Genomic DNA, 55,382 nt, shown 5'->3' on the forward strand with positions numbered 1-55,382 from the left:
CAGGCGAGTGCAGAGCACGATGACGTGGGAGGCCGGCAGCACCTTGGGCTCGTTGTAGGGGCTCTGCATGCCACGGGCGACGCGCGCCCTGGCCTCGGCACTGGCGGCGACCACGAAGTGCCACGGCTGGGAATTGACCGAGGAGGGCGCCTGGCGCAGCAGCTCCAGCAGTTCCTCGACCTGCTCGGCCGGGATGCTGCGGGAGCCGTCGAAGGCCTTGGTGGTATAGCGGGTACGGGCGATCTGGGACAGCTGCATGGATAACTCCTGATCGGATCAGTGGGTAGAGGCCGGCTGGGCGTCGATCTTGACGCGGAACAGGCTGTAGGGCTTCTGGCGCAGGTCCTGGCCGCCGTGGAACTGGGCCTGGCGATGGAGCTGGTTGGCGGTGAAATAGAGGTAGCCGTCCGGACCGATGCTGAAGGTGTCGGGCCAGAGCACGCGGGGATCGTGGACCAGGGTCTTCCAGCTGCCGTCGGCCTGGCGCTGGCGCACGGCGTTGTGCTCGTAGTCGCCGGCATAGACGCGGCCCTGGGCATCGGCTTCGAGGCCGTCGGAGGCGCCCTTTTCGCCGAGATCCTGCACCCCGGCGCGCACCTGGGCCTCGCTCGCGCTGGGGTCGCGTAGCAGGGCGGTGGGCACGGCATAGAGGTGGCGGCTGGACAGCGGGCTGAAGTAGAGGGTGCCGCCGTCCGGCGACAGGGCGATGCCGTCGCTGGCGATGGCCGGGCGGACCTTGCTGCCATCGGGGCGCTGCATCAGCAGCGGTTCGCCTTCCACCACCGGGGCGAAGCTGGGGTCGACATTGGCCTGGGGCGCGCCGGTCAGGCGACGCTGGGCCTGGCCGGTGGCGAGGTCGAGGATGATCAGGCCACCGGGAGGCGCCGAGTCGGTGACATAGGCCACTCCGGCGCGACCGACGCGAAAGTCGAAGCGCACGTCGTTGACGTAGCTGTTGGGTTCGAGCACAGCCGCAGGGAAGACCAGGGTCCTGGCGACCTTGTTGGTCTTGAGGTCGATGGCCACCAGCTTGACGCCGCCGGCCTTGGGCGCGGCAAAGCCCGGCGCGGCGGTGTCCAGCACCCAGAGGTGTCCGCGACCATCGGCCACCACGCTCTGCACGCTGATGAAGCCCTTGCCCGGCTGGCCAGGGGTCTCGACGTTGAGCGCGGCGTCCGGGTAGGGCACCGCCTTGCCGTCCTTGAGTTCGGCCACGGTAAAGGGCACCGCGTCGCCCCAGCGCGGGTAGTTGACGAAGATCCGCCCGGTCTCGCTGACGGTGACCCCGGTGGGCATGGCATCCTGGAAGGCGAACACCTGCTCCAGCTGGCCAAGGGTGCGCTCCTGGGGCAGCGGCGCGGCCTGGGCCGCCAGGCTACCCACGGCCAGGGCGACGGTGAGGGTCAGGGCACTGAGGCGGGGCATCAGAAGCCCTCCAGCACGAGCTTGCCGCGGGCCTGGTGGCTTTCCAGCTGGGCATGGGCGCGGCGCAGGTTGGCGGCATCGATCCGGCCCAGGTGTTCGCCCAGGGTGGTCTTGAGGGTGCCCTGGTCGATCAGTCCGGCGACGCGCTCGAGGATCTCGTGCTGGCGCACCTTGTCCGGGGTCTGGAACAGCGAGCGGGTGAACATCAGTTCCCAGTGCAGCGACAGCGACTTGGCCTTCATCGGCACCACGTCGAGTTGCGCCGGATCGTCGATCACGCCCAGGCGACCTTGGGGTCGCAGGACATCCACCAGCTGGGTGAAGTGCTCATCGGTATGGGTGAGGCTGGCCACCAGAGTCACGCCGTCCAGGCCCAGGGCTTCGAGCTGGGGACGCAGCGGCTGGTGGTGGTCGATGACGTGGTGGGCACCCAGCTGGCGCACCCAGTCCTGGGTTTCCTGGCGCGAAGCGGTACCTATCACTGTCAGCTCGGTGAGCTGGCGGGCCAGCTGCACCAGCACGGAGCCGACGCCACCCGCCGCGCCCATCACCAGCAGCTGCTGGCCGGCGCCGCCGCCTTCGGTCGCGCCGAGACGGTCGAACAGCAATTCCCAGGCGGTGATGGCAGTCAGCGGCAGGGCCGCGGCCTGGGCGTGATCCAGGCTCCTGGGCTTGTGCCCGGCCAGGTGTTCGTCGACCAGGTGCAGCTCGCTGTTGCAGCCGGCGCGGAACAGCTCGCCGGCGTAGTAGACCTCGTCACCCACGGCGAAGCGGCTGACGGCGCTGCCCACCTGCCGCACCACGCCGGAGACGTCCCAACCCAGCACCTTGGACTCGCGCTGCACCAGGCCCTGGCGCACCTTGGTGTCGACTGGATTGACCGATACGGCGCGGACTTCCACCAGCAGATCATGGGCTTCGGGCGTGGGATCGGTCAGCACCGCGTCCTGCAGGGCACGAGGATCGCTGGCGGGCAGGGTGGTGTCGCCGTGGATGATGGCTTTCATGGGCGGATTCCTTTGTACGATGAGAAACATGAGGCCATGGTCGTCTTCATTGTCGGTCGGAAAAAGCGGCAGAATCGGATAGCACCTTCACTGCAGGAGTGAAAATGATCCGCTTCGATGACCTTGGCCTCTTCGTGCGTTCCGCCGCCCTGGGCAGCTTTTCCCGCGCGGCCCGCGAGGCAGACCTCTTGCCGGGTCAGGTGAGCGCCGCCATCGGCCGGCTGGAACGCGAACTGGGCATACGCCTGTTCGCCCGTTCGACCCGCAGCCTGCGACTGACCGCCGAGGGCGAGGCCTATCTGCCCTACGCCCGTGAGGTGCTTGAGACCCTGCGCGAGGGGCGCGAGCGGTTGCAGGGGGAGAGTCCGGAATTGCGGGGGGTGCTGCAGGTGGCGGCGCCTTCGGATCTGGGGCGCAATCTCTTGTTGCCCTGGCTGGCCGAGTTTCGTCAGCGCCATCCCGGCCTGACGCTCAGGCTCTACGTCTCGGACCAGCAGGCCGACGTCTACCGCGATCCGGTGGACATCGCCATCCGCTACGGCCGGAGTCAGGATGACAGCCTGGTGGCCCTGCCGCTCGCCCCTGACAACCGCCGGCTGCTGGCGGCGGCGCCGACCTATCTGGCCCGCCAGGGTGCGCCGCGCAACCTGGACGACCTGTCCGGACACGCCTGCCTGCTCTACCAGCTGCATGGTCGCACCTATGACAAGTGGAGCTTTCCACAGGCCGATGGTGGCCTGCGCCAGGTGGCCGTCAGCGGACCCTTGCAGAGCGACGATGCCGAAGTGGTGCGGCGCTGGGCGGTGGCCGGGGAGGGCATCGTCTACAAGTCCTGGCTGGACATGCGCGACGACCTGCAGCGCGGTCGGCTGGTGCGGCTGCTGCCCGAGCAGCCCGGCGAGCCCTTGCCGCTGCAGCTGTTCTGCCCGCATCGGCGGCAATTCTCGCCGGCGGTGCGGCAGCTGCATGGCTGGCTGGCGGAACGCTTTGCGGCCCTGGGCAAGCAGCCCTGAAACGCAAAGGGGGTGGCGCCGCGAACGGAACCACCCCCTCGGGTACCGCGTCCTGCCTTACTGCAGGTGCTGCTTGAGCAGCTGGCCGGCCTGAGTCAGCGCAGCCTGGACCTCGGGCACCTTGGCCAGGACGTTGAGCAGGCCGTAGTCATGGATCATGCCGTTGTAGCGCACCTGGACGACCTCGACGCCGGCCGCGTTGAGCTTGCGGGCATAGGCCTCGCCTTCGTCACGCAGCACGTCGTTCTCGGCGGTCTGCACCAGCGCCGGCGGCAGGCCCTTGAGCTGGGCCTCGCTGGCCCGCAACGGCGAGGCATAGACGTTGGCGCGCTCGGTCTCGCTGGTGGTGTAGTTGTCCCAGAACCACTTCATCATGTTGCGGGTCAGGAAGCGGCCCTCGGCATAGGTCTGGTAGGAGCCGTTGTCGAAGCTGGCATCGGTCACTGGCCAGAACAGCACCTGGTAACGCAGCTTGGGCGTGCCCTTGTCCTTGGCCATCAGGCTGACCACCGCGGCCATGTTGCCGCCGACGCTGTTGCCGGCCACCGCCAGGCGACTGCCGTCGACCTCGATCTCCTTGCCATGCTCGGCGACCCACTGGGTCGCGGCATAGGCCTGGTTGATGGCCACCGGGAAGTGGGCCTCCGGACTCGGGGTGTAGTTGACGAACACCGCCGTGGCGCCGGACGCTACCACCAGGTCACGCACCAGGCGCTGGTGGGTGGGGAAATCACCCAGCACCCAGCCGCCGCCATGGAAGAACATGAAGGCCGGCGTCTGTCCCTTGGCGTTCGCCGGACGGACGATGGTCAGCTGCAGCGGCTTGCCGTCGACCTGAATGGTCTTCTCGCGGATCTTGACCCCCGAGAGATCGACCTTGACGCCGGACTGGGCGCCGGACAGCACCGCGCGGGCGTCCTTGGGGCTCAGGGTTTCCAGGGGTTTGCCACCGCTGCCGTTCAGGGCGTCGACGAAGCCCTGGGTGGTGCGCTCCAGATGCGGATCGGGCTGGGGCGCGGCAAAGGCGCTGCCTAGGGCCAGGGTGAGCGCGGAAAGGCCAAGCAGGCGAGAGACGGTACGCATGACAGATGACTCCTCGAACGGGAAGGACCGGGCGCCTCGGCTGAAGCGCCTGGGTAATACCGCGACCCTTAGGCCAGGGTCAGGCGCACGTCCACGTTGCCGCGGGTGGCGTTGGAGTAGGGGCAGACCTGGTGGGCCTTCTCGACCAGGTCTTCGGCCACGGCGCGCTCCAGGCCCGGCAGGCTGATGACCAGCTCGACGTCCAGGGCGAAGCCGGTGGGGATCGGGCCGATGCCGACCTGGGCGGTCACGCTGACGTCCGCCGGCACGGCGATCTTTTCCTTGGCGCCAACGAACTTGAGCGCGCCGATGAAGCAGGCCGAGTAGCCGGCGGCGAAGAGTTGCTCGGGATTGGTGCCGGCACCGCCGGCGCCGCCCAGCTCCTTGGGCGTGGACAGCTGCACGTCCAGGACCTTGTCGCTGCTGATGGAACGGCCGTCACGGCCACCGGTGCTGGTTGCGGAAGCGGTATAGAGAATGTTCATGGCGTGCTCCTTTTTAGGTATCGCGATAACTGTCTAATCGGACGTTGACCGAAGGAATCGTCCGGGTACGGATTTAAGTTATCGCGATATTGGTTATCGCGCAAATACATTTTCGGGAGCAGCCGACCAGCGGCAGCGAAGGGGCTAACGCTCCAGCTTGGCCCTCAGGGTCATCAGATTTTCGCGCAGGGCATTCATCTGGGCATCGCCCAGCGCGCAATAGCTGCTGATGGTGCCGTTGATCTCCCGGGCCCGCTCGCGCAGGGCACGGCCAGACTCGGTGAGTTCGATGGACAGGTTGCGCTCGTCCTCGGCATTGCGCTGCCGGGTCACGTAGCCCTCGGCCTCCAGGCGCTTGAGCACCGGTGTCAGGGCCCCTGAGTCCTGGTGCAGCCGGCGCGCCAGCTCCTTGAGCGGCAGCCGATCGTTTTCCCACAGCACCAGCATCATCAGGTACTGCGGATAGGTCAGGCCCACCTCTTCGAGCAGCGGCTTGTACACCTTGGTCATGGCCAGCGAGGTGGAGTACAGCGCGAAGCACAGCTGCTGATCGAGAAGAAGGGGGTCTTTGTTGTTCATCGCGTTCCCGCCTGGGTAAATGAGAAATGATTCTACCCCGAGCATTTGGGTAGCATTAGTCCTTTCGCCCTCAGACCCCAGGGTTTCCATGCGTATCCATGTGTCGTTCATCGATCGTGTCGGCATCACCCAGGAAGTCCTGGCGCTGCTCGGCGCCCGCAATCTCAACCTGGACGCCGTGGAGATGGTGCCGCCCAACGTCTACATCGATGCGCCGACCCTGAGCGCGACGGTGCTGGAGGAATTGCGCGCCGCCCTGCTGACCGTGGTGGGGGTGGAGGCGGTGCGGGTGGTGGACATCCTGCCCGGCCAGCGCCGCTCATTGCAGCTCGACGCCCTGCTCGCGGCCATGGCCGATCCGGTGCTGGCGGTGGACGGCGAGGGCCGCATCCTGCTGGCCAATCCGGCCTTTGCCGCCCTGGCCGGGGAAGGCGCCGGCAACACCCTGGCCGAACTCTTCAGTGACGGCGAATTGTCCGCCGAGCTGCTGGACCAGGGCTTTCGCCTGCCCCTGCGCGAGGTGGTGCTGCGCGGCCAGGCGCTGCTGCTGGACGCCACGCCCATCGGCGAACCGGTGGGCGGCCTGGCCGGTGGGCTGCTGACCCTCTATGCCCCCAGTCGCATCGGCGGCCGCCTCTCGGCGCTGCGCCACGACACCCCCGAGGGCTTCGATTCGCTGCTTGGCGACTGCGCTGCCATCCGCACCCTCAAGGCCCGCGCCCAGCGCCTGGCCGCCCTGGAGGCGCCCCTGCTGATCCTCGGTGAAACCGGCACCGGTAAGGAACTGGTGGCGCGCGCCTGCCATGCGGCCAGTGCGCGGCGCGAGGCACCCTTTCTGGCGCTGAACTGCGCGGCCCTGCCGGAGAGCCTGGCCGAGAGCGAATTGTTCGGCTATGCCCCGGGCGCCTTTACCGGCGCCCAGCGCGGCGGCAAGCCGGGCCTGCTGGAGCTGGCCGACCAGGGCACGGTGTTTCTCGACGAGGTCGGAGAGATGTCGCCCTATCTGCAGGCGAAGCTGCTGAGATTCCTCTCCGATGGCACCTTCCGCCGCGTTGGCGGGGCCCAGGAAACCCAGGTCAATGTGCGCATCCTCGCTGCCACCCATCGCGATCTGCAGGCCATGGTCGCCGCCGGCACCTTTCGCGAAGACCTCTTCTATCGGCTCAATGTACTCAGCCTGCAGGTGCCGGCCCTGCGCGAGCGTGGCCAGGACATCCTGCTGCTGGCGCGGCACTTCCTGCAGCAGGCCTGCGCCCAGATCGGCCGACCGCCGTGCCGCCTGGCGCCGGCCACCTATGGCGTGCTGCTCGGCAACGCCTGGCCGGGCAACGTGCGGCAATTGCAGAACATCCTCTTTCGCGCCGCCGCCATCAGCGAGAGTGGCCAGATCGACGTCGACGACCTCGACCTGGCCGGCACGGCGGTGGCGGGGCAGGTCGAGACCGAGGTCAGCACCCTGGAGGCCGCCGTCCAGGGTTACGAGGCGGCGCTGCTGGAGCGGCTCTATCCGCAGTATCCATCTAGTCGCCAGCTGGCCGCGCGCCTGCAGACCTCTCACTCGGCCATCGCCATGCGCCTGCGGCGTTACGGCATCCCGCGGCGCTAGAGGCCGCGGGCGTCCGGATCAGCGCAGCACGTTGGTCTTGGCCAGGTCCACCACCTCGCTGCCGCGGCCACTCATCACCGCGCGCAGCATGTAGAGGCTGAAGCCCTTGGCCTGGGCGGCCTCGATCTTCGGTGGCAGCGACAGCTCCTGCTTGGCGATGCGCACGTCCACCAGCGCCGGGCCGGGGTGGGCGAAGGCTTCCTCCAGGGTGGCGTCGAGCAGGCTGGCCGAGTCCACCTTCCAGCCGCGCACACCGCAGGCCTCGGCCACCTGGGCGAAGTCGACGGCGGCGAGATCCGTGGTCTCGTCGATCATGCCGGCGGCCTTCATCTCCATGGCGACGAAGCCCAGGGTGGCGTTGTCGTAGACGATGACCTTGACCGGCAGCTTTTCGCTGGCCAGGGTCGCCAGCTCGCCCAGCAGCATAGACAGTCCGCCGTCGCCGGCCAGCGCCACCACCTGGCGATCGGGATAGGCCGCCTGCAGACCCATGGCCTGGGGCAGGGCATTGGCCATGGAGCCATGGGTGAAGGAGCCGGCCAGCTTACGCTCGAAATTCATCGCCAGGTAGCGCGCGGCCCACACCGTTGGAGTGCCGACGTCGCAGGTGAAGAGGGCGTCCGCTGCGGCCAGTTCGCTGACCCGGGTGGTCAGGTACTGCGGATGCAGCGGCTCGCCATCGGCGGTGGCAGTGGCCAGTTCGTCAAGCTCGGCCCGGGTCTTGCGGTAGTGCTGCTGGGCCTTTTCCAGAAAGCGGCTGTGGCTGTTGGGCTTGAGCCGCGGCAGCAGGGCGTCGAGAGTGGCGCGGACATCGCCCACCAGGCCCTTGAGCAGCGGGGTACGCACGCCCAGGTGGGCGCCGCGCACGTCGATCTGCACCACCCGGCCGTGATCCGGGAAGAAGTTGCGATAAGGGAAGTTGCTGCCCAGCATCAGCAGCAGGTCGCACTCCTTGAGTGCGTGATAGCCGGACGAAAAGCCGATCAGGCCGGTCATGCCCACGCCATAGGGGTTCGAGTACTCGATATGGGCCTTGCCGCGCAGGGCATGGACCACCGGCGCCTGCAGCCGCTCGGCCAGCGCCACCACCTGGGCATGGGCACCGGCGCACCCGGCGCCGCAGAGCAGGGTGATGCGCTTTTCCCCGGCCAGCAATTCGGCCAGGGCATCCAGTTCGGCCTCCGGCGGTACAACAACCGGACGCACCGGTTCGCTCCACTGGACTTCCTTGATCGGCGCCTCGGCTAGGGCCACGTCGCCGGGAATCACCACCACCGACACCGAACGGTTGAGGATGGCCGAGCGCATGGCGGTCTCGAGGATGCGCGGCAGCTGCTCGGGATGGGAAACCACCTCGCAAAAGTCGCTGCAGTCGCGGAACAGCCGCTCCGGATGGGTCTCCTGGAAATAGCCCAGGCCGATCTCGCTGGAAGGAATCTGGGCGGCGATGGCCAGCACCGGCGCGCCGCTACGCTGGGCGTCGAACAGGCCGTTGATCAGGTGCAGGTTGCCCGGACCGCAGGAGCCGGCGCAGACCGCCAGGCTTCCGCTGGTATCGGCCGCGGCACTAGCGGCGAAGGCGGCGGCTTCTTCATGCCGCACCCCGCGCCAGCGGATGCGATCGCGCTTGCGCAGGCTTTCGGTGAGGCCGTTGAGCGAATCGCCCGGCAGGCCCCAGATGGTGTCCACACCAGCAGCTTCGAGGGTGGCGACGAGCAGATCGGCAACGGTTTTCAAAGCCATGACAAAGACTCCAGACAAGGATGGGAGAGGGCAAAGCCGCTTGGCAGAGGTCTTGTTGTGCCTTGTTGGTCCGATGAAGCGGGGCGGAAGTTCGCGTTGGTGCTCTTGTCTGAATCTGGTCTCAGGCTCCGGTGACATTCCCGGCTCCGGCGTTCTCGCCCAGGCTTCGCCAGATGTCATCCGCGAGAAGAGCGCTATGCCAGCTGTATCGCGTAGCGTCGGGAGCATGCCGATTGACAGATCTAGCCTTGCCCCTAATATGGGATATACAATTGATATATCCCGGGAGGTCGATCATGGATCAAGGTGCCGTATTTCAAAGCAATCGCAGTCAGGCGGTAAGACTGCCAAAGGCGGTTGCCCTGCCCGAAGACGTGAAGCGCGTCGATGTGGTTGCCCTAGGCCGCACCAGAATCATTACTCCTGCCGGGGAATCCTGGGATTCCTGGTTTGAGGGAGAGTGCGTTACGGCGGATTTCATGGCGGAACGTGACCAGCCTGCCGAGCAGGAACGCGAGGGCTTCTGATGCTCAAGTTCATGCTCGACACCAACACCTGCATTTTCACCATCAAGAACCGACCGGTGTCGGTTCGCGAGGCCTTCAACCGGCACCAGGGGCAGTTGTGTATCAGTACGATCACCCTGATGGAGCTGATCTACGGTGCAGAAAAATCTTCCAGCCCGGAGCGCAACCTGGCGGTGATCGAGGGCTTCGCCGCGCGTCTGGAGGTGTTGAAGTACGGTCCCGAAGCTGCGGCGCACACCGGGCAGTTGCGTGCCGAATTAGCCCGAGCGGGGCAGCAGATCGGTCCCTACGACCAGATGATCGCGGGACATGCGCGCTCTCTGGGCCTGATCGTGATCACTAACAATCGTCGCGAGTTCGATCGGGTACCAGGCTTGCGCGTCGAAGACTGGGTTACCGCGACAGGGAATTAGCGAGCGAGAGGTTTGATCCGTCTCTGTCTCCATCAGCGGGATAGGGAACAGCCTGTGCCCCACCGTACAGCCCAGCTGTCGGACCCATGACCCTGGCTAACATCGTAACGATTTCGATACGGTGTTTGCTAATCGATACGGCTATGATCGATTAAACCGCCTGCCGTAATGATTTCACTACAGAGCAATTGTGGGCCTCCAGCTAAACCCCTGAAAATACTGGCTTTTATTCCTGGCATCACCCTTGCACCGCCAGACCCCATCTATCCATCAGGACAAAGGTCCGCAGGAGTCTGGCAATGGGTCTGCGCTATACCGAAGAACACGAATGGCTGCGTCAGGAAGCCGATGGCAGCATCACCGTCGGCATCACCGACTATGCTCAGGACTCGCTGGGCGATCTGGTCTTCGTGCAACTGCCGGAGCTGCGCAGCTACGCCCAGGGCGATGAAGTGGCGGTGCTGGAGTCGGTCAAGGCTGCCAGCAACATCACCATGCCGCTGGACGGCAAGGTCCTGGCCGTCAACGAGGCGCTCAATGATGCGCCCGAGACCATCAACAGCGATCCGCTGAACGCCGGCTGGTTCTTTCGTTTCCAGCCCGCCAATGCCGAAGCCTTCGCCGCGCTGCTCGACGAAGCCGCCTATCAGCAACTGATCAAGGGGTAAGACCGCCATGTCGCTGCACGACACCCTCAGCACCGCCGACGAATTCGTCCCGCGCCACATCGGTCCGCGCGAGCTGGACGAGATCGCCATGCTGAACCTGCTCGGCTACGAATCCCTGGACGCCATGACCGCCCAGGTGATCCCCGAAAGCATCAAGGGCACCAGCGTACTGGACCTGCCCGCCGGGCTGTCCGAGGCCGACGCCCTGGCTGAGCTGCGCACTATCGCCGGCAAGAATCGCCTGCTCAAGAGCCTGATCGGCCAGGGCTACTACAACACCCACACCCCGGCGCCGATCCTGCGCAACCTGCTGGAAAATCCGGCCTGGTACACCGCCTACACCCCCTACCAGCCCGAGATCTCCCAGGGTCGCCTGGAGGCGCTGCTCAACTTCCAGACGCTGATAGGCGACCTCACCGGCATGCCGGTGGCCAACGCCTCGCTGCTGGACGAGGGCACCGCTGCCGCCGAGGCCATGACCTTCTGCAAACGCCTGGCGAAAAACAAGGCCAGCGCCTTCTTCGCCTCCGTGCATTGCCATCCGCAGACCCTGGACGTCCTGCGTACCCGCGCCGAGCCCCTGGGCATCGAGGTGGTGGTGGGCGTGGAAACCGAGATCGAGGACCACAGCCGCTTCTTTGGTGCGCTGTTCCAGTACCCCATGACCACTGGCGAGATCCGCGACTACCGGGAGAGCATCCAGGCCTTCCAGGCCGCCGGTGCCCTGGTGGCCATGGCCGCCGACCTGCTGGCGCTGACCCTGCTCACCCCGCCCGGCGAGCTGGGTGCGGACGTGGCCATCGGCACCGCCCAGCGCTTTGGCGTACCGCTCGGTTTCGGCGGTCCGCACGCGGCGTACTTCGCTACGCAGGACAAGTACAAGCGCGACATGCCTGGGCGCGTCGTCGGCGTCTCCATCGACCGCCACGGCAACCCGGCCTATCGCCTGGCGCTGCAGACCCGCGAGCAGCACATCCGCCGCGAGAAGGCCACCAGCAACATCTGCACCGCCCAGGTGCTCCTGGCCAACATCGCCAGCATGTACGCGGTCTACCACGGTCCCGAAGGCCTGACCCGCATCGCCACCCGGGTGCAGCGTCTGACCAGCCTGCTGGCCGCCGGCCTGCAGCGCCTGGGCCACGAGACTCAGCACACCGCCTTCGACACCCTGACCCTAGTGTTCGGCGCGCGCACCGCCGCCCTGCACGAGGCCGCCCGTGCCCGTGGCTACAACCTGCGCGAAGTCAGCGCCGAGGCCCTGGGCGTATCCCTGGACGAGACCAGCACCCTGGCCGATGTCCAGGCGCTGCTGGAGATCCTGGCCGATGGCAAGCCCGCGCCCCAGGTTGCCGAGCTGGGCGATGCCCAGGGTGTGGAAGTGCCCGCGGCGCTGCAGCGCCAGTCGGCCTTCCTGACCCATCCGGTATTCGCCAGCCACAGGTCCGAGACCGAGCTGATGCGCTACCTGCGCAAGCTGGCGGACAAAGACCTAGCGCTGGATCGCACCATGATCCCGCTGGGCTCCTGCACCATGAAGCTCAACGCCGCCAGCGAGATGATCCCGGTCACCTGGGCCGAATTCGGCGGTATCCACCCCTTCGCCCCGGCCGACCAGGCCGAGGGCTATGCCCAGCTCACCACCGAGCTGGAAGCCATGCTTTGCGCCGCCACCGGCTATGACGCCGTCTCCCTCCAGCCCAACGCCGGTTCCCAGGGCGAGTACGCCGGCCTGCTGGCCATTCGCGCCTATCACGCGAGCCGTGGTGAGAAGGAGCGCGACGTCTGCCTGATCCCGGCGTCGGCGCACGGCACCAACCCGGCCACCGCCAGCATGGTCGACATGCGCGTGGTGGTGGTGGCCTGCGACAAGCGTGGCAACGTCGATCTCGACGACCTGCGCGCCAAGGCCGAGCAGCACAGCGAGCGCCTGGCCGCGCTAATGATCACCTACCCGTCCACCCATGGGGTGTTCGAGGAAGCCATCCGCGAGATCTGCCAGGTGGTCCATGACCACGGTGGCCAGGTCTATATCGACGGCGCCAACATGAACGCCATGGTCGGTCTCTGCGCCCCGGGCCAATTCGGCGGCGACGTCTCCCACCTCAACCTGCACAAGACCTTCTGCATCCCCCACGGCGGCGGCGGTCCGGGCGTCGGCCCCATTGGCGTCAAGGCGCACCTGGCGCCCTTCCTGCCCGGCCATGCCCGGCTGGAACGCAAGGAAGGCGCGGTCTGCGCGGCGCCCTACGGCAGCGCCAGCATCCTGCCGATCTCTTGGATGTACCTGAAGATGATGGGCAGCGCCGGTCTGACCCGTGCCTCGCAAATCGCCATCCTCAGCGCCAACTACATCGCCCGCCGGCTGGAAGAGCACTATCCGGTGCTCTACAGCGGCACCGGTGGCCTGGTGGCCCACGAGTGCATCCTCGATCTGCGTCCGCTCAAGGACAGCAGCGGCGTGACCGTGGACGATGTGGCCAAGCGCCTGATCGACTTCGGCTTCCATGCCCCGACCATGTCCTTCCCGGTGGCCGGCACCCTGATGATCGAGCCCACCGAGAGCGAGTCCAAGCAGGAACTGGATCGCTTCTGCGACGCCATGATCGCCATCCGCGAAGAGATCCGCGCCCTGGAAGCCGGCACCCTGGATCCCCAGGACAACCCGCTGAAAAACGCGCCGCACACCGCGCGCGAACTGGCAGGCGAGTGGACCCACCCCTACAGCCGCGAGCAGGCGGTCTTCCCGCTGGCGAGCCTGGTGGACGGCAAGTACTGGCCGCCGGTGGCGCGCATCGACAACGTTTACGGCGATCGCAACCTGGTCTGCTCCTGCCCGCCGATCGAAGCCTACGGCGAGGCCTGAGCCCTTACCCCCGGCCCCTCTCCCTCAGGAAGAGGGCCGGGGTGAGGGCTGACCCGATCACCCACGTCGCGACCCCATAGCCCAGCGCTGTCCCGTTCCCCTTGCCTGGGGCGCGACAGCCGCCACCCGACACGGAGCTCCACCATGTCCCTGCTCAAGACTTCGCTGCACGCCCTGCACCTGGAACTCGGCGCCCGCATGGTGCCCTTCGCCGGCTACGAGATGCCGGTGCAATACCCGCTCGGCGTGCTCAAGGAGCACCAGCACACCCGCGCCCAGGCCGGGTTGTTCGATGTGTCCCACATGGGCCAGGTCCTGCTCGAAGGCGAAGAAGCCGCCGAGGCGCTGGAGACCCTGGTGCCGGTCGACATCATCGACCTGCCCAGTGGCATGCAGCGCTATGCCCTGCTGACCGACGACAACGGCGGCATCCTCGACGACCTCATGGTCGCCAACCTGGGTGACTGCCTCTACCTGGTGGTCAATGCCGCCTGCAAGGAAGCCGATCTCGCCCACCTGGAAAAGCACCTGGGCGATCGCTGCCAGGTGCTGCCGCAATTCGACCGCGCCCTGCTGGCCCTGCAAGGGCCCGCCGCCGCCGCGGTGCTGTCGCGCCTGGCGCCGGAAGTGGCCGAGATGACCTTCATGCAGGTGCGCCGCGTCAAGCTGCTGGACCAGCCCTGTATCGTCAGTCGCAGTGGCTATACCGGCGAAGACGGCTACGAGATCTCGGTGCCCAGCGCCGCCGCCGAGGCCCTGGCCCGCCGCCTGCTGGCCGGGCCGGAAGTCGAGGCCATCGGCCTGGGCGCGCGCGACTCCCTGCGCCTGGAAGCCGGTCTCTGCCTCTATGGCCATGACATGGATGCCGGCACCACGCCGGTGATGGCCAACCTGGGATGGGCGCTGTCCAAGGTACGTCGTGAAGGCAACGGTCGCGCCGGCGGTTTCCCCGGTGCCGAGCGCATCTTCACCGAGCAGCGTGAGGGCGTGAGCCGCAAGCGCGTCGGCCTGTTGGTCCAGGAGCGAGTGCCGGTGCGCGAAGGCGCGGAGCTGGTGGATGCCAACGGCGCCAGCATCGGCCGTGTCACCAGTGGCGGCTTCGGGCCGACCCTGGGGGCGCCCGTGGCCATGGGTTATGTCGACAGCGACTTCGCCGCCCTGGATACCCAGCTGTTCGCCGTGGTGCGCGGCAAGCAGGTCCCGGTCAAGGTCGCCAAGACTCCCTTCGTGCCGCAGCAGTATTACCGCGGGTAAGAGCATCGCGGCCAGGGGCCGCTCCTACAGTATCCGTAGGAGCGGCCGCATCGGCGGATCGCCATGGCCGCGATGCTTTTCCGTCACGCCAGCGGATAATCGCGGAACACCGACAGTGCCTCCGCTTCGGCGGTCAGGGCCTCCAGCGTCGGGTAGTTACGCCGCTCGATCAGCCCCGGCAGGGCGAAGTGCAAGAAGGTCCAGGCCACCGCCGTGTCGATGGCGTCCTGGCCGATAGTGTCTTCACTCAGCGGCGGACGCGGGCCCAGCCAGGCCTTGTCGAGGGCGCCACAGGCCGCGCGCAACTGACCTTCCACGCGCTGCTGCCAGGGTGCATGACGCTTCTCTTCCGGCCGCAGATCACGCTCGTACACCAGTTGCACCGCCTTCTCGGACAGGGCCAGCGCCAGGCCGCTGCGACTGAGGGCGGTCGCCCGGGCCGCGTGGCCACTCGGCAGCAGTTGCCGACTGCCACAGGCGAGATGCTGGGCATAGTCCAGAATCAGCGACGAATCCATCAGCCGCTGACCGCCCAGGCAGATCAGCGTGGGCGCCTTGAGCACCGGATTGAAGCTGCGAAAGCGCTCGACCTCGCGAAACAGCGACACCTGGCGCAGTTCGAAGGGTAGAACCAGCAGGCGAAGGGAGATCGCGACTCGCCGCACATAGGGGGAGTCGAGCATGCCGATGAGTTGCATGGGGGCGTCCTGTCAGAAAGAGTGAATCCTGTTTCACGTGGAACGTCATCCTTGCCGCGTGCTTCACGACAGGTGCCGCTCTGGACAAGACATTAAGGATTCGGCGAAGCTGCTTCCAGCGAGAAATTCTGACCGGATCGTTAAGGAAAGCTTACATGTTGCGCGTTCCGCCGTTTAATGCCCTGCGCTGCTTCGAAGCGGTAGCTCGTCTCGGCAGCGTGACCCGCGCCGCCACTGAATTGCACCTCACCCATGCCGCGGTCAGTCAGCAGGTGAAGGGCCTGGAGCATCAGCTGGGCATGGTGCTGTTCGAGCGCCAGGGGCGCGGGATCGAGGTCACCGGCGACGGACGCGTCTATGCCGAGCAGGTCCGCCAGCTGCTCGACGAGCTGGGCGAGGCGACCCGGCGCCTGCAGGCCCGCCCGCGACGCAACGAGCTGGTGTTCGCCACCTTTCCCTCCTTCGCCACCCACTGGCTGCTGCCGCGGCTGCCGCGTTTTCGCGCGCTGCACCCGGAGTACCGCATCCGTATCCAGACCAGCATGGATTTCCAGGATCTGCGCCAGGGAATGGTGGATATCGGGGTGCGCATGGGCGAGGGGCAGTGGGATGGCCTGACGGCGCTACGGCTGTTTCAGGACGATGTCCTGCTGGTGGCGTCGCCTGACTATCGCGGCGGACAGTTGCCAGGGGATCTGGACGAGGCCCTGGCGCAGCCGCTCATGCACACCGAGGAAACCTGGCGCCACTGGGGCGAAGCTGCGGGTCACAACCTGGCGTCGCCCGGGTGCGGCATCAGCGTGAACGACTCCAATCTGGTGCTGGAGGCGTTGCGTCTCGGGCAGGTGCTGGCGCTGGAACGGCGCAGCCTGGTGCAGGCCGCCCTGGACGAGGGGCGCCTGGTCCAGCTCAGTCCGGTGTTGGCGCCCTATCCCTATGCCTACTGGCTGGTCTGGCCGGAACGCGCCGAATCGGTGGAAAAGCAGGAGCGTTTCAGCGCCTGGATCCAGGCCGAGGTCGCGACCTATCTGGCCGCGCTGGAGACGCCGACACCCGCCTAGGGCGTCGGGCGGGAGGTCTTAGCGGAGCAGCAGCTTGCGACGGCCATCCGGCCAGACTTCCCAGAGTTGATCGTTGATGCGCTGCACCTGGCTGGTGGTACGGCGCATGGCCGAAATGCTGGCCCGCAGGGCCTGGCCGCTGGCGGTGTCGATAAAGTTTCCGGCGCCGGTGCTCTCGGCCGTGGCGCGATCCATAGCTACAGTGTTCATTGACGCCTCCCAGAGCTCGGCTAAAGACGGCGAAAGTGCCGTAGCCCAAGGACTGCCTGGCACCGGCAAGATTCCGCGTCCGCGGCGGCCACCGTTCAAGCTGTGATCCACGTCCTGAATGCGCTGTGGCCCACTGGGCGAATTTGCGCAAACGCCGCTTTCTGTACGGATATACAGATTAGGCCTTGCGCCGCTCGCGCGGCCTTTGCATCCTGTGGCGATTCCCCTTGTGCGACGCCCACCATGCAGCTGTATCTCTGCGAAAAACCCTCCCAGGCCAAGGACATCGCCCGTGTCCTCGGCGCTACCCGCCGTGGCGAGGGCTGCCTGCAGGGGCAGGGTGTGACCGTCACCTGGTGCATCGGCCACCTGCTGGAAACGGCGCCACCGGACGCCTATGACGCCCGCTACAAGCGCTGGTCGCTGGACGACCTGCCCATCGTGCCCGAGCAGTGGAAGCTGCAGGTCAAGAAGACCACCGGCAGCCAGTTCAAGGCGGTCAAGCGCCTGCTGGGCGAGGCCAGCGAACTGGTGATCGCCACCGACGCCGATCGCGAAGGCGAGATGATCGCCCGCGAGCTGGTGGAGCATTGCCGCTATCGGGGGCCGATTCGCCGGCTGTGGCTGTCGGCGCTGGATGACGTCTCCATCCGCCGTGCCCTGGCCGCGCTCAAGCCCGGTGCCGAAACCTATGGGCTCTATCAGTCCGCCTTGGGACGCTCGCGCGCCGACTGGCTGATCGGCATGAACATGAGCCGATTGTTCACCCTGTTGGGGCGTCGCTCCGGTTATCAGGGCGTGCTCTCGGTCGGGCGGGTGCAGACGCCGACCCTGCGCCTGGTGGTGGATCGCGATCGCGCTATCGCCGCCTTCGTACCGGTGCCCTTCTGGACCGTGGAGGCGACCCTGGACGCCTCGGGTAGTCGCTTCCAAGCACAGTGGCAGCCGCCAGAGGATGTCTGTGACGACCAGGGCCGCTGCCTCAAGCCCGAAGTGGCCCAGGCTGCGGCGCGGGCTATCGAGGCGGCTGGGCAGGCCCGACTGGTCAAGCTCAAGACCGAGCGTATTCGTGAGGCAGCGCCCTTGCCCTTCGATCTGGGCACCCTGCAGGAGGTCTGCTCCAAACGGTTTAATCTCGGCGCCCAACAGACCCTGGACGTGGCCCAGGCGCTCTACGAGAAGTACAAGATGATCACCTATCCGCGCAGCGATTGCGGCTTCCTGCCGCTGTCCCAGCATGCCGAGGCGCCGGCGCTATTGGCCGCCTTGCTGAGCGCCGATAGCAGCCTCGCACCCCTGCGCGACCATCTGGACGCCAGTCGCCGCTCACGGGCCTGGAATGATGCGAAGGTCAGCGCCCACCACGGCATCATCCCGACCCAGGTGACCCGCGACTTGGGACGCCTGAGCCCGCAGGAGCGTAACGTCTATGGCCTGATCCGCGCCCGTTACCTGGCGCAGTTCCTGCCGCAGCACGAATTCGATCGTACCCAGGCCGACTTCGAGGCGGGCGGCGAACGCCTGCGGGCCACCGGCAAGCGGCTGGTGGAAGCAGGCTGGCGTCGCGCCTTGCCCGAGTCGCTCACGCCGCCCAAGGGCCGCGAGGCCCCGCAGCCCCAGGCGCTGCCCGAGCTACGCGAGGGTGAGCGTTATCCGGTGGTGGAGGTACGTTGCAAGGATCAGCTGACCCAGCCGCCCAAGCCTTTCACCGAGGGTGATCTGATCAAGGCGATGAAGAACGTCGCCAAGCTGGTGGAAGATCCGGCCCTCAAGCAAAAGCTCAAGGACACCACCGGCATCGGCACCGAGGCGACCCGCGCCAGCATCATCCAGGGCCTGCTGGACCGTGGCTACCTGGTCAAGCAGGGTAAGGCCCTGGCGGCGACGCCTGCGGCCTTCGGCCTGATCGACGCTGTGCCCCGGGCCATCGCGGATCCGGGCACCACGGCGCTCTGGGAGCAGGCGCTGGATCGGGTGCAGGAAGGCGAATTGAGCCTGGCCGAATTCGTCACCAAGCAGTCGGCCTGGATGGGCAAGCAGGTGGAGCGCTGTCTTGGCCTGACCCTGACCATCAGCGGACCGCCGCCTGCGGGCAAGGGCGCGCCCTGGAAAAAGAAGCGGCGTACGGGCGGGACCAAGGCCAAAGCCAAGCCGAGTGGCGCACCGCCGCGCGCACGCAAGCCCAAGGTCAAGCCGGGCTGAGGGCGGTGTGGCATCAGTAGGTGTAGTCGCTGGAGCTGGCCTTAGCCTGGGTTTCGCGAATCGCTATCGCAGCAACAATAAGAACACATTGAGGCTCATGTCTGGAGGAGAAGCCCGCTACTGCTCCAGACCGCTCCCTCTCCCTGGGGGAGAGGGTTGGGGTGAGGGCGCCAGGCCCCGTGCCCGCGTCTTATTTCTTCTCGAACGCCGCGGCGGCAGTGGCATAGGCCGCTTCGTGGTAATCGAATTCGGCGGACTGGACCAGCAGGGTTTCCTCGTCCTCGGTGAAGGCGATCACCGGGCGATAGGAGAGGCCGTCGGCCTTGATTTCGGCTTCGTCGATGAGCTTGGAGAGATCGAAGGCGAAGTCGCCGCAGATGGCCTTGGCCTGGGCGTCGGTGATGCCGTGTTTCTTCAGGGCATCGCGCAGCAGGCTGCTCCACTGGTATTGAAACTGGATACCCAGTTTGGCGTAGCTGGGACCGTAGTCGATTTCCATGAGTGTGTAACCGGGGCTTGGGAGGAGGGGGCGAACTCGCCACAGCGGCCAGCGAAATGACCGTTGTGAGCGCTGCCGGTGGCACTACGATGGCGTGCCCCAAAGCCCACGCAAAGGGGGGCGGGCCGGACGGCCAAATCTAATGACCGAGAGGCCCGCACCCAGGGACGAGCGGTTATTCGTGGACGATGCGCGAGTGATCGCGGGTGTCCTTCATGAAGACGTAGACCAGCAGCGAGCAGGCGATGCAGCCGGTCACGTACCAGTAGTAGCCGCTTTCCATGCCGATGCTCTTGAACCACAGCGCCAGGTATTCGGCGGTGCCGCCGAAGATGGACACGGTCAGGGCATAGGGCAGGCCGACGCCCAAGGCGCGGATCTCGGTGGGGAACAGCTCGGCCTTCACCACGGCGTTGATCGAGGTGTAGAAGCTGACGATCACCAGCGCCACCATGATCAGGCCAAAGGCGCCCCACCAGCTGGTGACGCTACCCAGGGCGGTGAGGATCGGATAGGTGAACAGGGTGCCGAGCACGCCGAAGGCGATCAGCACCGGGCGCCGGCCGACGCGGTCGGAGAGGGCGCCGACGACGGGCTGCAGCAGCATGAACAGGAACAGCGTCGCCGCCGAGATGGAGGTGGCGTCGGTCTTGCTCATGCCCACCGAGTTGACCAGATACTTCTGCATGTAGGTGGTGTAGGTGTAGAAGGCCAGGGTGCCACCCATGGTCAGGCCGACCACGGTGAGGAATTCCTTGGGATGGCGCGCCAGGGTGCGCATCAGGGATTCCTTGGGCTTCTCGGCCTTCTTGAAGGAGCTGGTCTCTTCCATGCCGCGGCGCAGATAGAGCGCGGTCACGGCGCAGGCGGCGCCGATCAGGAAGGGAATGCGCCAGCCCCAGCTTTCCAGCTGTTCGACGGTCAGGGTCTGCTGCAGCACGATCAAGGTGGCCAGCGCCAGCAACTGGCCGGAGATCAGGGTGACGTACTGGAAGCTGGAGTAGAAGCCACGGCTTTCCTTGGTCGCCATCTCGCTCAGGTAGGTGGCGGAGGTGCCGTATTCACCGCCCACCGAGAGGCCCTGCAGCAGCCGCGCCAGCACCAGCATGATGGGGGCGGCGACACCGATGGTGGTGTAGCTGGGGGTGAGGGCGATGATCAAGGAGCCGGCGCACATCATGATCACCGAGACCATCAGCGCGGACTTGCGGCCGGCCTTGTCGGCATAGAGGCCCATCAGCCAGCCGCCGATGGGGCGCATGAGAAAGCCCACGGCAAAGATGGCGGCGACGTTGAGCAGCTGGGCGGTCTGGTCGCCCTTGGGAAAGAAGGCCTTGGCGAAATACAGCGAGAAGGCGGCGTAGACGTACCAGTCGTACCATTCGACCAGGTTGCCGACGGAACCGCTGAAGATGGACTTGATGCGCTGCGAGGTGGTCTTGGGCGCGGTCTGGCCGGCCGCGAGGGTAGCGGTGCTATCCACAGGGTGTTCCTCTTGTCGTTGTTATTAGGGCGCTCGGGGCGTCGACAAGGGCTATAGCAGGGCGCGTGCCAGGTCGCGAAGCCGCATTCTGACTGGGTTTTGCCGGGGCGGATCGGCGAAAGATCGCCGAAAGCCGGTGGGCAATGAGCGGATTTCCGCCGATGGCGCCTCAGTCGTCGTCGCGAAAGTCGGCGCGCACTAGGCCATGGCGTTGCATCTTCTCGTTGAGGGTGCGCCGCGGCAGCTGCAACTCGTCCATCACCGCCTTGATCTCGCCGCCGTGGCGGGCCAGGGCGGCGCGCAGGCACTGGGCCTCGAAGGCTTCCAACTGATCGGCCAGGGAATGGCCCTGGGCCGCGGCCGGCGTGCCCAGGCCGAGCACCTCGCGTTCGGCGGCGTTGGCCAGTTCCCGGACGTTGCCCGGCCAGCCGTGACCCAGCAGCTGGGCCAGCCGCGCCGCGCCGGGCGGGGTGACCAGGCGCCCCAGGCGGGCGCCGGCCTCGGCGAGGAAGTGATCGAACAGCAGCGGGATGTCTTCGCGTCGCGCCCGCAGCGGCGGCAGGTGCAGTTCGGCGACATTGAGGCGATAGGCCAGGTCTTCGCGAAAGCGCCCGGCGCGCGCCTCTTCTAGCAGATCCGGCTTGGTGGCGGCGACGATGCGCAGGTCCAGGGCGATGCTCTGGTTGGAGCCGAGGCGCTCCAGGCGCTGCTCCTGCAACACCCGCAAGAGCTTGACCTGCTGCGCCAGGGGCATGCTCTCGATCTCGTCGAGAAACAGGGTGCCGCCGTTGGCGTATTCCAGCTTGCCGATGCGCTTGCCCTGGGCACCGGTGAAGGCGCCGCTCTCGTGGCCGAACAATTCGCTTTCGAACAGTTGCTCGGGGATGGCCGCGCAATTGAGCGCGACGAAGGCCTTGCCGGCCCGGGGACCGAAGTCGTGCAGGCAACGGGCGACCAGTTCCTTGCCGCTGCCGGTCTCGCCGCGCAAGAGCACGTTGACCGGGGTCGGTGCCAGGTCGAGGATCTGCTGGCGCAGGCGGACGATGCCGGGCGAGACGCCGAGCAGCCGACGGGCGAGGGCGCTCTGGTCGTCGACCCGGCGGTGCAGCTGGCGGTTCTCCAGCACCAGCCGACGCTTTTCCAGGGCGCGGCCGAGATCGCCGAGCAGTGCCTCGGGGCTGAAGGGCTTTTCCAGGAAATCGTAGGCGCCCTGACGCATGGCGCTGACCGCCAGGGCGACGTCGCCATGGGCGGTGAGCAGGATCACCGGCAGGTCGGGATCCAGCGCCTGCAGCCGGTCCAGCAGGGCCAGGCCGTCCATGCCGGGCATGCGCACGTCGCTGACCACCACGCCGGCGAAATCCGGCGTCACGGCCGCCAGGCAGTCTTCGGCGCGGGCGAACAGCCGCACCTGATGCCCCGACAGCTCCAGCCACTGGCGCACCGCTTCGCGGATGCTGGCTTCGTCGTCGACCAGATAGACCTGGGCTTGCATGGGGGCGTCCTCTCGCGGCCGGTGCGCCGCTACCTTGCCCTAAGGCTGGCGAGTGGTCGAGTCCCTAGCCGGGGCCCGGCAGTACCGGCAGACCCAGACGGGCGCAGGCGCCGCCTTCGGGGCGATTGCCCAGTTCGATGCGTCCGCCCAGGTGCTGGGCGACGGTCTGGACGATGGACAGCCCCAGGCCGGCGCCATTGGCCGCGCCGCTGCTGTAGAAGCGTTCGAACAGCCGCGGCAGGATCTCCACTGGAATGCCGGGGCCCTGGTCGAGGATCTGGATCTCGGCCCAGCCGGCGCTCATCTCCAGCCGCACGCGGATCTCGCCGCCGGGGGGCGAGACATTGACCGCGTTGGTCAGCAGATTCTGCAGGGCGATGCCCAGCATGGCGCTGTCGCCGTGGACCTGCACATGGGTGGCTTCGGCGTCGAGGCTGAGGTCCAGGCCCTTGTCGAGAATCCAGGGGCCCAGCTCCTCCAGGGTGGCACTGAGGGCGGTGCGCAGGTCGAAGCGCTGTTCGGCGCTCCAGCTCGGCCGGGGTTCCAGCCGGGCCAGGATCAGCAGCTGGTTGACCACCCGGGTCAGCCGATCAGTACCGCTGACGACGAATTTCAGCGCCTCGTCGCGGGCCGCCGCGGTCTGCGCGGACAGGGCGTTCTGCGCATGCAGGCGCAGCACCGCCAGGGGCGTGCGCAGTTCGTGGGCGGCGTCGGCGATGAAGCGGCGTTCGCGCTGCAGCAGTTGTTCGATCTGCAGCAGCAGGCGATTGAGCGCCGCCTGCATGGGTTCCAGTTCGCGCGGCAGGGGATCGAGCTGCAGCGGTTGCAGGGATTCCGGATCGCGGTGGCGAATCAGCCCGGCCATGCGCCGCAGCGGCCGCAGGCCCCAGCCGATGGCCAGCCAGGCCAGCAGCGACAGCAGCACCAGGCCGATCAGGTGCGGGGTGAGGGTATGGCGCAGGATGCGGCGGACCAGATCGGCGCGGACTTCTTCGCGCTCGCCGACCCAGAGCATCAGGTCGTGCTCGGGATCGGGCAGCAGAAAGCCATACCAGGCCTCGCCCTCCAGGGTCTGTTCGGTGAAACCCGGGGTCGTCGGCATGCTGAAGATGGGCGCGCTGGGCGAGCGCATCAGGGGCGCGCCGTGCGCGTTCCAGGCCTGGAAGGCCATCTTGGCCTCGTATCTGTGGCCATAGGGACTCTCCGTTGCTTCGGCCAGGGCCTGGGTGACACTGGCGTGCAGCGCCAGGCGGCCTTCGCCACGGGGGGCGGCACGCAGCATGCCCTGCAGGATGCGCGCGCTCTGGGCCAGCTGGGCATCGTAGATCTCGCCGATCTCGCGCTGGCTGTCGTGGACGTTGGTCAGGGCGATCAGCAGGGTGCCGATCAGCAGCAGCGAAAGCACCAGGCCGACGGTGCGGCGGCGGATGGAGGTCATGGGCACTCGAGGCGGTAACCGATGCCCCTGACCGTGCGGATCAGGTCGGCGCGCAACTTCTTGCGCAGGTTGTAGATGTGGACTTCCAGGGTGTTGCTTTCCACCCCCTCGTCCCAGCCGTAGAGCAGCCCCATGAGGCGATCGCGGCTGAAGATCTTGCCCGGATTGGCCAGCAATTCGTGCAGCAGCTGGTATTCGCGCGGGGTGAGGTTGACCGGCTGACCGTCGAAGGTGACCCGGCGGGTGGCCGGGTCGAGGGCGATGCCGCCACCTTCGAGCTGGATCTGCGAGGGGCCGTTGCGCCGCCGCAGGAGGGCGCGCAGGCGGGCCTTGAGTTCCTTGATGTCGAAGGGCTTGACCAGGTAGTCGTCGGCACCGGCGTCGAGGCCGGCGACCCGGTCCTCGGTGTCGTCGCGGGCGGTGAGGATCAGCACCGGGGTGGTCAGGCCGTTGGCGCGGCTCTGGCGCAGCACCTGGATGCCGTCCAGGCGCGGCAGGCCGAGATCCAGCACCACCAGGTCGAAGCCCTCTTCGCGCAGGGCGTGGACGGCGCTTTCGCCGTCCTTGAGCCAGTCCAGGGTATAGCCCTCTTCCCGCAGACTGGTGCGGATGCCCTCGCCGAGGTCGGGATCGTCTTCGATCAGCAGCACGCGCATGGGGGCCTCGTCACTTCAGCTTCTGGTCGACGTCCTTGAGCAGCGCGGCGATTTCGCCCCGCCGTCCCTGATCGGCCAGTTCGCGTCCGGGCCGGGGCGCGGCCTGCTGCGCCTTGAGCAGGGCAGCGCGGGCTTCGGCATAGCGCTTCTGGCGATACAGGTGGTCGCCCCAGAAGTATAGGGTATCGATACCGTTGGGGTTGAGGGCGAGGGCCTGCTGCAGCAGACGATCGGCTTCGCTGGCGTCACCGAAGGCGATCGGCCAGCCGGGAACCCGGTCGTAGAGGGCGGCGAGACTGGTGTAGGCGGACCCCTGCAGCGCCGTGGGATCGAGCTTGAGCGCCTGTTCCAGGTCGGTGCGGGCTTCCTTGACCTTGCTCAGCGCACCCAGTCCGCCCTGGGCGCCGGCCCAGCTGCTGAGCACGATGCCCTGCCAGATCAGTGCCGGGGCCGACTGGGGGGCGGCCTGGGTGAAGGCGCGGGCCTCGCCGGCCAGCTGTTCGAAGGCGGCGGGCTTTTCGGTGCTGGGCAGGCGGTACTGGATCTCGGCCCAGCGCTGCTGGATCTGCGCCAGGCGCTGGCCATCGTCGGCCAGGGCGAAGGGGCTGGCAAGCAGGGCGGCGAGCAGCAGGCCGAGGGCCTTGCGTGGGGACGTCATGGGTGTTTCTCCGGAGCGAAGGCGGGATCGATGAAGCGGCGGATCACCGGCAGCTGGCGGCGCAGGGCGCGATCCACCAGGCCGGGCAGCAGGCCGTTGAGACGGACGAAGAGCTTTTCCGGCCAGCCGAGATAGAGCTCCTGGCGATCCTCGACCAGCGCGCGGATCACCGCGCCGGCGACCATGGCGGGCTCGTCCACCTGGCTTTTGAGCGCCTGGTTCACGGCCATGGCCGCCGGACTGTTCATCGCCGTGCGGGTGGCGCGGGGCGCCACGTAGAGAACCCGGATGCGGGTATCGGCCAACTCCCGGCGCAGGGCCTGGGTGAAGCCGCGCAGGGCGAACTTGCTGGCGCAATAGGGCGCATAGCCGGGATAGCCGATGGAGCCCAGGGTGGAGCCGACATGGGCGATCACCGCCCGTGGCTGACGGCGCAGCAGCGGCAGCAGCAGACGGGTCAGCTGGATGGCGGCGCCGATGTTGATCGCCAGCAGGTTGTCGATGGCATCCTCGTCGAGGGCTTCGAGCAGGGCGAAGCTGTTGCTGCCGGCGGCGTTGAGCAGCACGTTGACGCCCTGGCCGCGACTGGCCTCGGCCAGCACCGCCTGGCGATCGGCGCGGCGGGTGAGGTCGGCATCGAGCAGGCGCAGCCGGCAGCCCAGGCGCTCGGCCAGGGGTTGCAGGGCGCGGGTGTCACGGGCCACCGCCAGCACCTGGGCGCCGCCGGCGCAGAGTTGTTCCACCAGCGGCAGGCCGATGCCGCCGCTGGCCCCGGTCAGCAGGATGCGGCAGTCAGGCAGCTGCATGGCGCTGCTCCGGTTGCTGCCCGGCGCCGGGCAGGGCGCGGAACATGTCGGCATAGAGGCGATAGACCACCTTGGACACGCGGATCACCGCGGCCTGGTCGGCCGGATCGTCCAGGCGATCCATCAGCTGGCGATAGGTCGCCATGTGTTCCTGGTCGAGGCTGCCGTGGGAATCCAGGTAGCTGAAGGCGGTGGCCGGCAGGCCCAGCTGGCCGCGGATGGCGCCGGCCGCCTGGGTGGCCAGGGCGATGCTGGTGCCTTCGAGCACATTGACCATGCCGAACAGGCCGACCGGGTTGTCGCGGGCGATGAAGTCGTAGAGATAGGCCACCATCAGCTCGATGGACAACTCGGGGCGGCTGGCGCGCACGGCCTCGGCGTCGCCGCCGCAGGCGGCGATGTCATTGAGGATCCACTGGTCGTGGCCGTATTCCTCCTCGATGTATTCGCAGACCGCGCCGCGCAGCCATTCCAGCCGCGCCGGCAGGCGGGCGCCGCAGGCCATCATCAGCGGCGCGGTGTGGCGGACGTGGTGATAGGCCTGGCCGAGAAAGGCGATATAGCTCTCCAGGGCGACGTCACCGCTCAGGGCGGCACGGATGATGGGCACCTCGAACAGCGCCTGGCGTTCCGCGGCGGTTTCGGCTTGCAGGGTGGCGAAGAAACTCATGCTTGTATCTCCAGAAGGTCCGAGAGCAGGACCGCGTGGTGCGCCTGGATGGCGTCGCGGCGAAGGCGTCCGGTCGCGGTGAGCAGGCCGTTGGCGGGGGTGAAGGGTTCGGCGAGGCGGCGCCAGGCACCGATGCGGGCATAATCGGGCAGGCGCTGGTTGAGGCAGGCGACCTGATCGGCGAGAAAGCTGTCGGGCAGGTCCGGCTGGCGCGGCCAGAGCAGCGCCACCAGGTGCCGGGCGCCTTCGCCCTGGACATAGGCCTGGGCGATGGGGCCGCCCTGGGTGAGTTCGGCCTCGATCCAGCCCGGGTCGACGTTGCGTCCCGAGGCCAGGCTGAACTGGTGTTTCTTGCGCCCGCGCAGATAGAGGTAGCCGTCGGCGTCGAATTCGCCGAGATCGCCGGTGGCCACCTCGTCGGTGGCGCTGCCGGGCTCGCCCAGGTAGCCGGCGAAATCGACGCCGGCGGCCAGCACCTCGCCGTCGGCCGCCAGGCGCAGGCGGACGTGGGGCAGGGGCTGGCCGACGCTGCCCGGGCGGTTGGCGTCAGGGCGATTGAGGGCCACCACCGAGGCGCATTCCGACAGGCCATAGCCCTGGAACACCGGCAGGCCCAGGGCGCTGGCACGGGTCAGCAGCGCCGCGCTCAGCGGTGCCCCGCCCACGGCGGCGAAGCGCAGCGGGTCCAGGCGCAGCAGGCCGCGCTCGCCCAGTTCCACGAGTCCCTGCAACAGCTGCGGCATGAGGATCAGACTGTGCGGCTGGCGCTGCTGCAGGCAGGCGGCCAGCTGTGCCCAGTCGATGCCGGCGGAACCGCTGACGCCCTGGTCGGTGCCCTTGAGCACCACCACCTCGGCACCGGCCAGCAGGGCGGCATAGACCCCGAGATTTTCCAGCAGGATGCCCAGCGACAGGAGCACCTGATGGCGCTGGGGCGCCAACGGCCGGCTGGCGGCTTCCAGGCTGGCGGCCACCCGCAGCAGTTGCCCGGCCTTGAGGCAGACGCCCTTGGGCGTGCCGGTGGTGCCGGAGGTGTAGGTGAGCTTGGCGGTGTCTGCCGGCAACGGAGTGCGAGCCGCTGCCGGCCGCTGCCAGCCACCGGCGCCCGCGGTGAAGCCTGCCGCGGCCCATTCCGCGGTGCGCTCGGGGCGCCCCAGCAGGAGATCGGCGCCGCAGTCGCGCAGGACGTGGGCGCGCTGCGCGGGACTGAAGAAGTCCGGCAGGGTCACGCAGGGCAGCCCGGCGCGCAGGGCGGCCAGGTCCCAGGCCAGCAATTCGGGGCCGTTGGGCAGGTCCAGCGCCAGCCGCTGGATCTCGTGCTCGCGCAGCCAGGCGGCGCGGGCGGTGACCTCCTGCAGCAGCCGGGCATAGCTCCAGGTCTCGTGACTGCCAGTCAGCGCCGGCCGGTCGCCGTGCCAGGCGTGGCGTTCCAGGGTGGCGAAGAAATCGACGATGGAGCGGGCTTCAGGCGACATGGCAGTCTTCCTCGCCAAGGGTGGGAAGGCCCAGGCGGGCGAAGATGCCGGCCTGCAGCAGCTGGTGATAGCCCTGGTGGATGTCGCCGGCGCAGACCTGGGGATCGTTGGCGTAGTAGGAGCCCCAGCTCTCGCGTTCGGCGCCCAGGCAGGCCGGATCGGCCGCGCCCAGTACCTGGGGCGCCAGACCGAGGCGATGAAAGCTGTTGATCAGGCGGGTGGGGCCGGTGAAGGTGACCCAGCGCCGGCCGCTGCGGGCCAGCAGCCAGGTGGTGACGACGATCAGCAGGCGCGCCTGGCCAGGGCCCAGCGCCGCCAGATTGCCGACCTCCACCACCTCCGCGCGATCGATCGGCCGGCCGAGCGCCGCCGCCACGTGAGTCTCCACCGGCTGCGGCAGATAGCGTTCGAGAAACAGCGGCTGGTCGAGGGCAGGGCGGATGCCTACCGCCGCCTGCAGCTTGCCTTCGGCATCGCGCAGGGCGAGCAGCAGCGGCAGGAAGTGGCTGATGCGGGCGCCATGCTCCAGGGCGAAACGGGCGCCGATGAAGGCCTCGGTCGCCTGGCGACCGGGCGCCTCGAGCGGCTCCAGGCGGGCCAGCAGCGAACCGCTGCGATCGGCCAGGGTAAAAGCTTGCGGGGACTGCCAAGTCACGTCGAGCATCGCGACCTCTCCAGGGGAATGCGAGGTGCAGTCTTGGCGGTCAAGCTGAAGGCAATCTGAAGCGCCGCTTCATCGCAGCTTCAGGTTGCCCAGCTAGGGTCGCGCTCTGTATTCCCCGGCGGAGCCCTGCCATGTCCGAAGAAGAGACCCTTGCCGCCGCTCCCGAGGAGTCGGCCGACAGCCACTGGCCGCTGGTCCGGATCCTCGCCGGCGTCCTTGCCAGCGCCCTGCTCGGTGGCGTCGGCCTGCCGCTCCTGGATGCCACCCGCGGTCCCTGGGATGCGGCGACCCTGCTGGTGACCGGGCTGCTCGGCTGGGGCTTCGCCCTGCTGGTGACGCTCTGCGTGCGCTAGGCCGCTGACGCCGGCGCGGCCGGCAGCCGCAAGGCGAAGACCGCGCCCTCCACAGCGTTGCTGGCCGTCAGGCTGCCGCCCTGGGCCTGGACGATGGCCGAGGACACCGCCAGGCCCAGACCGAGGCCTTCGCCGACCGGCTTGGTGGTAAAGAAGGGATCGAACACCTGGTCGAGGTGCTCGGCGGCGATGCCGCCGCCGTTGTCGGCCACCTCTAGCAACCAGTGTTCGCCCTCCTGCGCGAGGCTGACCCGGACCTGCGGTCGGGGTCGCTCCGCGACGGCGTCCAGGGCGTTGCGCAGCAGGTTGACCAGCACCTGCTCCAGGCGGATGGGGTCGCCCAGCAGCCAGGCCGGACGCGGCAGCTCCAGGATCAGCTCCACGGCCAGCTCGGCGCGGCGCGCCTCCAGCAATTCCAGCGCCTGGTCCACCACCCGGGCCAGATCGACCCGTTCACGCAGACCGGCGGGGGTCTTGCGCGCATAGGTCTTGAGATGGCCGGTGAGACCGCTCATGCGGGTCAGCAGGCCATCGAGGCGTTCCAGGGCGGCGCGGGCTTCGTCCAGCCGACCGTGATCCAGCAGCAGGCGCAGACTCGCCAGGTGCATGCGCTGGGCGGTGAGCGGCTGGTTGAGTTCATGCACCAGGGCCGCCGACATCTGCCCCAGGGCGGCCAGCTTGGCGGCCTGCACCAGGCCGTCCTGGGCGGTGCGGAGTTCCGCGGTGCGGGCCTCCACCAGTTGCTCCAGCTCCAGGCGACTGCGCTGGCGCAGGCGCTGCAGGCGGCGCCGTTGCGCCCACAGGAGACCGGCGCAGACCAGCAGCAGCCAGGCGCAGGCGGCGGCCAGCGCCGCGCCCGGGCCGCCACCCTGCAGGTCGCGGGTGGGCCGCAGCAGGTGCAGGGTCCAGCCTTCGCTGGGCAGCGGCAGGCTGTCCCAGAGGTAGTCGGCGCTGCCTTCGGGAGCCTCGATGTGGGCTACATGGCGCTGCTCGCCGAGCACTAGCTGCTGGCGATAGGGCAGGGGTTGCAGGGTGCGCCTGTCGTACTGGCGGGTGGTGGCCAGTTCGGCGCGCTCGGCTGGGGTCAGCTCGCGCAGCAGGCGATAGCGCCAGGCCGGGCGATTGGCGGCAAAGACCACGCCGCGCGCATCGCTCACCAGCAGGACCTCAGGATGCTCGCCCCAGCGGGCCTCGATGGCGGGGAATTCCAGCTTGACCACCACCGCGCCGAGAAAGCGCCCCTGGGCGTCCAGCACCGCATGGGAGAGGAAATAGCCGGGAATGCCGGTGGTGACCCCCACGGCATAGAAGCGGCCGCTGCCGCCGGCGAGGGTCTCGCGAAAATAGGGCCGGAAGCCGTAGTTGTGGCCGACATAGCTGGTGGGCAGCCGCCAGTTGCTGGCGCCGATGGCCAGGCCGCTGCGATCCAGCAGCTCCAGGGTCGAGGACTGGGCGGCGGTATTGAGTCTTTCCAGCTTGAGATTGAGGCGCTCGGTGGCGGCGGCATCGGGCGGGGTGGTGAGCGCGGCGATCAGCTCCGGGTCCTGGGCCAGCACCGTTGGCAGGGCGCGGAAGCGGTCGATCAGGGTCTGCAGGCCGCTGGCATGCAGGCGCAGCTGCTCCTGGCCGAGCAGACTGGCCTCGGCCAGGCTCGCCTGTTCGGCGCGGTGCCAGGCCTGGCTGCCCAGCAGCAGGCAGCCGAGCAGGGCGAGCAGCAGGACCGGCAGCAAGCGCAGGGCTGGAGGCATGACAGGGGACCGTGACCGGGATGGCCGGACGATAGCACGGCGGGGAGGGGACGGCTCAGGCCGAGGCGGCGGTGCGCTGGGCGATCTGTTCGGGCTGGAAATCGCAGGTGAAGCAGCTGCCCTCGCCGGGAACGCTGTGGATGTCCAGGCCGCCGCGATGGCGGATCAGCACGTGCTTGACGATGGCCAAACCCAGGCCCGTCCCGCCGGTACTGGACGCGCGGCTGGCGTCGAGGCGATAGAAGCGCTCGGTCAGGCGCGGCAGGTGGCGGGCGTCGATGCCGGGCCCGTTGTCCTGCACCGCGACGTGTGCCCCCTCGGCGTCCTGCCAGGCGCGCACCCGCACCTCGCCGCCTTCGGGGCTGTACTTGACGGCATTGAACACCAGGTTGGAAAAGCAGCTGCGCAATTCGGTCTCGCTGCCCAGCAGCGCCAGGCCCGGTTCGCACTCCAGGCTCAGGCGGTGGCCCACGGCGCCGGACAGGGCGCGGCCATCCTGCAGGATGGAGGCGAGCAGCGGCTCCAGCACCACCGGGCGGTTGTCGGCGGGATAGTCGGTGGCTTCCAGACGCGCCAGCAGCAGCAGGTCGTCGATGGTGTGCTGCATGCGTCCGGCCTGCTGCTGCATCTGCCCCAGCGCCCGCCGCCAGCGCGGGGTGGCGTGGTCGGCGTTGTCCAGCAGGGTCTCCAGGTAGCCGGTGATGACCGTCAGCGGGGTGCGCAATTCATGGGAGACATTGGCGACGAAATCCTTGCGCATCTGTTCCAGCTGGTGGAGGCGGGTCACGTCGCGCACCAGCAGCAGCCGATCGCCCTCGCCGAAGCGGGTGACCAGGATGTGCAGGTATTCATCGTCGTTGAGCGGCGAGGCCAGTTCCAGCGGCTCGCCGTAGTCGCCGCCGAGAAAGTAGTCGGAAAAGCGCGGATGGCGCACCAGGTTGGTGATGGGCTGGCCGAGGTCCTGAGGCTGGCGCAGGCCGAGCAGGGTTTCCGCGGCGCGATTCCACCACTCCAGGTTGCCGTGGCGATCCACCAGGATGATGGCGTCGCGCAGGGCCTCGGTGGAGGCCTGGGCACGGCCGATGACGGCGAGCAATTCCTCGCGCTGACGCTGTTCGTGGCGCTGGCGGCGATAGAGCCGGTCGAGCACCTCGCCCCATAGCCCCTCGGCTTCCGGCGGCGCGCCCGGGGCTTCGCTCAGCAGCCAGGCGTGCAAGCGCAGCAGGTGCCTGAGGGTGACCGCCAGATAGACCGCCAGTCCCAGGGCCACCGCCAGGCCGACATGGCCGAAGGGCCAGCCGGCCAGGGCGCAGCCGGCGACCACGGTCGCCAGCTGGGTGGCCAGACGGGAGCGCCAGTTGATGTTCACGGCGGCGGTGATCCCGCGTCAGAGTTTGGTGGAAAAGCGATACCCGGTGCCGCGCACCGTCTGTACCAGGTTCTCGTAGGTCTCGCCGAGCGCCTTGCGCAGGCGGCGGATATGCACGTCCACGGTGCGCTCCTCGACATAGACGTTGCCGCCCCAGACCTGATCGAGCAATTGGCCACGGGTGTAGGCGCGTTCCTGGTGGGTCATGAAGAACTGCAGCAGCCGGTACTCGGTGGGACCCATCTCGGCGGGGGCGCCGTCGATGGTCACCCGGTGGCTGATCGGATCGAGGATCAGGCCGTTGACCTCCAGCGGACCGTCGCTCTCCATGTGGCCGGTGCGGCGCAGCACGGCTTTCAGGCGCGCTACCAGCTCGCGGGGCGAGAAGGGCTTGGTGATGTAGTCGTCGGCGCCGGTTTCCAGTCCCTGGACCTTGTTGTCCTCGTCGCCCTTGGCCGTGAGCATGATGATGGGGATGGCGTCGGTCAGCTCGTCGCGCTTGAGGCGGCGGGCCAGTTCCAGGCCGGAGGTGCCGGGCAGCATCCAGTCGAGCAGGATGAGATCGGGCTTGCGATCGACGATCAGGGCGTGGGCGTCCTTGCTGTTGTCCGCCTCCAGGCATTCATAGCCCGCCATTTCCAGGGCCACGGCGATCATCTCGCGAATGGGCGCCTCATCGTCGACGATCAGGATGGATTTACCCGTCATGGAGCGCTCTGCCTCTCGAGTCCTTGCAATGTGCCGTGCATTAGATAGCGCCAATATTGCAGCTATGTGACAAGGCTGTCATATCTAACTTTTATCCCACAATATGGGATGACGTATCACATGTTGAGATTTGCCCGCGAGGCTTCTAGAGTGAAGGCCATGAACGACAACAATTCCAACAAGGGCGAAGCGCCCAGTGGGGCCCAGGCACTGTTTCGCGGCCTGGCCGTGCTCGAGGCTGTGGCCGCCGGGGCCGACAGCCTGGCCCAGGTCGGCGCCGCCATCGGCTGCACCCGCAGCACCACCCATCGGCTGGTCGCCGCCCTGACCCAGGCCGGCTATCTGCGCCATGACAGCGGGCGGCTGATCCTGGGCAGCCATCTCATCGCCCTCGGCTACCAGGCCCGCGAGCAACTGCCGCTGACCGGTGTGGCCCGGCCCCATCTGCAGCGCCTGGCCCAGCACTGTGGCGACACCGTGCATCTCGGCGTGCGCGAGGGCGGCGACGTGCTCTATCTCGACAAGCTGCCAGGCAGCCGGGGGCTGGAGATGAGATCCCGGGTCGGCCTGCGCATGCCGCTGGCGCTGACCGGGGTCGGCAAGGCGCTGATGCTCGATCTCGCCGAGGGCGAGTGGGAGGCCCTCTACGGCGAAGGCGTGGCCCGGCGGACCGGCCAGCCCGGCCTGCGCGAGGACTTCCTGCCCTGGGCGGACTATTGCGCGCGGCTGCGGCGCCACGCCGCCGAGGGCTATGCCCTGGATCTGGAAGAGAACGAACTGGGCATCCGCTGCGTGGCCGCACCCATCCGCGGCGCCGACGGCGTCATCGTCGCGGCCCTGAGCGTCGCCAGTGCCATCCCCTACATGCCCGAGGCGCGGCTGCATGAACTGCAGCCCGAGGTCACCGCCTGCGCCCGGGCCATTTCCCGCGAACTCGGCTGGAGTCCCGCATGACCGCCACCCCGCACCTCATCGGCCTCGACTGGGGCACCTCGTCCCTGCGGGCCCAGCTGTTCGACGCCCAGGGCACCGTGCTGGAAACCCGCAGCCGCCCCTGGGGCATCATGCATGTGCCGGATGGCGACTTCGCCGCGGCCTATCGCACCCTGGTGGGCGACTGGCGCGAGGCCCAGCCGGACCTGCCCGCCATCGCCTGCGGCATGGTCGGCAGTCGCGGTGGCTGGCGCGAGGTGCCCTATGCCGACTGCCCGGCCGACGTCCACAGCCTGGCCGCCGGCCTGCTGCGCCTGGACACCGGTTGCGGCGAGCTTCATCTGGTCCCCGGGGTGATGCAGCGCGGCGCCTTGCCCAACGTCCTGCGCGGCGAGGAAACCCAGGTGTTCGGCGCCCTCGAACTGGAGCCGGACCTGGCCGCCGAAGCGCTGCTGGTATTGCCCGGTACCCACAGCAAGTGGGTGCGGGTGCGTGACGGTCGCCTGACCGACTTCGCCACCTACATGACCGGCGAGCTGTTCGCCGTCCTGCGCGAGCATTCCATCCTCGGGCGACCGGCTGCCGAAGCCGGTCCCGAGGCCAGCGCCGAAGCCTTCCGCCTGGGGCTGGTCACCGCCCGCGATGCCGGGGCCGAGGGCCTGTTCGGCCGCCTCTTCACCGCTCGCAGCCGGGTGCTGGCCGGCGAACTGGGCGCGGCGCACAGCCTCGACTACCTGTCCGGCCTGCTGATCGGCGAAGAGCTGCGCAGCCAGGTCGCCGCCCTCAAGGGCGCCCCCTGCCCACCCCTGGTGCTGATCGGCGACGCGGCGCTCTGCCAGCGCTATCGCGACGCCCTGGCGCTGTTCGATATCCATCAGGTCCGCCTGCTGGAGCAGGCCACCCGGGCCGGGCTCTGGCGCCTGGCCCAGGCCGCCGGCCTGCTCCCCATCACTGGAGACTCCCATGCTTGAACCCTATCTCAAGGACCTGCCGCTGATCGCCATCCTGCGCGGCGTCACCCCGGACGAGATCGTCGCGGTCGGCCGTGCCCTGTACGACGCCGGCTTTCGCGTCATCGAGATCCCGCTCAACTCGCCGCAGCCCTTCGAGAGCATCCGCCGACTGACCGCGGAGCTGGGCGAAAGCTGCCTGATCGGGGCCGGCACCGTGCTCACCGAGGCCCAGGTGGCCGAGGTGGACGCCGCCGGTGGCCGGCTGATCGTCTCGCCCAACGCCAACCCGGCGGTGATCCGTGCCAGCAAGGCTGCCGGCCTGGTCAGTGCCCCGGGCGTGGCCACCCCCTCGGAAGGTTTCGCCGCCCTCGACGCCGGCGCCGACAGCCTCAAGCTGTTTCCCGCCGAGCAACTCGGCCCGGCGGTGGTCAAGGCCTGGCGCGCGGTGTTTCCCAAGGCGCTGGCGCTCTTGCCGGTGGGCGGCATCACCCCGGACAACATGGGCCCCTACGTGGCCGCCGGCGCCAACGGCTTCGGCCTCGGCTCGGCGCTGTACAAGCCGGGCCTGAACGCCGCTCAGGTCAGCGCCAATGCCCAGGCCTTCGCGGCGGGATGGCGAGTAGCCAAAGGTTCCTGATTATCGCGGCCATGGCGGTTCGCCGTCGCGACCGCTCCTACAGATGTCCGGTACCTCCCTGTAGGAGCGGCCCATGGCCGCGATCCCCCTCGATCCCAACAATTAAAATCGAGATTCCCACACCATGAAGATCACCAAACTCACCACCTATGTCGTCCCGCCGCGCTGGTGCTTTCTCAAGATCGAGACCGACGAGGGCATCCACGGCTGGGGCGAACCCGTGCTGGAAGGCCGCGCCCACAGCGTGGCGGCGGCGGTCGAGGAACTGGCCGACTACCTGATCGGCAAGGACCCGCGCAACATCGAAGACCACTGGACGGTGCTCTACCGCGGCGGCTTCTATCGCGGCGGCGGCATCCACATGAGCGCCCTGGCCGGCATCGACCAGGCGCTGTGGGACATCAAGGGCAAGGCCCTGGGCGTCCCGGTGCACGAATTGCTCGGCGGCCAGGTGCGCGACAGCATCCGCGTCTATTCCTGGATCGGTGGCGACCGCCCGGCGGAGACCGCGGCCCAGGCCCTGGAGCGCCAGGCCAAGGGGTTCACCGCCATCAAGATGAACGCCAGCGAAGAGATGCAGTTCGTCGACACCTACGACAAGGTCGACCAGGTGATCGCCAACGTCGCCGCCATCCGCGACGCCTGCGGACCGCACTTTGGCATCGGCGTGGACTTCCATGGCCGGGTGCACAAGCCCATGGCCAAGGTGCTGGTGAAGGAGCTGGAGCAGTTCCGCCTGATGTTCATCGAGGAGCCGGTGCTCAGCGAGCACCATGAGGCGCTCAAGGAGATCGCCCTGATGAGCAACACGCCCATCGCCCTGGGCGAGCGACTGTATTCGCGCTGGGACTTCAAGCGCATCCTCCAGGAAGGCTACGTCGACATCCTGCAGCCCGATCCGTCCCATGCCGGCGGCATCACCGAGACGCGCAAGATCGCCAACATGGCCGAGGCCTATGACGTGGCCATCGCCTTGCATTGCCCGCTCGGCCCCATCGCCCTGGCGGTCAACCTGCAGCTGGATGCCAACTGCTACAACGCCTTCATCCAGGAGCAGAGCCTGGGCATCCACTACAACCAGGGCAACGACCTGCTGGACTACATCAAGAATCCCGAGGTGTTCGACTACGCCGATGGCCACGTGAAGATCCCTCAGGGGCCGGGGCTGGGCGTCGAGGTCAACGAGGAATTCGTCAAGGAACAGGCCGCCATCGGCCATCGCTGGCGCAATCCGATCTGGCGGCACAAGGACGGCAGTTTCGCCGAGTGGTAAGGGACGCCCTCACCCCAGCCCTCTCCCCAAGGGAGAGGGGGCAAGAGCAGGAGCGCGGAGTTTCGCTCTCGTGCGGACCATCCCCTCTCCTTTTGGGAGAGGGGGCAAAAGCAGAAACAGGAGCGCGGGGCTCGACCTCCGCACCGACCATACCCTCTCCCCTTGGGAGAGGGTCAGGGTGAGGGCCGCCGCGGCGCCCTGACCCCCAGACCCCCAGACCGCAACAACGCTCGCCACAACGTCAATTACAGGACCCGAGCCATGCCAACCCCCACCCACGCCTCCCCGGCGGCAGCCGCGGCCGCGCCGACCCTGGCCAAGCCTAGCCGGGCGCGCTTCTTCATCATGACGCTGCTGTTCGTCACCGTGGTGATCAACTACCTCGACCGCAGCAACCTCTCCATCGCCGCGCCGCACCTGGCGCAGGACCTGGGCATCGAGCCGGTGCAGATGGGGCTGATCCTCTCGGCCTTCGGCTGGACCTACGCCGCCATGCAGATCCCCGGGGGCTGGCTGGTGGACAAGGTCGCCCCGCGCATCCTCTATCCGGTGGCCATCGCGCTCTGGTCGCTGGCCACCATCGGCCTGGGTTTCGTCGGCAGCTTCATCGGCCTGATCATCCTGCGGCTCGCCGTGGGCGCCCTGGAGGCACCGGCCTATCCGATCAACAACCGGGTGGTCACCACCTGGTTTCCCGAGCGCGAGCGGGCCACCGCCATCGGCTTCTACACCTCCGGCCAGTTCGTCGGCCTGGCCTTCCTCACCCCGGTGCTGATCTACCTGCAGCAGACCTTTGGCTGGCACATGGTCTTTGTCGTCACCGGCGGCGTCGGCCTCCTCTGGGCGGTCATCTGGTACGGGATCTATCGCGAACCCAAGGATTTCCGCGGCGCCAACGCCGCCGAGGTCACGCTGATCCAGGAAGGTGGCGGTCTGGTCGATCTGGAGCAGAAGAATCGCAGCCGCGCCGCCTTCCAATGGCGTGACCTCTGGAGCGTGCTCAACAAGCGCAAGCTCTGGGGCATCTACATCGGCCAGTTCTGCCTCAACTCCACCCTCTGGTTCTTCCTCACCTGGTTCCCTACCTACCTGGTGAAATACCGCGGCATGGACTTCATCAAGGCCGGCTTTCTCGCCTCGCTGCCGTTCCTGGCCGCCTTCCTCGGCGTGATCTGCTCGGGCCTGCTGTCGGACTGGCTGGTCCGCCGCGGCGCCTCCGTGGGCCTGGCGCGCAAACTGCCGATCATTGGCGGCCTGCTGATCTCCACCAGCATCGTCGGCGCCAACTTCGTCGACTCGCCCGCCTTGATCATCGCCTGCCTGGCGCTGGCCTTCTTCGGCAACGGCCTGGCCTCCATCACCTGGTCGATGGTCTCGGCCATGGCGCCGGAGCGACTGATCGGCCTCACCGGCGGGATGTTCAACTTCATCGGCAACCTCTCGGCCATCTGCGTGCCCATCGTCATCGGCTTCCTGGTCAAGGACGGCAGCTTCGCCCCGGCCATCGCCTTCATCGGCGTGACCGCGCTGATCGGCGCCCTCTGCTACGGTCTGGTGGTGGGCAAGGTGGAACGTCTGCCCGAATAAGGGCGACTAAAGAAGCGCTCGCAGGAGGCGCCTCCCGTCCTGGATGCGGAGGCGCTCTGCCACCGGCCTTGCCGGACCCATAACGACAACAAAGGAGTCTCCTCATGCCTCTCGCCCGCCGCACCTTTCTTGGCGTGTCCCTGGCCGCCTCGGCCGGTCTGGTCGCCAGTCGCGCCCTGGCCGACGACAAGTTTGGTCTCACCCGCAACTGGGAAGGCAAGCCGCCCATTGTCATGCCCGATCCCGCCTGGGAGATCCACGACCAGGCCTTCAAGGGCCGCCTGGGCAATGCCTTCGTCGAGCGGCTGTGGTCCGGCGGTCTCTGGACCGAAGGGCCGGTATGGATGGCCGACTGGCGCTGCCTGCTGTTCAGCGACATCCCCAATGCCCGGGTGATGCGCTGGAGCGCCGACGACGGCCATGTCAGCGTCTATGACGACCAGTCCCACAACGCCAATGGCCATACCCGTGATCGCGAGGGCCGGTTGATCAGCTGCGAGCACGACAGCCGCCGCGTCACTCGCCGCGAGTTGAACGGCAGCGTCACGGTGCTGCTCGACCGCTTCGACGGCAAGCCGCTGAACGCCCCAAACGACGTGGTGGTCGGCGCCGATGGCGCCATCTGGTTCACCGATCCGGGCTACGGCATCCTCGGCGCCTACGAGGGCCACAAGGCCGAATTCGAGCTGCCCACCAACGTCTATCGCATCGATCCCCAGGGCAAGGCCACGGTGGCGGCGGGGGATTTCGGCCGCCCCAATGGCCTGGCCTTCGCCCCCGACGGCAAGCGGCTCTACATCAGCGACACCGCTGGCGGCGGCAATCCCGGCAAGCCCAACCACCTGCGTGCCTTCACGCTGAAGGATGACGGCACCCTGAGCGGTGGCGAGGTGCTGATCGATGCCAAGGAGCAGGGCGTGATCGACGGTTTCCGCGTCGACAGCGACGGCAATCTCTGGTGCAGCTGGGCCGGCTCGGCCGAGCAGAACAGCGTGCGGGTCTTCAATCCGAGCGGTCAGCCGCTGGCCACCCTGCACCTGCCGGAAACCGTCTCCAACGTCGAATTCGGCGGCCTCAAGGGCAATCGCCTGTTCATCACCGGCGGCGGTTCGCTCTATGCCACCTATGTGAACGCCCAGCCCGCGCGGCTCTGGTAAGGGCCTCTCACCGGCCGAACCAAGGGTCGTTGGACAGGTCTGTAACAAGCGGATACGGAACGACCCGCGACAACAAGATCGCCCACAAGGCGAGCGAGGAGCCTCAGTCATGAGCAACACCACTACCAATGCCGACGGTCACGTCACCGAAAAGGCCCAGCCCAAGGCGATCTTCGCCTGCTTGATGGCCGCCCTGGCCGGTCTGATGTTCGGCCTCGACATCGGCGTCATTTCCGGCGCCACCAAATTCATCCAGCAGGAATTCCAGATCTCCGATCAGGTGATCGAATGGATCGTCTCCAGCATGATGGCCGGTGCCGCCCTGGGCGCCCTCGGCGCCGGCTCGCTGTCGGCCAAGCTGGGTCGCAAGAAGTCGCTGATGCTGGGCGCCGTGCTGTTCGTGATCGGCTCGATCCTCTGTGGTCTGGCCACCTCGCCGACCATGCTGATCTTCGCCCGCTTCCTGCTCGGCCTGGCCATCGGCATCGCCTCCTTCACCGCGCCGCTGTACCTGGCCGAGGTGGCTCCGGAAAACATCCGCGGCTCGATGATCTCGCTGTACCAGCTGATGATCACCGCCGGCATCCTGCTCGCCTTCCTCTCCAACACCGCCTTCAGCTACTACGAAGCCTGGCGCTGGATGCTCGGCATCATCGCCATCCCCGGGGTGCTGTTCCTGATCGGCGTCTTCGCCCTGCCCGACAGCCCGCGCTGGCTGATCATGGCGGGTCGCCGCGAGGAAGCGATCAAGGTCCTGCACCGGCTGCGCGGTGACGAAAAGGTCATCCAGCAGGAGGTTGCCGAGATCGAAGAGCAGCTCAAGGTCCCGCAAAAGGGCTGGTCGCTGTTCAAGGAGAATCCCAACTTCCGCCGCTCGGTAGGCCTGGGCGTACTCCTGCAGGTGGTGCAGCAGTTCACCGGCATGAACGTGGTGATGTACTACGCGCCGCGCATCTTCGAAGGCATGGGCTACGACACCGCCGCCCAGATGTGGTTTACCGCCGCGGTCGGTCTGACCAACGTGCTGGCCACCTTCATCGCCATCTTCCTGGTCGACAAGTGGGGCCGCAAACCCATCCTCTATACCGGTTTCGTGGTCATGGCCGTGGGCCTGGGCGTGGTCGGCACCATGCTCGGCATGGGCAACCTGAGCCATGGTCAGCAGACCTTCACCGTGGTCATGCTGCTGATCTTCATCGTCGGCTTCGCCATGTCGGCCGGTCCGCTGATCTGGACCCTGTGCTCGGAAGTCCAGCCGCTCAAGGGGCGCGACTTCGGCATCGGCTGCTCCACCTTCACCAACTGGATCGCCAACATGATCGTCGGCGCCACCTTCCTGACCATGCTGGGCACCCTGGGGCAGGGCACCACTTTCTGGATCTATGCCGGACTGAACGTGGTGTTCATCTTCCTGGTGTTCCTGCTGGTACCGGAAACCAAGGGTGTCACCCTGGAACGCATCGAACGCAATCTGATGCAGGGCAAGCGCCTGCGCGATCTCGGTCAGTAGCTTCGCGCGCAACAAAAAAACGCCCGGCAATGCCGGGCGTTTCTATTAGCGATCCCAGTGCTTGTGTCTGTGCTTGGCGTGCTTCCAGCCCTTGCCGGGATGGTCGCGATAGCGGCGATCGTCGCGGCCGCTGTCGCCCAGGTTGTTGCCCAGGGCACTGCCGGCACCGCCACCCAGGGCCGCGCCCACCAGGCCACCGGTGCTGCCACCGACTCTATTGCCGATCACGTTGCCGCCCGCCGCGCCCAGACCGCCGCCGATGGCGGCCTCGGTCCGATTGCGCCGGTCAGCGCCCAGTACACCACCTGCTGCACCGCCCACGCCGGCACCGATGGCCGCACCGGTACTGCCGCCGACCTGCTGGCCGACCAGAGTACCGAGCACACCACCCACGGCGCCGCCGAGTCCGGCTTCGGTATTGCCCGCATAAGCCGGGGCAACGCCCGCCAGGGCAAGCAACAAGAACAGGGCTGAAGGTTTCATGGAGTCCACTCCGTGGTAGAGACGAGCCGATCCTCGGCAAAAATCGCTGCCCTGGCAAGTACCGAACGGTCGTTTGAATGGTAAAGGTTGTCTTTACCCAATCCTTTGATTTCCCTGAACAAACCTATACGCGAAGAGCGGGTCTCGCACCTTTGATGGCGTCTGGAACAGGGTCTGCAGCCTGGCGCGAGCTGGTCTAGACTCAAGACGATCGCGCTGCCAGGGGGACTCCATGATCCGCGCTCGTCTGTTGTCTGGCTGTCTCCTGTTCCTTGCCAGTGCCAGCGCCTCGGCCTGGGAATACACCCTCATCGCCCCCGACAAGCCGGTGCAGAACTGGAGCATCAGCAGCGATCGCCTGGGTCTGCGCGATGGCCTGGCCTTTACCGTCGGCGTGCACCGCCTGAGCGGCGGACGTCAGGAGGGCTCGGTGCTGATCGAGATCGATACCGGCGCTATGCAACTCACCGTGGTGGCGACCCGCGGCATGAACGTCCTGCGCGCCCAGGCCGGCACCCTGCGACTGGGCTGGGATTCCCCGGTACGCGAGGTGGTCAATCCGGCCTTCGTCAACCTGGAAAGCCGCAATGGCCTGGGCTGGCTGGAAGGCTTCAACGAACTGGTGGCGCGTGCCGGCTTCGAGTGGGTCGGCCATCCGGGCCTGGACCGGGGGCAGCTGCTGACCCTGCATGGCCGGGCCAGTTACCTGCCGGCCAGCCAGGTGGTGCTGACCATCGACGAACAGCCGCCGCACCGCATCAGCCTCAGGGGCGTGCTGCACGAAGAGGCCTTCAAGCAGGCCAACTTCCGCATCGACACCGAACTGGTTACCCACGCGGGGGCCACCGGTTTCACCCTGCACGACCGCCTGACCAACCAGGGGGCGCATACCGCCGAGTACCAGGTGCTCTATCACAGCAACTTCGGTCCGCCGCTGCTCGGCGAGGGCTCCCGGTTCGCCGCTCCGGTGCGGGAGGTATCACCCTTCGATGCGCGGGCACGCCAGGAGCTGGGGGAATGGCAGGCCTATCGCGCGCCCACGCCGGGCTATGGCGAGACGGTCTACAACCTCTACCCCTGGGGCGACGATCAGGAGCGCAGCCTGGCGGTACTGCACGATCGCAGTGCCCACCAGGGCGTGGCGCTGGCCTTCAATGTGCGGGAGCTGCCGGTCTTCACCCTGTGGAAGAACACCGATGCCAAGGCCCAGGGCTATGTCACCGGCCTGGAACCGGGCACCAGCTTTTCCTACAACCGCGGCCAGCAGCGGGCGCTGGGGCTGGTGCCGCGGATCGAAGCCGGCGGCACGCGCGACTTCACCCTCGATTATCGGTTGCTGGCCACCGCTGCCGAGGTCCGGCAGGCGCTGGAGCAGGTCGAAGGCATTCGCCACGGACGGCCGACCAGGGTGCGGGAGGCGCCGCTGGCCCAGGAGCTCTAGCGGTAGGGCTAGCGCCGCGCGGGCAACGGCCGGGTGCGACCGCTGCCATCGATGGCGACAAAGACGAACACCGCCTCGGTCACCTTGCTCCATTCGCTGGACAGCGGATCGTCGCTCCAGACCTCGATGAGGATCTGGATGGAGCTGCGGCCCACCTCCAGGGTGTTGGTATAGAAGGAGAGCTGTGCGCCCACGGGCACCGGCGTCATGAAGGCCATGCGGTCGATGGCCACCGTGGCCACGCGGCCAGCCGCCAGGCGACTGGCCATGGCGCTGCCGGCCAGGTCCATCTGGGCCACCAGCCAGCCGCCGTAGATGTCGCCGAAGCCGTTGGTCTCGCGGGGCAGAGCGGTGATCTGCATGGCCAGGTCGCCCTGGGGGATGGGATCTTCTTGTTCGAGCTCTTCGATCATGACAGGGCCCTCGGGAGCCCGGATAGGTAGGTAACGTTCAGCATCTGCACGCAAGAATGCTGCCAATCTCTCTGGGGAGATCGTTAGGGGGCTACAGTATAACGCCTGGGGCAGGGCGGCTCGACCGCTTTTGCACCAGCATGAAACAGTCATAGCTCGGCAGATGAGCCCTGAATGGGCACTGAATGAATAGCGGAAATTCCTTGCAGATTTGCTATCGTGGAGACCGTGCACGGCCAGGCAATCCAGAGGGTCGTGCACGTCCGATGATCAGGTAATGATCGGTAGACCTGCTGCTGCCGTGCTCCACAAGAGCGCAGGCGGCGCGGTGCAGGTCCGGCGCCCATCCGGCGACCCGCCCGATCCCTGCCAGCCGCCCCAGGCGGACGGTCACTCGGGGCCGCGTCTTGTCCGCTACACCCGGAGGGATGCCAGAGGCCGAATTTCCTTTGCGCTCCTCTCTTGTCCGGGATCCTCGATGAAACTGCAATCCGCCTCCGCGCCGCTCACGTCGCGCCCTCTGGGCCGCAACGACTACAAGACCCTCTCGCTGTCCGCCCTGGGCGGTGCGCTGGAGTTCTACGACTTCGTCATCTTCGTCTTCTTCGCCGCCGTGGTGGGGAAGCTGTTCTTTCCCGCCGACATGCCCGACTGGCTGCGGCAGATGCAGACCTTCGGCATCTTCGCCGCGGGTTACCTGGCACGCCCGCTGGGCGGCATCATCATGGCCCACTTCGGTGACCTGCTCGGGCGCAAGAAGATGTTCACTCTGAGCATCTTCATGATGGCGCTGCCGACCCTGGGCATGGGCCTGATGCCCACCTACGCCCAGATCGGCGTGGCCGCGCCGATCCTGCTGCTGGTTCTGCGCATCATCCAGGGCGCGGCCATCGGCGGCGAGGTGCCCGGTGCCTGGGTGTTCGTCTCCGAACACGTCCCCGGCAAGCACGTCGGCTATGCCTGCGGCACCCTGACCGCCGGCCTCACCTTCGGCATCCTGCTCGGCTCGCTAATGGCGACCCTGATCAATACCGTCTTCACCCCGCTGGAGGTGGCCGACTACGCCTGGCGCTTCCCCTTCATCATCGGCGGTGTCTTCGGCCTGTTCTCGGTCTACCTGCGCCGCTGGCTGCACGAGACGCCGGTGTTCGCCGAACTGGCGATCCACAAGTCGCTGGCCGAGGAAGTGCCGCTCAAGGCGGTGCTGCGCGACCATCGCAGCAGCGTGATCCTGTCCATGCTGCTGACCTGGATGCTCACCGCCGGCATCGTGGTGGTCATCCTCATGACCCCGACCCTGCTGCAGACCCAGTACGGCTTCTCCGCCGCCATGGCGCTCAAGGCCAACAGCCTGGCCATCGTCTTCCTGACCCTGGGTTGCATCGTTTCCGGCGCCCTGTCCGATCGCTTCGGCAGCGGTCCGGTGTTCATCGTCGGCGGGCTGATCCTGGCGCTGGCCAGCTGGTCGCTCTATGCCGGTCTGAAGGTCCATCCGGAATGGCTGTTCCCGCTCTACGCCTTTGCCGGTGCGGCGGTCGGCGTCATCGGCGGCGTGCCGCGGGTGATGGTGCTGGCCTTCCCGCCCAAGGTGCGCTTTTCGGGGCTGTCGTTCTCCTACAACGTCGCCTACGCCATCTTCGGCGGCCTGACGCCCATGGTCGTCACCCTGATGCTCAAGGAGCATCCGCTGGGCCCGGCCTGGTACGTCATGGGGCTGGCCCTGCTGGGCGTGGGTATCGGCTGCTACCTGCTCAGCCGCGAGCGCCGCGCCGCCGCCCTGGCACCCGCCTGACCCCGACCGGTCGCGCCGCCCCACCGGCGGCGTGAACGGGTTCGCCAGGCCGACCCGCCAGGGCGACCTCGGCATGGTCAAAAACGCCATCCCCACAGACGCCGTGCTTCGCGAGGACTAGGCTCGAACCGCTAGAGCCAGTCCAACAACAACAGCGAGGTGCAACATGTCCGGTAATCGTGGCGTCGTCTATCTGGGCGCGGGCAAGGTCGAGGTGCAGACCATCCCCTACCCGAAGATGGAAACCCCGCAGGGCAAGCGTATCGACCACGGCGTCATCCTGCGCGTGGTCTCCACCAATATCTGTGGTTCCGACCAGCACATGGTGCGTGGCCGGACCACCGCTCCCGAAGGCCTGGTGCTCGGCCACGAGATCACCGGTGAGGTCATCGAAGCGGGCCGTGACGTCGAGACCCTCAAGGTCGGCGATCTGGTTTCGGTGCCCTTCAACGTCGCCTGCGGTCGCTGCCGTACCTGCAAGGAGCAGGACACCGGCGTCTGCCTGACCGTCAATCCCTCGCGCGCCGGCGGTGCCTATGGCTACGTCGACATGGGCGGCTGGGTCGGCGGCCAGGCCGAATACGTGCTGGTCCCCTATGCCGACTTCAACCTGCTCAAGCTGCCGAATCGCGATGCGGCCATGGAAAAGATCCGTGACCTGACCTGCCTGTCCGACATCCTGCCCACCGGCTACCACGGCGCCGTCACCGCCGGCGTCGGCCCGGGCACCAGCGTCTATGTGGCCGGTGCCGGCCCCGTGGGCCTGGCCGCTGCCGCCTCGGCCCGCCTGCTGGGCGCCGCCGTGGTCATCGTCGGCGACGTCAATCCGGTGCGCCTGGCTCACGCCAAGGCCCAGGGCTTCGAGATCGCCGACCTGTCCCTGGATACTCCGCTGCACGAGCAGATCGCCGCGCTGCTGGGCACGCCGGAAGTGGATTGCGCCGTGGATGCCGTCGGCTTCGAAGCCCGTGGCCATGGTCACGAAGGCGCCAAGAGCGAGGCTCCGGCCACGGTGCTGAACTCGCTGATGGGCATCGTGCGGGTGGCCGGCAAGATCGGCATCCCCGGTCTGTACGTCACCGACGATCCGGGCGCGGTCGACGCCGCCGCCAAGCAGGGTGCCCTGAGCATCCGCTTCGGTCTGGGCTGGGCCAAGTCCCACAGCTTCCACACCGGCCAGACCCCGGTGATGAAGTACAACCGCCAGCTGATGCAAGCCATCATGTGGGATCGCATCAAGATCGCCGACATCGTCGGCGTGCAGGTGATCACCCTGGACGAGGCCCCGCGCGGCTACAGCGAGTTCGATGCGGGCGTACCGAAGAAATTCGTTATCGATCCGCACAAGCTGTTCAGCGCGGCCTGACCATCGCGCCGAGGGTTTTGTCCGGGAATGCTGGCCATTTGGCATTCTCGGGCAAAGCCTGCAGTCGTTTGCCACACCAAAGGGTCTACCCTCGCAGCGTCCGATTCGGGCGCTGTTTTTTTTTGGTGCTACAGACGAGGCCAGTATGACCCCGAATGTCCTTTCGACCCTTCGCCGTATCCTCCCCTCACTGCTCGTGGCGTCCGTGCTGCTGCTGGGCAGCAACCTGGCCCGTGCCGAGGGCGGTGTGTCCTTTCGCTTTGCCGAAGAAGGGCAGGGCTGGATGCTGCGCGGCCCGGTCGATGTCCTCAAGTGGCCCTTCGTCTATGACCGCAGCCGTGAACGCGTGCGCAACACCCTGGTACGGCTGGACGGCGATACGCAGGTGCGGGTGATCGAGACCCGCTCCTTCCAGCGCTGGAAGCGCATCGAGCTGCAGCAGGATGGCCGTACGGTGCTGGGCTGGGTGGAAAGTTACAGCGTGCCCGAAGCCATGCGCCTCGACTGATCGGGAGCAAAAGGCCACCGCCACCAGTCACACCTCTGGTATCCCACTCATTCCAGAGGAGCGACGCATGTCCGCGATCACCCGTCTTCAGCTCAACGACGGTCACCACATTCCGCAATTTGGTCTGGGGGTCTGGCAGACCCCGGCCGAAGAGACCGCGCAGGTGGTCAAGACGGCCCTCGACCTGGGCTACCGACACATAGATACCGCTGCCATCTACGGCAATGAAGAGGGTGTCGGCAAGGCCATCGCCCAGGCCGGTCTGCCGCGTGACGAGCTGTTCGTCACCACCAAGCTGTGGAATGCCGACCAGGGCTACGACAGCGCCCTGCGCGCCTTCGACACCAGCCTGGCCAAGCTGGGCCTGGAGCATGTCGACCTCTACCTGATCCACTGGCCACTGCCGGAAAAGGGCTTGTTCCTCGACAGCTGGAAGGCGCTGATCGAATTGCGCAACCAGGGTCGGGTGAAGTCCATCGGCGTATCCAACTTCCGTCAGGCCGATATCGAGACGCTGCTGACCGAGACCGGCGTGGTGCCGGTGGTCAACCAGATCGAGTGCCATCCGCTGCTGCAGCAGCAGGAGTTGCGCGACTTCAACACCTACAAGGGCATCGCCACCGAGGCCTGGAGTCCGCTGGCCCAGGGTGGCGAGCTGCTCGGCAGCCCGGTGCTGCAGCAACTGGCCGCCAAGCACGGCAAGACACCGGCCCAGGTGGTGCTGCGCTGGCATATCCAGCTCGGCAACATCATCTTCCCCAAATCCAAGACGCCCAAGCGCATCGAAGAGAACATGCAGATCTTCGACTTCACCTTGGACGACGAGGACCTGCGGCAGATCGCCGGGCTGAATCAGGACAAGCGCCTCGGTCCCGATCCCGCCACCTTCAACGGCTGACGTGCATGGGGCGCCGCGATGAGCGGCGCCTCTGTATGCCTGGCGTGCAAGGCGCCAGTGCCTGTATGCTGCGCGGCCCTTTCGGGACACCTCATGCCGGATCGGCATAGGGCAGGCGACAGCGGCATTAGACATACCCCGTTACCCTCTGGCAAAAGTGTGACGCCTTGGTGCTCCTCGTCCTTTTCGAGCACCGTTTCCGCAGCCTGAACGCACCCTCCACGTTGGCGTTGCATGCGCTTTGCGCATCACGACCCGGCACGGTGACGTTCGTCCCGAACTCCATCCAAATAGAACAAAGGTGTCGGTACATGACCAAGCCCAAGCTCAGCCTCGCGTGGCAGATCCTTATCGGCCTCGTGCTGGGGATCGCCGTCGGCGCACTGCTCAATCACTTCAGCGCCGAGAAGGCCTGGTGGATCTCGAACGTCCTCAAGCCGGCCGGCGACATCTTCATCCGGCTGATCAAGATGATCGTGGTGCCCATCGTCATCGCCACCCTGGTGGTCGGCATCGCCGGCGTCGGCGACTCCAAGAAGCTCGGTCGCATCGGCCTCAAGACCATCCTCTACTTCGAGATCGTCACCACCCTGGCCATCGTCGTCGGCCTGTTCTTCGCCGACAGCGTGCAACCCGGTGCCGGCATCGACATGAGCACCCTGGGCACCACCGACATCTCTCAGTACCAGAAGACCACCGCGGAAGTGCAGCATGACCACGCCTTCATCGCCACCATCCTCAACCTGATCCCGTCCAACGTCTTCGCCGCCGTCGCCCGTGGCGAGATGCTGCCGATCATCTTCTTCGCGGTGATGTTCGGCCTGGGCCTGGGCGCCCTGCCGGAAGCCACCCGCGAGCCGGTGGTGCGCGTCTTCCAGGGCATTTCCGAGGCCATGTTCAAGGTCACCCACATGATCATGAACTACGCCCCCATCGGCGTCTTCGCACTGATCGCGGTGACCGTAGCCAACTTCGGCTTCGCCTCCCTGCTGCCGCTGGCCAAGCTGGTAGTGCTGGTCTACGTCGCCATCGGCTTCTTCGCCCTCGGCGTGCTGGGTCTGGTGGCCAAGCTGTTCGGCTTCTCGATCTTCCGCATCATCCGCATCCTCAAGGACGAGCTGATCCTGGCCTATTCCACCGCCAGTTCGGAAACCGTGCTGCCGCGCATCATCGAGAAGATGGAGGCCTATGGCGCGCCCAAGGCCATCACCAGCTTCGTGGTGCCCACCGGCTACTCCTTCAACCTGGACGGCTCCACCCTCTACCAGAGCATCGCGGCGCTGTTCATCGCCCAGCTCTATGGCATCGACCTGTCGCTGAGCCAGCAACTGCTGCTGGTGCTGACCCTGATGGTCACCTCCAAGGGCATCGCCGGCGTACCGGGCGTCTCCTTCGTGGTGCTTCTGGCCACCCTGGGCAGCGTTGGCATCCCGCTGGAAGGCCTGGCCTTCATCGCCGGTGTGGATCGCATCATGGACATGGCGCGCACCGCCCTGAACGTGATCGGCAACGCCCTGGCCGCGCTGGTCATCGCCAAGTGGGAGGGCCTCTACGACGCCGAGAAGGGCGCCGCCTACTGGGCAGCCCTGCCGCACCTGAAGAGCACCGCCAAGGTCGAGGAGCGTCCTCAGGCCACCCGCGGTGAAGCCCTGCGTGATTGATTGGATCGTGAGTTGAATCCAGAGCCCGGCCGGTGTGGTGTTTGAGAAGTTCGCGCAAGAATTGGTGAGTGATTTTTTGGTCTGGGCCAGGCGCCGCGACGAGTCATAGCAGAGCTATGGCAAGGAGTGGCAACGCCGACCAGGCCGAAAAAGCGCCGCCAAAATTGTGCAGTTAACTTCTCAAGCACCACACATTGCCGGGCTCCGTCGTTTCAGCGGTCGAGAATGGCCGCGTAGCCTTCGCGATAGCTGGGGTAGCGGGGCGTCCAGCCCAGCGCCCGGGCGCGGGCGTTGCTGCACCTCTTGCTGCCGGCGCGGCGCAGCTGGGCTTCGTCGGACCAGAAGGTGATGCCCAGGCGCGCCCGCAGCCAGTCCACCACTTCGTCCAGCGGCGCCGGATCGTCGTCCACGCCCAGATAGAGAGCGTCCAGGGCGACGCCTTCGCGATCCCGCTGCAGCAGCAGCGCCAGCAGGCCGGCGGCGTCCTCGACGTGGATGCGATTGCCATACAACGGCGGTTCGCGGGTCACCCGGGAGCCCTCGCGCACCTGGCGCAGCAGCGCCTCGCGGCCCGGGCCATAAATGCCGGTCAGGCGGACCACGCTGGCGGGCAGGCCGCCGCCCAGCGCCAAATCCTCCGCCTCGCGCAGGATGCGCCCGGAAAAGCGCTCGGGTTCGGCGGGGGCGGTCTCGTCGACCCAGGCGCCATCGCCCTGGGCATAGACGCCGCTGCTGGAGACGAACAGCAGGCGTTGCGGGTGCTGGTCGCAGGCGGCCAGCCAACCCAGCAGGTGGCGCAGGCCATCGACATAGGCGGCGCGATAGCCGGCTTCGTCATGGTGGGTCGCGGCGGTGGCATAGACCACCTGGTCAAGGGGCTCCCGCGGCCAGGCGGCCGGTGGCGTGGGGACGGCCAGATCGCCCGCGACCGGCAGCAACTGGGCGGGGAGGGCGGCGACGTTGCGTCTGAGGCCGAAGACGCGATGGCCCTGGGCGACCAGTTGCAGACCAAGACGGCTGCCGACATCGCCACAACCGGCGATCAGGATGGTGCTCATCGGTGTTTCCTTCTGCAAAGGCCTGGACAGACGGCCAGGGTAGCCTGCGCCCGGCTGTGGTCCAACCCGGGAGAACAGGCAGCTGCCCGTCGCGCTTGGCCGTTGATAGAGACAGCCGCTAAGATTGGCCGGCACCCCATGGAATTTGACTATGACCCTGACTGAACTGCGCTATATCGTCACGCTCGCCCAGGAACAGCACTTTGGCCGAGCTGCCGAGCGTTGCCACGTCAGCCAGCCGACGCTGTCGGTGGGCGTCAAGAAGCTCGAGGACGAGCTGGGCATTCTGATCTTCGAGCGCAGCAAGAGTGCCGTGCGCCTCACCCCCACCGGCGAGGGCATCGTCGCCCAGGCGCAGAAGGTGCTGGAGCAGGCCCAGGGCATCCGCGAACTGGCCCAGGCCGGCAAGAACCAGCTCACCGCGCCGCTGAAGATCGGCGCTATCTATACCATCGGGCCCTATCTCTTTCCGCACCTCATCCCGCAGCTCAACCGCGTGGCGCCGGAGATGCCGCTGTACATCGAGGAAAACTTCACCCACCTGCTGCGCGACAAGCTGCGCACCGGTGAGCTGGATGCCGTCATTCTCGCCCTGCCGTTCAACGAGCCGGATGTCCTGACCCTGCCGCTGTACGACGAGCCCTTCTACGTGATGATGCCGGCGCGGCACCCCTGGACCAAGCTCAAGACCATTCCGCAGAACCAGCTGAGCGACAAGAGCCTGCTGCTGCTGGGCGAAGGCCACTGCTTCCGCGACCAGGTCCTGGAAGCCTGTCCGACCGTGCGCAAGCACGAGGAAAACAAGAATTCCACGGTGGAGTCCTCTTCGCTGGAAACCATCCGCCACATGGTGGCCTCGGGCCTGGGCGTCTCGGTGCTGCCGTTCTCGGCGGTGGAGAGTCACCACTATGCCCCCGGGATCATCGAGGTGCGCCCCTTCGAGCGGCCGGTGCCCTATCGCACCGTGGCCATCGCCTGGCGCGCCAGCTTTCCGCGGCCCAAGGCCATCGAGGTGCTGGCCGACTCGGTCCGCCTGTGCTCGGTGGCGCGGCCTGAAGCCAAGGGCGTCGTGCAGCCGGCATGAGTGAACTGGCCGCGACGCCGGTCACCGCCCTCAAGGGGGTCGGCGCCGCCCTGCAGGAGAAACTCGCGCGGGTCGGCCTGGAAACCCTGCAGGACGTGCTCTTCCACCTGCCGCTGCGCTACCAGGACCGCACCCGCATCGTGCCCATCGGGGCCCTGCGGCCCGGCCAGGACGCGGTGGTGGAGGGCATGGTCGCCTCCGCCGAGGTGCTCATGGGGCGTCGGCGCAGCCTGCTGGTGCGCCTGCAGGACGGTAGCGGCACCCTGTCGCTGAGATTCTTCCACTTCAGCCAGGCGCAAAAGGACGGCCTCAAGCGCGGCACCCTGCTGCGCTGCTATGGCGAGGTGCGCCCCGGCGCCTCGGGCCTGGAGATCTACCATCCCGAATACCGCGCCCAGGACGAGAACGCCCCGGCGCCGGTCGAGCAGACGCTGACGCCCATCTACCCGACCACCGAAGGCCTCACCCAGCTGCGCCTGCGCCAGCTCAGCGCCCAGACACTGGAGCGGCTCGGGCCCGAATCCCTGCCCGACTGGCTGCCGCCGGAGATGGCCGGGCACTACCGTCTGGGGCCGCTGGCCGATGCCCTGCGCTATCTGCACCGACCGCCGCCGGATGCGGACCTGGAAGAGTTGGCCGAGGGTCGCCACTGGGCCCAGGAACGGTTGGTCTTCGAAGAATTGCTGACCCACCAGTTGTCCCTGCAGCGCCTGCGCGAAACCCTGCGCGCCCAGCGTGCGGTCCCCCTGCCGGCCGCTCGCCGGCTGCCGCAGCTGTATCTGGACAACCTCGGCTTCACCCCCACCGGTGCCCAGCAGCGCGTCGGCCGCGAGATCGCCCATGACCTGGCCCAGCCCGAGCCCATGTTGCGGCTGGTGCAGGGCGACGTGGGCGCGGGCAAGACGGTAGTCGCTGCCCTGGCCGCCCTGCAGGCCATCGAGGCCGGCTACCAGGTGGCGCTGATGGCGCCCACCGAAATCCTCGCCGAGCAGCATTTCCTCAACTTCCAGCGCTGGTTCGCCGCTCTGGACATCGAGGTGGCCTGGCTGGCTGGCAAGCTCAAGGGCAAGGCCCGCGCTAGTTCCTTGGAGCGCATCGCCGCCGGGGCGCCCATGGTGGTGGGCACCCATGCGCTGTTCCAGGACGAGGTACGCTTCGCCCGCCTGGCGCTGGTGGTGATCGATGAACAGCACCGCTTCGGCGTGCAGCAGCGCCTGGCCCTGCGCCAGAAGGGCGTCGACGGCCGCCTGGCACCGCACCAGCTGATCATGACCGCCACCCCCATCCCGCGCACCCTGGCCATGAGCGCCTATGCCGACCTGGACACCTCGGTGCTCGACGAGCTGCCGCCGGGACGGACGCCGGTCAATACCGTGAGCGTCACCGACAGCCGTCGCGAGGAGGTGGTGGAGCGGGTCCGCGCCGCCTGTCACGAAGGGCGCCAGGCCTACTGGGTCTGCACCCTGATCGAGGAATCCGAGGAACTCACCTGCCAGGCGGCCGAGACCACCTACGAAGAATTGCAGCTGGCCCTGGCCGAATTGCACGTCGGGCTGATCCACGGGCGCATGAAGCCGGCGGAAAAGGCCGCGGTAATGGCCGAGTTCAAGGCCGGCAATCTGCAACTGCTGGTGGCCACCACGGTGATCGAGGTCGGGGTGGACGTGCCCAATGCCAGTCTGATGATCATCGAGAATCCCGAACGCCTGGGGCTTGCCCAGCTGCACCAGTTGCGCGGGCGCGTCGGACGGGGCAGCGCCGTCAGCTATTGCGTGCTGCTGTTCCATCCGCCGCTGTCGCAGATCGGTCGCGAGCGGCTGGCTATCATGCGCGAGACCAACGACGGCTTCATCATCGCCGAGAAGGACCTGGAATTGCGCGGCCCGGGCGAGATGCTGGGGACCCGCCAGACCGGTCTGCTGCAGTTCAAGGTGGCCGACCTGATGCGCGACGCCCACTGGCTGCCGGCGGTCCGGGATGCCGCCCAGGAATTGCTGGCGCGCTGGCCGAGTCATGCCGGTCCGCTGCTGGAGCGCTGGTTGCGCCACGGGCAGCAATACGGCCAGGTTTGACAAAGCTTATACAGACGACGCTATCTGCGGAGCCGAATGGTTATACTCCAGGGTGTACGTGAGGAAGAAAATGCCATGACCGATGTAGCGCTCGCTTCGCCCCTCCCTGAAGTCCCCCCTTCGATCCAGCAGTTGCTTGCCCAGTTGAACCTTGCCTACCGACCCACCCCGGCGACGACGCGCCAGCCGCAGGCGAATCGGGTGCATACGGTGCTCCTGAGCGACAGCGTCGGCATGCTGCTGGTGCTGCTGCCCGAGGATCAGTTGCTGGATCTGCGCCGGCTGGTGGAATTCACCGGGCGGCAGCTGGCGGTGGTGGCGCCGGAGCGGCTGATGCGCACCCTCGAGCGCTACGAACTGGATGTCCTGCCGGGGCTGCCGTCGCTGACCAATTCCCCCTGCCTGTATGACGAGCGCCTGCTGGATGCGCCCCGGCTGCTGCTGGAATCCGGTGAGCGCTCGCTGCTACTGGAAGTTGAAACATCTGACTATAGGCGCCTGCTGAATCAGGCCACCGCCGGCAGCTTCGGCATCCCGGCGGCCGGTATCCAGCCCAATCTGCGGCAACCGGAGCGCGACGAGGCGGAAATTCTCCATGCCGCCACCGCCTTCACCGCGCGACGCATCCGGCAGCGCCTGGAAGAGACGCTGGAAATCCCGCCGCTGTCCAAGACCGCGGAAAAGGTCATCAAGCTGCGGGTCGACCCCGACGCCACGGTGGACGACCTGGCCAATGTGGTGGAGACAGATCCGGCGCTGGCGGCCCAGGTGATCAGCTGGGCCGCCTCGCCCTACTATGCCGCGCCTGGCAAGATCCGCTCGGTGGAAGATGCCATCGTGCGGGTGCTGGGCTTCGACCTGGTGATCAACCTGGCCCTGGGCCTGGCCCTGGGCAAGACCCTGAGCCTGCCCAGCGACCAGGCGCAGAACGAGACGCCCTACTGGAAGCAGGCCATCTACACCGCCGCCCTGATCGAGGGCCTGGCGCGCGCCATGCCGCGTGCGGAGCGACCGGAGATGGGCCTGGCCTATCTCGGCGGCCTGCTGCACAACTTCGGCTATCTGGTGCTGGCCCACGTCTTTCCGCCGCACTTCTCGCTGATCTGCCGCCATCTGGAGGCCAACCGCCAGCTCGATCACCAGGTGGTCGAGCACCACCTGCTGGGCATCACCCGCGAGCAGATCGGCGCGGCCCTGATGCGCTGCTGGGAGATGCCCGAAGAGGTGGTGACGGCGCTGCGCTTCCAGGGCGATCCGGGCTACCAAGGCGAGCAGGCGGTCTATCCCAACCTGATCTTCCTCGCCGTGCAGCTGCTGCGTGCCGAGGGCATCGGCAACGGCCCGGCCCAGCCGATTCCCGACGACCTCTATGCGCGCCTGAGCATCGATCCGACCAAGGCGCGGGAATGCATGCAGAAGATCCTTGGCGCCGAAGCCGCCCTGCGCGAGCTGACCGGCCAGTTCAAGTAAGCCGTTGATCTGGCCCGGCGGCGCCCGCCGCCGGGCCAGACGCCAGACAACAAAAAACCCGCCGAGGCGGGTTTCCTGTTCAAGGGGCGATCAATTACTTGATCTTGCCTTCCTTGTACATGACATGCTTGCGCACGACCGGATCGAATTTCTTGATTTCGATCTTTTCGGGCTTGGTGCGCTTGTTCTTGTCAGTGGTGTAGAAGTGGCCGGTACCGGCACTGGAA

Annotated in this window: 52 protein-coding genes (2 of these 52 only partly in view); 26 read left to right on the top strand and 26 right to left on the bottom strand. The window is 67.3% G+C overall.

Going from position 1 to position 55,382, the window contains the following annotated elements:
- The 3 genes in view from nfsB to OMP44_RS11050 are tightly spaced (at most 18 nt apart) and all read right to left on the bottom strand, a layout consistent with a single transcriptional unit that may run on beyond the window.
- Positions 1-258 carry the start of an oxygen-insensitive NAD(P)H nitroreductase gene (nfsB, locus tag OMP44_RS11040; protein WP_158890381.1) on the bottom strand. The gene continues 390 nt to the left of window position 1, outside the view, so 258 of the gene's 648 nt are visible here — the first part of the coding sequence; its start codon is at positions 256-258; its stop codon lies off the left edge, out of view.
- Between the two features lie 18 nt (positions 259-276).
- Positions 277-1,425: an L-dopachrome tautomerase-related protein gene (locus tag OMP44_RS11045; protein WP_280307999.1), complete on the bottom strand. Its 1,149-nt coding sequence runs from the start codon at positions 1,423-1,425 to the stop codon at positions 277-279.
- Complete coding sequence (locus OMP44_RS11050; protein WP_280308002.1) at positions 1,425-2,432, bottom strand: zinc-binding alcohol dehydrogenase family protein; 1,008 nt, start codon at positions 2,430-2,432, stop codon at positions 1,425-1,427. The genes OMP44_RS11045 and OMP44_RS11050 overlap by 1 nt, the downstream gene beginning before the upstream one ends.
- A 104-nt stretch (positions 2,433-2,536) precedes the next feature.
- Between OMP44_RS11050 and OMP44_RS11055 the strand changes: the two genes are divergently transcribed.
- Positions 2,537-3,445 (top strand): LysR family transcriptional regulator, encoded by a 909-nt coding sequence (locus OMP44_RS11055; protein ID WP_280308005.1) that lies wholly within the window; start codon positions 2,537-2,539, stop codon positions 3,443-3,445.
- A 57-nt stretch (positions 3,446-3,502) separates the two neighbouring features.
- Here OMP44_RS11055 and OMP44_RS11060 read toward each other — a convergent pair whose 3' ends face one another.
- The 3 genes from OMP44_RS11060 to OMP44_RS11070 form a co-directional block, all read right to left on the bottom strand.
- A complete protein-coding gene (locus tag OMP44_RS11060) occupies positions 3,503-4,528 on the bottom strand; it encodes an alpha/beta hydrolase (protein ID WP_280308007.1) in 1,026 nt (341 codons plus the stop codon).
- A 68-nt stretch (positions 4,529-4,596) separates the two neighbouring features.
- Positions 4,597-5,013, bottom strand: a complete 417-nt coding sequence (locus tag OMP44_RS11065; protein WP_027597355.1) for an organic hydroperoxide resistance protein — start codon at positions 5,011-5,013, stop codon at positions 4,597-4,599.
- A 144-nt stretch (positions 5,014-5,157) separates the two neighbouring features.
- Positions 5,158-5,592: a MarR family winged helix-turn-helix transcriptional regulator gene (locus OMP44_RS11070; protein ID WP_027597356.1), complete on the bottom strand. Its 435-nt coding sequence runs from the start codon at positions 5,590-5,592 to the stop codon at positions 5,158-5,160.
- Between the two features lie 88 nt (positions 5,593-5,680).
- Between OMP44_RS11070 and OMP44_RS11075 the strand changes: the two genes are divergently transcribed.
- The gene (locus tag OMP44_RS11075) at positions 5,681-7,198 is read left to right on the top strand and encodes a sigma 54-interacting transcriptional regulator (RefSeq protein WP_280308014.1); all 1,518 of its coding nucleotides are present in this window, start codon (positions 5,681-5,683) and stop codon (positions 7,196-7,198) included.
- A gap of 18 nt (positions 7,199-7,216) precedes the next feature.
- Here the strand turns inward: OMP44_RS11075 and poxB are convergent, their stop codons facing one another.
- Complete coding sequence (gene poxB, locus OMP44_RS11080; RefSeq protein WP_280308015.1) at positions 7,217-8,941, bottom strand: ubiquinone-dependent pyruvate dehydrogenase; 1,725 nt, start codon at positions 8,939-8,941, stop codon at positions 7,217-7,219.
- A 296-nt stretch (positions 8,942-9,237) separates the two neighbouring features.
- On the opposite strand from poxB, the gene vapB reads away from it, so the two are divergent.
- The 5 genes from vapB to gcvT all read left to right on the top strand — a co-directional run bounded on the left by vapB (position 9,238) and on the right by gcvT (position 14,666).
- On the top strand, positions 9,238-9,468 hold the full coding sequence (gene vapB / locus OMP44_RS11085; RefSeq protein WP_280308017.1) for a type II toxin-antitoxin system VapB family antitoxin: 231 nt from the start codon (positions 9,238-9,240) through the stop codon (positions 9,466-9,468).
- Entirely contained in the window at positions 9,468-9,881 is a 414-nt protein-coding gene (vapC, locus tag OMP44_RS11090) for a type II toxin-antitoxin system tRNA(fMet)-specific endonuclease VapC (protein ID WP_280308019.1), read from the top strand. Before vapB ends, vapC begins: the two co-directional genes overlap by 1 nt.
- 299 nt (positions 9,882-10,180) lie before the next feature.
- Positions 10,181-10,549 (top strand): glycine cleavage system protein GcvH, encoded by a 369-nt coding sequence (gene gcvH / locus OMP44_RS11095; protein ID WP_280308021.1) that lies wholly within the window; start codon positions 10,181-10,183, stop codon positions 10,547-10,549.
- Between the two features lie 7 nt (positions 10,550-10,556).
- Entirely contained in the window at positions 10,557-13,412 is a 2,856-nt protein-coding gene (gene gcvP, locus OMP44_RS11100) for an aminomethyl-transferring glycine dehydrogenase (RefSeq protein ID WP_280308022.1), read from the top strand.
- Between the two features lie 144 nt (positions 13,413-13,556).
- Positions 13,557-14,666 (top strand): glycine cleavage system aminomethyltransferase GcvT, encoded by a 1,110-nt coding sequence (gcvT, locus tag OMP44_RS11105; protein ID WP_280308025.1) that lies wholly within the window; start codon positions 13,557-13,559, stop codon positions 14,664-14,666.
- An 83-nt stretch (positions 14,667-14,749) separates the two neighbouring features.
- Here gcvT and OMP44_RS11110 read toward each other — a convergent pair whose 3' ends face one another.
- Positions 14,750-15,364 (bottom strand): glutathione S-transferase, encoded by a 615-nt coding sequence (locus tag OMP44_RS11110; RefSeq protein ID WP_280308027.1) that lies wholly within the window; start codon positions 15,362-15,364, stop codon positions 14,750-14,752.
- A 155-nt stretch (positions 15,365-15,519) separates the two neighbouring features.
- Here OMP44_RS11110 and OMP44_RS11115 point away from each other — a divergent pair, with 155 nt between their 5' ends.
- On the top strand, positions 15,520-16,425 hold the full coding sequence (locus OMP44_RS11115; RefSeq protein ID WP_280308029.1) for a LysR substrate-binding domain-containing protein: 906 nt from the start codon (positions 15,520-15,522) through the stop codon (positions 16,423-16,425).
- Positions 16,426-16,443: 18 nt separating this feature from the next.
- Here the strand turns inward: OMP44_RS11115 and OMP44_RS11120 are convergent, their stop codons facing one another.
- Positions 16,444-16,635: a hypothetical protein gene (locus OMP44_RS11120; RefSeq protein WP_280308030.1), complete on the bottom strand. Its 192-nt coding sequence runs from the start codon at positions 16,633-16,635 to the stop codon at positions 16,444-16,446.
- Between the two features lie 243 nt (positions 16,636-16,878).
- On the opposite strand from OMP44_RS11120, the gene OMP44_RS11125 reads away from it, so the two are divergent.
- Positions 16,879-18,837 (top strand): DNA topoisomerase III, encoded by a 1,959-nt coding sequence (locus OMP44_RS11125; RefSeq protein ID WP_280308031.1) that lies wholly within the window; start codon positions 16,879-16,881, stop codon positions 18,835-18,837.
- 190 nt (positions 18,838-19,027) lie between these two features.
- On the opposite strand, the gene OMP44_RS11130 is transcribed toward OMP44_RS11125, so the two are convergent.
- The 10 genes from OMP44_RS11130 to OMP44_RS11175 form a co-directional block, all read right to left on the bottom strand.
- Positions 19,028-19,336: a hypothetical protein gene (locus OMP44_RS11130; protein WP_158895215.1), complete on the bottom strand. Its 309-nt coding sequence runs from the start codon at positions 19,334-19,336 to the stop codon at positions 19,028-19,030.
- Between the two features lie 175 nt (positions 19,337-19,511).
- The gene (locus tag OMP44_RS11135) at positions 19,512-20,819 is read right to left on the bottom strand and encodes an MFS transporter (RefSeq protein WP_007159929.1); all 1,308 of its coding nucleotides are present in this window, start codon (positions 20,817-20,819) and stop codon (positions 19,512-19,514) included.
- Positions 20,820-20,988: 169 nt separating this feature from the next.
- A complete protein-coding gene (locus tag OMP44_RS11140; protein WP_280308039.1) occupies positions 20,989-22,314 on the bottom strand; it encodes a sigma-54-dependent transcriptional regulator in 1,326 nt (441 codons plus the stop codon).
- A gap of 64 nt (positions 22,315-22,378) precedes the next feature.
- On the bottom strand, positions 22,379-23,752 hold the full coding sequence (locus OMP44_RS11145) for a sensor histidine kinase (RefSeq protein WP_273862454.1): 1,374 nt from the start codon (positions 23,750-23,752) through the stop codon (positions 22,379-22,381).
- Positions 23,749-24,408 carry a response regulator transcription factor gene (locus OMP44_RS11150; protein WP_027597373.1) on the bottom strand — a complete coding sequence of 220 codons (660 nt, stop codon included), beginning with the start codon at positions 24,406-24,408 and terminating at the stop codon, positions 23,749-23,751. The genes OMP44_RS11145 and OMP44_RS11150 overlap by 4 nt, the downstream gene beginning before the upstream one ends.
- A gap of 10 nt (positions 24,409-24,418) precedes the next feature.
- Positions 24,419-25,066 carry a tetratricopeptide repeat protein gene (locus tag OMP44_RS11155; protein WP_273862453.1) on the bottom strand — a complete coding sequence of 216 codons (648 nt, stop codon included), beginning with the start codon at positions 25,064-25,066 and terminating at the stop codon, positions 24,419-24,421.
- Positions 25,063-25,872, bottom strand: a complete 810-nt coding sequence (locus tag OMP44_RS11160) for an SDR family oxidoreductase (RefSeq protein ID WP_280308045.1) — start codon at positions 25,870-25,872, stop codon at positions 25,063-25,065. The genes OMP44_RS11155 and OMP44_RS11160 overlap by 4 nt, the downstream gene beginning before the upstream one ends.
- A complete protein-coding gene (locus OMP44_RS11165) occupies positions 25,859-26,542 on the bottom strand; it encodes an iron-containing redox enzyme family protein (RefSeq protein WP_208693487.1) in 684 nt (227 codons plus the stop codon). Before OMP44_RS11165 ends, OMP44_RS11160 begins: the two co-directional genes overlap by 14 nt.
- Entirely contained in the window at positions 26,539-28,017 is a 1,479-nt protein-coding gene (locus OMP44_RS11170) for an AMP-binding protein (RefSeq protein WP_280308048.1), read from the bottom strand. Before OMP44_RS11170 ends, OMP44_RS11165 begins: the two co-directional genes overlap by 4 nt.
- Positions 28,007-28,681: a thermostable hemolysin gene (locus OMP44_RS11175; protein WP_280308051.1), complete on the bottom strand. Its 675-nt coding sequence runs from the start codon at positions 28,679-28,681 to the stop codon at positions 28,007-28,009. Before OMP44_RS11175 ends, OMP44_RS11170 begins: the two co-directional genes overlap by 11 nt.
- Positions 28,682-28,812: 131 nt before the next feature.
- Here OMP44_RS11175 and OMP44_RS11180 point away from each other — a divergent pair, with 131 nt between their 5' ends.
- Positions 28,813-29,034 carry a hypothetical protein gene (locus OMP44_RS11180; protein WP_208693490.1) on the top strand — a complete coding sequence of 74 codons (222 nt, stop codon included), beginning with the start codon at positions 28,813-28,815 and terminating at the stop codon, positions 29,032-29,034.
- On the opposite strand, the gene OMP44_RS11185 is transcribed toward OMP44_RS11180, so the two are convergent.
- From OMP44_RS11185 to phoB, 3 genes are read right to left on the bottom strand one after another with little or no spacing between them, the layout of a single operon-like run.
- On the bottom strand, positions 29,031-30,782 hold the full coding sequence (locus OMP44_RS11185; protein ID WP_280308087.1) for a sensor histidine kinase: 1,752 nt from the start codon (positions 30,780-30,782) through the stop codon (positions 29,031-29,033). The genes OMP44_RS11180 and OMP44_RS11185 overlap by 4 nt on opposite strands.
- A gap of 55 nt (positions 30,783-30,837) precedes the next feature.
- A complete protein-coding gene (gene phoR, locus OMP44_RS11190; protein ID WP_133860037.1) occupies positions 30,838-32,151 on the bottom strand; it encodes a phosphate regulon sensor histidine kinase PhoR in 1,314 nt (437 codons plus the stop codon).
- A gap of 18 nt (positions 32,152-32,169) precedes the next feature.
- The gene (gene phoB / locus OMP44_RS11195) at positions 32,170-32,859 is read right to left on the bottom strand and encodes a phosphate regulon transcriptional regulator PhoB (RefSeq protein ID WP_133860036.1); all 690 of its coding nucleotides are present in this window, start codon (positions 32,857-32,859) and stop codon (positions 32,170-32,172) included.
- A 159-nt stretch (positions 32,860-33,018) separates the two neighbouring features.
- Between phoB and OMP44_RS11200 the strand changes: the two genes are divergently transcribed.
- From OMP44_RS11200 to OMP44_RS11230, 7 genes are all read left to right on the top strand, one after another.
- Positions 33,019-33,813 (top strand): IclR family transcriptional regulator, encoded by a 795-nt coding sequence (locus OMP44_RS11200; protein ID WP_280308092.1) that lies wholly within the window; start codon positions 33,019-33,021, stop codon positions 33,811-33,813.
- Complete coding sequence (locus tag OMP44_RS11205) at positions 33,810-34,763, top strand: 2-dehydro-3-deoxygalactonokinase (protein WP_280308094.1); 954 nt, start codon at positions 33,810-33,812, stop codon at positions 34,761-34,763. The genes OMP44_RS11200 and OMP44_RS11205 overlap by 4 nt, the downstream gene beginning before the upstream one ends.
- Positions 34,756-35,382 (top strand): 2-dehydro-3-deoxy-6-phosphogalactonate aldolase, encoded by a 627-nt coding sequence (locus OMP44_RS11210; protein ID WP_280308097.1) that lies wholly within the window; start codon positions 34,756-34,758, stop codon positions 35,380-35,382. The genes OMP44_RS11205 and OMP44_RS11210 overlap by 8 nt, the downstream gene beginning before the upstream one ends.
- A gap of 124 nt (positions 35,383-35,506) precedes the next feature.
- Positions 35,507-36,655 carry a galactonate dehydratase gene (gene dgoD / locus OMP44_RS11215; RefSeq protein ID WP_017642356.1) on the top strand — a complete coding sequence of 383 codons (1,149 nt, stop codon included), beginning with the start codon at positions 35,507-35,509 and terminating at the stop codon, positions 36,653-36,655.
- Between the two features lie 261 nt (positions 36,656-36,916).
- Positions 36,917-38,242, top strand: coding sequence for an MFS transporter (locus OMP44_RS11220; RefSeq protein WP_187980601.1), 1,326 nt, complete (start codon positions 36,917-36,919; stop codon positions 38,240-38,242).
- 104 nt (positions 38,243-38,346) lie between these two features.
- The gene (locus OMP44_RS11225; RefSeq protein WP_133860030.1) at positions 38,347-39,399 is read left to right on the top strand and encodes an SMP-30/gluconolactonase/LRE family protein; all 1,053 of its coding nucleotides are present in this window, start codon (positions 38,347-38,349) and stop codon (positions 39,397-39,399) included.
- Between the two features lie 109 nt (positions 39,400-39,508).
- Positions 39,509-40,909 carry a sugar porter family MFS transporter gene (locus tag OMP44_RS11230; RefSeq protein ID WP_064309180.1) on the top strand — a complete coding sequence of 467 codons (1,401 nt, stop codon included), beginning with the start codon at positions 39,509-39,511 and terminating at the stop codon, positions 40,907-40,909.
- Positions 40,910-40,954: 45 nt separating this feature from the next.
- Here OMP44_RS11230 and OMP44_RS11235 read toward each other — a convergent pair whose 3' ends face one another.
- The gene (locus tag OMP44_RS11235; protein WP_017642352.1) at positions 40,955-41,392 is read right to left on the bottom strand and encodes a YMGG-like glycine zipper-containing protein; all 438 of its coding nucleotides are present in this window, start codon (positions 41,390-41,392) and stop codon (positions 40,955-40,957) included.
- Between the two features lie 232 nt (positions 41,393-41,624).
- Between OMP44_RS11235 and OMP44_RS11240 the strand changes: the two genes are divergently transcribed.
- On the top strand, positions 41,625-42,833 hold the full coding sequence (locus tag OMP44_RS11240; protein ID WP_280308117.1) for an aldose 1-epimerase family protein: 1,209 nt from the start codon (positions 41,625-41,627) through the stop codon (positions 42,831-42,833).
- Between the two features lie 8 nt (positions 42,834-42,841).
- On the opposite strand, the gene OMP44_RS11245 is transcribed toward OMP44_RS11240, so the two are convergent.
- Entirely contained in the window at positions 42,842-43,243 is a 402-nt protein-coding gene (locus OMP44_RS11245; RefSeq protein ID WP_026083995.1) for an acyl-CoA thioesterase, read from the bottom strand.
- A 481-nt stretch (positions 43,244-43,724) separates the two neighbouring features.
- On the opposite strand from OMP44_RS11245, the gene OMP44_RS11250 reads away from it, so the two are divergent.
- From OMP44_RS11250 to gltP, 5 genes are all read left to right on the top strand, one after another.
- Positions 43,725-45,038 (top strand): MFS transporter, encoded by a 1,314-nt coding sequence (locus OMP44_RS11250; RefSeq protein WP_187980600.1) that lies wholly within the window; start codon positions 43,725-43,727, stop codon positions 45,036-45,038.
- A gap of 166 nt (positions 45,039-45,204) precedes the next feature.
- Positions 45,205-46,404 (top strand): formaldehyde dehydrogenase, glutathione-independent, encoded by a 1,200-nt coding sequence (gene fdhA / locus OMP44_RS11255; RefSeq protein WP_133860026.1) that lies wholly within the window; start codon positions 45,205-45,207, stop codon positions 46,402-46,404.
- A 145-nt stretch (positions 46,405-46,549) separates the two neighbouring features.
- Positions 46,550-46,912 (top strand): hypothetical protein, encoded by a 363-nt coding sequence (locus tag OMP44_RS11260; RefSeq protein ID WP_187980599.1) that lies wholly within the window; start codon positions 46,550-46,552, stop codon positions 46,910-46,912.
- Positions 46,913-46,979: 67 nt separating this feature from the next.
- Positions 46,980-47,810, top strand: a complete 831-nt coding sequence (locus OMP44_RS11265) for an aldo/keto reductase (RefSeq protein WP_133860024.1) — start codon at positions 46,980-46,982, stop codon at positions 47,808-47,810.
- Positions 47,811-48,121: 311 nt separating this feature from the next.
- Positions 48,122-49,471, top strand: a complete 1,350-nt coding sequence (gene gltP / locus OMP44_RS11270; protein ID WP_133860023.1) for a glutamate/aspartate:proton symporter GltP — start codon at positions 48,122-48,124, stop codon at positions 49,469-49,471.
- A 212-nt stretch (positions 49,472-49,683) separates the two neighbouring features.
- Here the strand turns inward: gltP and OMP44_RS11275 are convergent, their stop codons facing one another.
- Positions 49,684-50,529, bottom strand: coding sequence for an NAD-dependent epimerase/dehydratase family protein (locus OMP44_RS11275; RefSeq protein WP_273862441.1), 846 nt, complete (start codon positions 50,527-50,529; stop codon positions 49,684-49,686).
- Positions 50,530-50,680: 151 nt separating this feature from the next.
- On the opposite strand from OMP44_RS11275, the gene OMP44_RS11280 reads away from it, so the two are divergent.
- The 3 genes from OMP44_RS11280 to OMP44_RS11290 all read left to right on the top strand — a co-directional run bounded on the left by OMP44_RS11280 (position 50,681) and on the right by OMP44_RS11290 (position 55,155).
- Positions 50,681-51,613 carry a hydrogen peroxide-inducible genes activator gene (locus OMP44_RS11280; protein ID WP_133860021.1) on the top strand — a complete coding sequence of 311 codons (933 nt, stop codon included), beginning with the start codon at positions 50,681-50,683 and terminating at the stop codon, positions 51,611-51,613.
- Positions 51,610-53,685, top strand: coding sequence for an ATP-dependent DNA helicase RecG (gene recG / locus OMP44_RS11285; RefSeq protein WP_187980596.1), 2,076 nt, complete (start codon positions 51,610-51,612; stop codon positions 53,683-53,685). Before OMP44_RS11280 ends, recG begins: the two co-directional genes overlap by 4 nt.
- A 75-nt stretch (positions 53,686-53,760) precedes the next feature.
- Positions 53,761-55,155 (top strand): aminoacyl-tRNA deacylase and HDOD domain-containing protein, encoded by a 1,395-nt coding sequence (locus OMP44_RS11290; RefSeq protein ID WP_187980595.1) that lies wholly within the window; start codon positions 53,761-53,763, stop codon positions 55,153-55,155.
- 94 nt (positions 55,156-55,249) lie between these two features.
- On the opposite strand, the gene rpmG is transcribed toward OMP44_RS11290, so the two are convergent.
- On the bottom strand, positions 55,250-55,382 hold the 3' portion of the coding sequence (gene rpmG / locus OMP44_RS11295; RefSeq protein WP_007159904.1) for a 50S ribosomal protein L33. 23 nt of this gene lie beyond the right edge of the window; 133 of the gene's 156 nt are visible here — the last part of the coding sequence; its start codon lies beyond the right edge, outside the window; it ends in the stop codon at positions 55,250-55,252.

It is taken from the genome of Pseudomonas flavocrustae, assembly GCF_029872515.1.
Taxonomy (GTDB): domain Bacteria; phylum Pseudomonadota; class Gammaproteobacteria; order Pseudomonadales; family Pseudomonadaceae; genus Chryseomonas; species Chryseomonas aestiva.

Bases quoted from the DNA above. Each gene is read 5' to 3' on its own strand.
- gltP (WP_133860023.1), top strand. From the start codon at position 48,122: ATGACCAAGCCCAAGCTCAGCCTCGCGTGGCAGATCCTTATCGGCCTC.
- OMP44_RS11160 (WP_280308045.1), bottom strand. From the start codon at position 25,872: ATGCAGCTGCCTGACTGCCGCATCCTGCTGACCGGGGCCAGCGGCGGC.
- vapC (WP_280308019.1), top strand. From the start codon at position 9,468: ATGCTCAAGTTCATGCTCGACACCAACACCTGCATTTTCACCATCAAG.
- OMP44_RS11265 (WP_133860024.1), top strand. From the start codon at position 46,980: ATGTCCGCGATCACCCGTCTTCAGCTCAACGACGGTCACCACATTCCG.
- OMP44_RS11230 (WP_064309180.1), top strand. From the start codon at position 39,509: ATGAGCAACACCACTACCAATGCCGACGGTCACGTCACCGAAAAGGCC.
- OMP44_RS11150 (WP_027597373.1), bottom strand. From the start codon at position 24,408: ATGCGCGTGCTGCTGATCGAAGACGATCCCGACCTCGGCGAGGGCATC.
- OMP44_RS11155 (WP_273862453.1), bottom strand. From the start codon at position 25,066: ATGACGTCCCCACGCAAGGCCCTCGGCCTGCTGCTCGCCGCCCTGCTT.
- OMP44_RS11115 (WP_280308029.1), top strand. From the start codon at position 15,520: ATGTTGCGCGTTCCGCCGTTTAATGCCCTGCGCTGCTTCGAAGCGGTA.
- OMP44_RS11275 (WP_273862441.1), bottom strand. From the start codon at position 50,529: ATGAGCACCATCCTGATCGCCGGTTGTGGCGATGTCGGCAGCCGTCTT.
- OMP44_RS11185 (WP_280308087.1), bottom strand. From the start codon at position 30,782: ATGCCTCCAGCCCTGCGCTTGCTGCCGGTCCTGCTGCTCGCCCTGCTC.
- gcvP (WP_280308022.1), top strand. From the start codon at position 10,557: ATGTCGCTGCACGACACCCTCAGCACCGCCGACGAATTCGTCCCGCGC.
- OMP44_RS11075 (WP_280308014.1), top strand. From the start codon at position 5,681: ATGCGTATCCATGTGTCGTTCATCGATCGTGTCGGCATCACCCAGGAA.
- OMP44_RS11260 (WP_187980599.1), top strand. From the start codon at position 46,550: ATGACCCCGAATGTCCTTTCGACCCTTCGCCGTATCCTCCCCTCACTG.
- OMP44_RS11065 (WP_027597355.1), bottom strand. From the start codon at position 5,013: ATGAACATTCTCTATACCGCTTCCGCAACCAGCACCGGTGGCCGTGAC.
- OMP44_RS11070 (WP_027597356.1), bottom strand. From the start codon at position 5,592: ATGAACAACAAAGACCCCCTTCTTCTCGATCAGCAGCTGTGCTTCGCG.
- OMP44_RS11130 (WP_158895215.1), bottom strand. From the start codon at position 19,336: ATGGAAATCGACTACGGTCCCAGCTACGCCAAACTGGGTATCCAGTTT.
- OMP44_RS11140 (WP_280308039.1), bottom strand. From the start codon at position 22,314: ATGCAAGCCCAGGTCTATCTGGTCGACGACGAAGCCAGCATCCGCGAA.
- OMP44_RS11220 (WP_187980601.1), top strand. From the start codon at position 36,917: ATGCCAACCCCCACCCACGCCTCCCCGGCGGCAGCCGCGGCCGCGCCG.
- poxB (WP_280308015.1), bottom strand. From the start codon at position 8,941: ATGGCTTTGAAAACCGTTGCCGATCTGCTCGTCGCCACCCTCGAAGCT.
- OMP44_RS11280 (WP_133860021.1), top strand. From the start codon at position 50,681: ATGACCCTGACTGAACTGCGCTATATCGTCACGCTCGCCCAGGAACAG.
- OMP44_RS11110 (WP_280308027.1), bottom strand. From the start codon at position 15,364: ATGCAACTCATCGGCATGCTCGACTCCCCCTATGTGCGGCGAGTCGCG.
- OMP44_RS11125 (WP_280308031.1), top strand. From the start codon at position 16,879: ATGCAGCTGTATCTCTGCGAAAAACCCTCCCAGGCCAAGGACATCGCC.
- OMP44_RS11290 (WP_187980595.1), top strand. From the start codon at position 53,761: ATGACCGATGTAGCGCTCGCTTCGCCCCTCCCTGAAGTCCCCCCTTCG.
- OMP44_RS11180 (WP_208693490.1), top strand. From the start codon at position 28,813: ATGTCCGAAGAAGAGACCCTTGCCGCCGCTCCCGAGGAGTCGGCCGAC.
- OMP44_RS11235 (WP_017642352.1), bottom strand. From the start codon at position 41,392: ATGAAACCTTCAGCCCTGTTCTTGTTGCTTGCCCTGGCGGGCGTTGCC.
- OMP44_RS11120 (WP_280308030.1), bottom strand. From the start codon at position 16,635: ATGAACACTGTAGCTATGGATCGCGCCACGGCCGAGAGCACCGGCGCC.
- OMP44_RS11165 (WP_208693487.1), bottom strand. From the start codon at position 26,542: ATGAGTTTCTTCGCCACCCTGCAAGCCGAAACCGCCGCGGAACGCCAG.
- OMP44_RS11200 (WP_280308092.1), top strand. From the start codon at position 33,019: ATGAACGACAACAATTCCAACAAGGGCGAAGCGCCCAGTGGGGCCCAG.
- fdhA (WP_133860026.1), top strand. From the start codon at position 45,205: ATGTCCGGTAATCGTGGCGTCGTCTATCTGGGCGCGGGCAAGGTCGAG.
- OMP44_RS11250 (WP_187980600.1), top strand. From the start codon at position 43,725: ATGAAACTGCAATCCGCCTCCGCGCCGCTCACGTCGCGCCCTCTGGGC.
- OMP44_RS11175 (WP_280308051.1), bottom strand. From the start codon at position 28,681: ATGCTCGACGTGACTTGGCAGTCCCCGCAAGCTTTTACCCTGGCCGAT.
- OMP44_RS11240 (WP_280308117.1), top strand. From the start codon at position 41,625: ATGATCCGCGCTCGTCTGTTGTCTGGCTGTCTCCTGTTCCTTGCCAGT.
- OMP44_RS11145 (WP_273862454.1), bottom strand. From the start codon at position 23,752: ATGACCTCCATCCGCCGCCGCACCGTCGGCCTGGTGCTTTCGCTGCTG.
- OMP44_RS11045 (WP_280307999.1), bottom strand. From the start codon at position 1,425: ATGCCCCGCCTCAGTGCCCTGACCCTCACCGTCGCCCTGGCCGTGGGT.
- OMP44_RS11225 (WP_133860030.1), top strand. From the start codon at position 38,347: ATGCCTCTCGCCCGCCGCACCTTTCTTGGCGTGTCCCTGGCCGCCTCG.
- OMP44_RS11205 (WP_280308094.1), top strand. From the start codon at position 33,810: ATGACCGCCACCCCGCACCTCATCGGCCTCGACTGGGGCACCTCGTCC.
- phoB (WP_133860036.1), bottom strand. From the start codon at position 32,859: ATGACGGGTAAATCCATCCTGATCGTCGACGATGAGGCGCCCATTCGC.
- OMP44_RS11210 (WP_280308097.1), top strand. From the start codon at position 34,756: ATGCTTGAACCCTATCTCAAGGACCTGCCGCTGATCGCCATCCTGCGC.
- gcvH (WP_280308021.1), top strand. From the start codon at position 10,181: ATGGGTCTGCGCTATACCGAAGAACACGAATGGCTGCGTCAGGAAGCC.
- OMP44_RS11050 (WP_280308002.1), bottom strand. From the start codon at position 2,432: ATGAAAGCCATCATCCACGGCGACACCACCCTGCCCGCCAGCGATCCT.
- dgoD (WP_017642356.1), top strand. From the start codon at position 35,507: ATGAAGATCACCAAACTCACCACCTATGTCGTCCCGCCGCGCTGGTGC.
- OMP44_RS11170 (WP_280308048.1), bottom strand. From the start codon at position 28,017: ATGTCGCCTGAAGCCCGCTCCATCGTCGATTTCTTCGCCACCCTGGAA.
- OMP44_RS11055 (WP_280308005.1), top strand. From the start codon at position 2,537: ATGATCCGCTTCGATGACCTTGGCCTCTTCGTGCGTTCCGCCGCCCTG.
- recG (WP_187980596.1), top strand. From the start codon at position 51,610: ATGAGTGAACTGGCCGCGACGCCGGTCACCGCCCTCAAGGGGGTCGGC.
- vapB (WP_280308017.1), top strand. From the start codon at position 9,238: ATGGATCAAGGTGCCGTATTTCAAAGCAATCGCAGTCAGGCGGTAAGA.
- gcvT (WP_280308025.1), top strand. From the start codon at position 13,557: ATGTCCCTGCTCAAGACTTCGCTGCACGCCCTGCACCTGGAACTCGGC.
- OMP44_RS11060 (WP_280308007.1), bottom strand. From the start codon at position 4,528: ATGCGTACCGTCTCTCGCCTGCTTGGCCTTTCCGCGCTCACCCTGGCC.